This is a genomic window from Planctomycetaceae bacterium (assembly GCA_041398785.1).
Taxonomy (GTDB): Bacteria; Planctomycetota; Planctomycetia; order Planctomycetales; family Planctomycetaceae; genus JAWKUA01.
In genome coordinates, this window is record JAWKUA010000012.1 from 1 (window position 1) to 57671 (window position 57671).

Below are 57671 nucleotides of genomic sequence, written 5' to 3' on the forward strand. Positions count from 1 at the left end.
GAGCTGCCGGTCTCGCTCCGAAACGCTTCGCGTCGCATGAAAGATCCTCGAATTTCCCGGCTGGCGGAAACGCTGCTGGATCACAGTTGCCAGCTGTCCGCCGGTCAGGTCGTGTTGATTGAGGCGTTTGATCTGCCGGATCCTGCTCTGGTCTGCAGTCTGGTGGATGGCGCCTATCAGCGCGGCGCATTGCCGCTGGTGTCCTGGAAAAGCAATGCTGTCCTGCGCAGCCTGTACCTTGGCGCCACCGAGGAAGCCATGACGCTGGCCGGCGAACTGGAATCGGCGGCGATGGAGCGGGCTGACGCTTACATCGGAATTCGGGGCACCGCCAATTCCACCGAATTCGCGGACGTCCCCGCCGAAAGGATGGACCTGTTTTCAAAGCACTGGTGGCAGCCGGTGCATATTCATATTCGAGTCCCCGAAACTCGCTGGGTTGTACTGCGTTATCCGACGCCGTCGATGGCTCAGTCGGCGAATTCCAGCACGGAACAGTTCGAAGACTTCTTCTTCGACGTCTGCACCGCGGACTACGCAAAAATGGCGGAAGATCTGAAACCGCTGGTGGCCCGCATGGAAGCCGCTGACCAGGTGCGCATTACGTCGCCCGGTACGGATCTGACGTTTTCCATCCGCGACATTCCCGTCGTTCCGTGTTCCGGAGAATGCAACATTCCGGACGGCGAATGTTTCACAGCGCCCGTGAGAGACAGCGTCAACGGAACGATTCGATTCAACACCCGGTCGCGGTATCAGGGCGTCGTGTTTGACGGAATTGAATTCGAACTGAAGGACGGGAAGATCGTCAGGGCGACGTGCCAGAACGAACACGACCGGCTGAATCGAATTCTGGATTCGGACGAAGGTGCCCGCTACGTGGGTGAATGGTCATTCGGGACGAACAACCGAATTCTGCACCCGATGCTGGACACGCTGTTCGACGAAAAGATCGGCGGATCGTTCCACTTCACTCCCGGCAATGCGTACGACGAAGCCGACAATGGAAACCGCAGCATGGTTCATTGGGACCTGGTGCTGATTCAGCGGCCGGATTATGGCGGCGGCGAGATCCTGTTTGACGGCGAATTGCTGCGTAAGGATGGCCGCTTTGTTCCCGATGATCTTCAGCCGCTGAACGCGGGTCTGCCGGAATAGTCGCCTGTGGCCAAACCGACGCCGAATGCGTATTCTGTCCTGGAACAGCGGAACGCATTCCTGCAGCAGTCGGTGGTGTTTTGGCGAACTTCGACGACACACAAATTCAGGGTGACGATGAACGGGAAGGTTCGCGTCGCCTGAGCATGGAGGACAAGGCTCCGCCGGCTGAAATTGAGGGCTATTCCGTGATGCGCCGGCTGGGCACCGGAGCCTACGGAACGGTCTGGCTGGCTCGCGAGGATCACACCGGCCGGATGGTGGCGATCAAGTACTATCCGCATCGCCGGGGGCTGAACTGGTCGCTGCTGAATCGCGAAGTCGAAAAGCTGGCGACTCTGTACGCGTCGCGAAACATCGTGCGGCTGCTGGATGTCGGCTGGAATGCCGAGCCGCCGTACTACGTGATGGAGTTCGTCGAAAACGGTTCTCTGGGAGCCTACCTTGCCGGCGGGCCGGTCGGTGTCGACGAAGCGATTCGCATCTGTCGCCAGGTCTGCGACGCACTTGTGGAAGCTCACGGCGCCGGAGTGCTGCACTGCGATCTGAAGCCTGACAACGTGCTACTGGACGCACAGTTTCACGTTCGACTCTGCGACTTCGGCCAGTCGCGCATGTCGCACGAACAGAGTCCGGCTTTGGGAACGCTGTACTATATGGCTCCCGAACAGGCCGATCTGAACGCCGTCCCGGACGCCCGCTGGGACGTGTATGCCGTTGGGGCACTGCTGTATCACATGCTGACCGGACAGCCGCCGTATCGCGAACCGGAAATCCAGCGGCAACTGGAATCCACCGGTTCGCTGCTGGAACGGCTGGAGCTGTATCAGCAGATCATCCGGAATGCCCCTCCGCCATCGCTGCATCAAAAGGTGCGCGGTGTGGACAATCGCCTGGCCGGACTGGTCGACCGGTGCCTCGCCGTTGATCCGGCGATGCGGCTGCCGAACGCTCAGGCCATCATCGACGAACTCGATGCCCGCGAACGTCACCGGGCTCGCCGGCCCCTGCTGCTGCTGGGCGTCCTCGGTCCGATTCTGCTGATGGCGGCCATGGTCCCGATCTTCGTGAATGCGCTGCAGAACAACCTGGAGACCATGGCGCGCAAGCTGGTGGAACGGGCGCTGGAAAGCGACGCATTGTCTGCCGGAATTCAGGCGCGAGGGCTGCAGGATCAGCTTGAGCTGCGCCTGGATGAACTGGATGCGATCGCCAACGACGACGAGTTTGTGGGAACACTGGAATCGCTGATGCAGCGGCCGTCGGAGGAAATCGCCGCGGAGATGACAAGGCTGCATCTGGCCGCACCTGCCGATCTGCCGGACTGGCTGCGCGAACTCGATGAAGCGCACGACCGCGCGGATGCGGCCAATCGGCACCGCGACAGAAGTCTGGACACAAGCTGGTTTCTGACCGACGCTCGTGGCACACAGATCTGGCGGCGTCCCTACAGCCCGAAAACGATCGGCGGCAATTTTTCCTACCGCGACTATTTTCACGGACGAAATCTGGAATACGAAGAGGGAAACGTGCCGGATGATGTCCTGCCGATTCAGTCGCCTCATGTGTCGATCGCATTTCGCAGCGAAGCAACGAACCGCTACATGGTGGCGCTTAGTGTTCCCGTTCGGTCGTCGTCCGGAGAAGTCATCGGCATCTTCGCGCGGACGGCACATCTGGGAGACCTGCAGGATCACCTGGGAAAACAGATTCAGGGAACCAGGACCGAGGCCGATACCGTCAATCGAATCATCGCTCTGGCAGACGTTCGAACGGGAAGGCTGCTGGATCATCCGTGGCTGACACCGGAGGTTCTGAAACGCAGCGAAGAAGAAGCGAAGAAGCTGTTTTCCCGCCTGCAGATGCGTGATTCCGATATCGATGCGGCTCGGGCGGAGATCGCAAAGAGGGCTGGCTTCCCGCCGGAAACGGACGAAAGCGAAGATGGCAGCGTCGATGCTGCTGCCGGGAATCCGCGATCCACGCCGTATGTCACTCTGCCGGATTATCAGGATCCGGTTGGCGCCCTGGACGAACCTGCCGCCGGTGACTTTCGCGGCCCCTGGATGGCCGCGATGGCGGCCATGGAAATCGAAACGACGCCGTGGCTGGTGATCGTGCAGGAAAATCGCGATGCCGCGCTGTTGCCGGTTCGGGAAATGGCCGCGCGAGCCACGCGACAGGCGTGGCTGGCGGTCGCGGCCAGTTTCGCCATGATGGCTGCCGTCTGGGTGTTTGTGTGGCGCGCCCTGTCCCGCGAAAAGCCGGGTGTGCCTCTGAAGCGACCGCCGGAGATCGATTCCTGAACCCGCACGCCGGCGCGGTGGCAGACGCTCTCCGATGAATTCCGCTGTCGCCGCATCACCCCCATCGCATATTCTGACGACGCGACTGCGGTCTCGACAGAAACTCCCGCAGTCGCAGCGAATTCAGTGATCCGCGACGACGAAGGATTCGTACCGAGTGTCTCGCCAGCGCGGGTGCCTGACTGCGCGTGTCGCCTGACGCCGATCAGTTCAGAATTCCGTCCCCATGTTGCTACCGCTGACGACCGACGCGCCTATCTATCATCTGCCGATTGCGACGGTCGGACTGATCGTGGCCAATTTCGTCTGCTTCTTCGCCAATGGCAGCGGCATCGATGATGTCGATCATGCCTGGATCCTGCACTTCGGCACGATCAACCCGCTGGAATGGCTGACGAACATGTTCTCGCACGCCGATGCGGTCCACCTGGTGGGAAACATGTACTTCCTGTGGACGTTCGGGTTCGTTGTGGAGGGCAAGCTTGGCTGGTTTCGAATGCTGAAGCTGTACCTGCTGATCGGGATCACTCAGTCAGCGCTGGTGCAGTTCATCATGTACATCCCCGGCGGAACGGGAGCACTGGGCGCTTCGTCGGCGATCATGGGACTGATGGCCGTCTGCCTCGTCTGGGCGCCAAAGAACGAGTTCAGCGTGCTGATGTTTTTCCTGTACCGCGTGTTCTGGTTCGACGTCACCATCATGTGGCTTTCGGTCTGGTACCTGTTCTGGGACAGCCTGAGCTGGCTGTTTATGGGCTTTTCCATGAGCACGCCGGCGCTGCATCTGTCGGGAGCGCTGGTGGGATTCGCCCTGGGAGTCCTGTATGTGAAGAAGGACTGGGTCGACTGCGAGAACTGGGACTTGTTTGCCGTGCTGAAGGGAACGTATGGCCGGTTCGGCGATCCCTCAACGACCGTCGGCAGCCACGCGGATCCGGCGTTGCTGTTCGGAAAGGAAGTTGACGTATCGGATATTCGCGTCGCGGAATTCTCCGACGATTCCAGGCCGCGAATTCGTCATGACGATCGCCAAGAACTGCGCCGAATTGAACGGCTGATCGATGCCGGCCACGCTCTGGACGCTTCCGAATCGCTGATGTTGCTGCGGCTGACAGCGTCCGATGCGCTGCTGGACGAAATCCGTCTGAAACGCCTGGCGACGGGCCTGATCCGGGCGAATGCCATCGACGAATCCGAGATTGCTCTCGAAGAGTACGTGAGACGGTTTCCGGAATCCGCCGCCTGGGCTCGGCTGAAGATCGCTCAGATCCTGCTGGTCGAGCGACAACGTCCGGCGGCGGCGCTGCGGTCGCTGAAACAGATTCGACTTTCGCAGCTTTCCGAAGATCAGCAGATCCTGGCAAAGAAAGTTGCCGCGGAAGCCAAACGTCAGGTCAAAGCCGGAGTCGAAGATACCGAAGAAGAATGGTGAGGCGTCCAGGGTTCCTCGGCGTTGCCAGCCTTCGGCTTTATCGAGGTCAGCCGCGCTGGTTCCGCACGAGTGCTGAAAACGAACGCCGAATACTGAACCGTGGTCTGAGGCCGTCTACAATCCGCGTGACTTCAGACAAAGGCGGACGACATGGCGGCGACAGCAGAGCAATCAGCGCTGGACACGTTTCACGATTGCACGCGCGACTGGTTCATCGCTTCCTTCGGTCAACCGACCCGTGTTCAGGCCCAGGCCTGGCCGGCGATCGCCAACCGCGAAAACGCCCTGCTGTTGGCTCCCACGGGTTCCGGAAAAACGCTGGCCGCGTTTCTGGCGGCGATTGACCGGATGTTCTTCCGGAATCTTTCGGAAGAAGCCGAAGCTTCGCAAACCGGCGTTCGCGTGGTGTACGTGTCTCCTCTGAAGGCTCTGGGTGTTGACGTTGATCGCAACCTTCGAGCACCCATTGCCGGATTGCGGCACTTCGCAGAGCGTCATGACGTACCGCACCACGTCCCGTCGGTTGCTGTTCGTTCCGGCGATACGCCGCAGCGAGAACGAGCGCTGATCGTTCGGCAGCCTCCCGACATTCTGATCACGACGCCGGAGTCCCTGTATCTGATGCTGACATCCAGGGCGGCGGTGGTGCTGGCCAGCGTCGAAACGGTAATCGTCGACGAAATTCACGCGATGGCCGGCACAAAACGCGGCGCGCACCTGTTCGTCACGCTGGAACGACTGGAACGGTTGCGAGCGACATCATCCGCCCACGCCACGTCATTCCAACCTCCTCCGTCATTCCCGCATCCTCCGTCATTCCCGCGCAGGCGGGAACCCAGTGCTCCCGCGACACTGCAGCGCATCGGTCTGTCCGCCACTCAGCGACCGCTCGAAGAAATCGCCCGGCTGCTCGGTGGAGGAAGTGCGTGCGCCGATCCGGATGTTTCACCGACGCCGCGTCGCGTCACCATCATCGACGCGTCCGAACGTCGCCGGTTTGATCTCACGGTGGAAATGCCGGCGGAAGAACAGGAAACGGTCGACGAGAGAACGCGACCGGGTGCCCGCCTGCGCGGGACTGACGTAGCGAGTGCTTCCGCTGATTACACCGACGTCCCGAACGGCCCCGCCGGCTCGGCGTCGTCGATCCCGTCGGTCTGGCCGTCGATTCATCCGCGGCTTGTGGAACTCATCCGCGCCAACCGGTCGACGATGATCTTCGCCAACAGTCGTCGTCTGGCCGAACGGCTGGCCAGCGCGATCAACGAACTTGCCGGAGAAGAACTTGCTCTGGCCCATCACGGTTCCATTTCGAAGGACACACGGCTGGTCATCGAAGACCGCCTGAAGCGAGGCGATCTGCCGGCGATTGTGGCTACGTCGTCAATGGAACTGGGTATTGACATGGGTGCCGTCGACCTGGTCATTCAGATTGAAGCGCCGCCGACGATTGCGTCCGGCACGCAGCGAATCGGCCGCGCCGGGCATCAGGTCGGTGCGATTTCAACGGGAGTCATCTTTCCCAAGTATAAGGGCGACCTGCTGGCCTGCAGTGCCGCCACCGGCGCGATGATGGATGGGTGGGTCGAAGAAACTCATTACCCGCGAAACCCGATCGACATTCTTGCGCAGCAGATCGTTGCCGTTGTGGCGCGGGAGACGATCGCTGTCGATGACCTGTACTCGCTGATGCGCGGGGCGGCTCCGTTTTTCGACCTGCCGCGATCTTCGTTCGAAGGAGTGCTTGATCTGTTGTCGGGCCGATACCCCAGCGACGAGTTTTCCGAACTGCGTCCGCGCATCAACTGGGATCGCAACAACAACACGGTTTCCGGTCGGCGGGGTGCTCAGCGGCTGGCGATTCTGAACGGCGGCACGATACCCGATCGGGGCTTATACGGCGTCTTCCTGATCGGCGACGGCGGCGAAAGCGGCGGCCGGGTCGGTGAGCTGGACGAAGAAATGGTCTTTGAGTGCCGGCCGGGCGACGTGTTCCTGCTGGGAGCGTCGTCCTGGCGCGTCATGGACATTACTCGCGATCGCGTGCTTGTTGTGCCGGCGCCGGGTGAGCCCGGACGCATGCCGTTCTGGAAGGGCGATAGTCCCGGTCGGCCGCGGGAATTCGGCCAGGCCATCGGGCGACTCGCTCGCGAACTGACGACCGAGAGCCGTCAGACTGCCGTCGATCGGCTGACGATCGATCATGGTCTGCAGCCGTCCGCCGCGAACAGCCTGCTCGATTATCTGAATGACCAGATCGAAGCGACCGGTGAACTTCCGTCGGACGCGGCGATCGTCGTCGAAAGTTTTCCTGACGAAGTCGGCGACTGGCGGCTGGTGATCCTGTCTCCGTTCGGAGCCCGTGTGCATGCTCCGTGGGCGATGCTGGTGGCGGCCAGGCTGCGAGAAGCGACCGACACCGAAGTTGATGTCGTCTGGACCGACGACGGAATTCTGTTTCGTGTTCCCGAAGCCGGTGATCTTCCCGAGCCGGACTTTTTCTTTCCCGAACCGGATGAAGTCGAAGATGAGCTGATTCGGCATTTGGGCGACACGGCATTGTTCGCGGCGAAGTTTCGGGAAAACGCGGGACGATCGCTGTTGCTGCCTCGCCGCAGTCCGGGCCGTCGCACTCCCCTCTGGCTGCAGCGGCGCAAGTCCGGCGATCTGTTGAAAGTCGCTGCCAGGTATCGGGAATTTCCCATTCTGATGGAAACCTACCGCGAATGCCTGCGCGACGTGTTTGACGTCAGCGGTCTGGTTTCGCTGTTGCGGGATGTGAAGTCGGGCACGATCAGCGTGAAGTCGGTTCGCCGGCAGTCTCCGTCGCCGTTTGCCTCCGCGGCGCTGTTTTCGTTTGTCGGCAACTTTGTTTATGAGGGCGATGCGCCATTGGCCGCACGCCGCGCCGCGTCGCTGACTCTGGACCACACCAGACTGCGCGAACTGCTCGGGACCGTGAACTTCCGCGAGCTGTTCGATCCCGTCGTCGTGGCAGAGTTGCTGCGGGAACTGCAGCGGATCCCGTTTCGTTGCGATCAACAGGACTTCGATAACGGCGACGGGGCACCTGCGTCACCGAATTCGTTCGAGAACGAATCCGGCTCGACGCTGCGATTCCCGCTTCGCGACGCCGACGATGTGCATGGCCTGCTGCTGGATCTCGGGCCGTTGTCTGTTGATGAAATCCGTCTGCGCGCAGGTGGTGCGATCGAACCTGGCACCCGTCACCTGGATGACTGGCGGGACGAACTTGTCACCGCGCGGCGGATCTTTCCGGCACAGATCGCCGGTGAAGAACGATTTGCGGCTGCCGAAGATGCCTCGCGGCTGCGTGACGCGCTGAACGTGCAGATCCCGCACGTCCTCGCGGATGCATTCCGGCAGCCGGTGGCTGAGCCACTGATCGACCTGGTGTCGCGATATGCAAGAAGTCACACACCGTTCACCGCGATCGACGTTGCTGCGCGCTTCGGGCTGGACGTCGGACGAGTGCTTGATGCGCTGGCAGAACTGTCTTCGCGCGACCGCGTCGTGGAAGGCGAGTTTCTTCAGGGTGGCGACGGTCGCGAATGGTGCGACCGGAACGTACTGCGAACACTCAAGCGCAGAAGTCTCGCCGCAATTCGCCGCCAGGTCGAAGCCGTTGATACCACGGCACTGGCACGCTTCCTTCCGGTCTGGCACGGCATCACGCGACCTCGCCGCGGACTGGATGGTCTGCTGGATGCGATCGAACAGCTTCAGGGAATTCCGCTGCCGGCGTCGTCGCTCGAAAACGAAATTCTGCCCGCGCGAGTCACGGGCTTCCGGACGGCCGACCTGGACGAATTGTGCGTCGCCGGAGAAGTGATCTGGCAGGGATTCGATTCCACCGGAAACCACGACGGACGCGTTGCGCTGTATCTCACGGACAGTTTTCCGCTGCTTTCTCCGGCGATCGAACCACTGGTCGATGACTCCGCCGACCGGCTGAGAACGCTGCTGGCGGATCGCGGAGCACTCTTCTTCGAACAGATCTGCGGTGAACTTCGCGGCTTCCCGAATGACGTGCTGGACGTGTTGTGGCGACTGGTCTGGAACGGGGAAATCACAAACGACACGCTTACGCCACTGCGATCACTGCGCGCCGGACGTGCTTCCGGTCGGCGGTCGGAACGCGGCAGCCGGCGGATGTTCCGGTCTCGCAGGCAGAATCATCTGGCCGGTTCCGAAGGACGCTGGACGCTGCCGGAAGCCGCTCGCGCGGTGCATTCACAGGCTGCGGTCACTGCGCCTTCAGTCACCGAACGTCAGGCCGCCATCGCAGCGCAGTTGATTCAGCGTCACGGGATCGTCACGAAGAATATGCTGTCGCGCGAACACATCGCCGGTGGATTCGCCGGCTTGTATCCCGTGCTGAAGGCGATGGAAGAAGCCGGCCGGGTTCGTCGCGGCTACTTTGTGGCCGGACTGGGCGCCGCTCAGTTTGCCGCTGTCGGAGCGGATGACCGGCTTCGTTCTCAGCGAGAACCCGACGTGTCGCCAGAACCATCCGAACCCTTGGTTCTGGCGGCGACTGATCCGGCAAATCCGTGGGCAGCGTTCTGTCGTGGCCCGAAACGAAAGAAGCGGCCCGTCCGCAGCGAGTCGCCGGAGCGAAGGTGATTATTCGCGACGGAGACCTGCTGGGATATCTCGGCAGGACTCGCCAAACCGTGACGACATTCGCCGCAGAGTCCGTCAATCACGACACGCGAATGCGACCACTGGCCAAAGCACTGCGGACGATGGCTGTTCCCGGTCGATCGATGCTGATCGCGAAAGTCGATGGCATCGCAACTGCGGATTCTCCCTTGGCAACGGTACTGATCGAAGAGGGCTTCATGCGAACGACGAAAGGCTTCCTGCACAAGGGAAACCGGATTGAATGAAGCCTGATGCGTGGACTGCGATTCTGTTGGTATGATGGTGCTGGTCATCCTGATTCAGACCGCGCTGGAGTCCGTCCGATGAATGACAACCCATATGCCATGCCCGATGCGGCCACTGATCCGCGACCCGCAAGAACTCTGGGTGGTTTGCTGCTGAAATTCTTTGCCGTCGCCGGAATCCTGGTGGTGCTGGCAGCATTCCTGCTGCCCAGTGTTCGCAGAAACCGGGAGCTTACGCGGCGCGTGCAGTGCAAGCACAACCTAAAACAGATCGGGCTGGCGATGCACAACTACGCCGACGTCTATGGCACGTTGCCGCCTGCGTATACGGTCGACGAAAATGGCAGGCCGCTGCACAGTTGGCGAACTCTGCTGCTGCCGTACATGGAACAACAAGAGCTATACCGTTCCATCGATCTGTCGAAACCGTGGGATGATCCGTTGAACGAAAAGGCGCGGCAGACCCCCGTGCCGGTGTATGTCTGCCCGTCAGCGGAAATGCCGCCGAATTCGGCGATTTATCTGGTCGTCGTGGGGCAGGAAACGTGCTTTCCGGCACCCGATTGCCGGGCGTTCTCCGAAATCACCGACGGCACGTCCAATTCGCTGATGGTGACGGAAGTCTCACCGGACGACGCCGTTCCATGGATGGCACCCCGCGATATCGACTCCGACTATTTCATGAACATCGGCCCAAATACGCAACACTCGCATGTTGGCGGATTCCAAATCGTATTGGCTGACGGAAGCGTACGATTTCTGAGTGACACGACGGCACCAGAAACCCTGCGCGCCCTTTTGACAGTGGCGGGTGGTGAGACAATCGGCGAGTATTAGTCTCGTTCCGGGGCAGGAGCCCTGGAACGATTTATGGGTCACCTGATCCAAGACCGCAGCGGCCGTCGCGGGGACTTTTGAATCAGTTCGTTGATCAGTAGCGGCACCAGCCAGCTTGTCCATGCCGCAAACGGGTACAGCCAGTCAGCGTCGAACTCCGTCACGGTCGCCAGTCCAGCCTGCAATCGAAGCACGACGGCTGCACACAGCAGCATAAAACATCGCGTCATCCACCGCCGGTGTTCGGCAAACCGCCTGCTGACAGCCGATTTCCAGCCGACAACCGCGCAGGTTCCTGTCAGCAGTGCCAGGACTCCAAAGCCAGTACCGGCCACCGCACCGGTTTCTGCATAGCGAGCCATCCAGAGTCCGCTGGGAGTCAGCAGAAGAGCGACGTTCGCGACCTGAATTCGTCCCAGCCGCCGATGCCATGCCGGAGCCCGCAGGCGAAGCGACTTGCTGAGCAGCAGCAATCCCAGCAACAGCGAACATGGTCCGGAAACGATGTGGGTGTAGAACGCCCATGAATAGGCGCCCCAAAAATACGACCTTCGACCCTGCAGAAATCCGGTGTCGAAATCGGCGGGCAAGTAGTCGCCATAGTTCATTACGATGCTGACGGTGACTTTGGCAATCAGCAGCGCGGTGACCGCCGTCAGAATCTGCCATGCGGATGGAAGGCGGGGACTCGGCATAACGGGCGAGATTCTGAAGGTGCGTATTCATTGAAGTGACGTTCCGGAATCGCTCCGCGGCCGGTGGATGTCACGCTTACCGCTACGCCGGTCTGCACACCTATTTCATCAGGCGCCGGAAGGTTCCTTCCAGTTCATCGATGGCAGCTCGAGCGGCTTCGAACCCGCCCATGCTTTCGACGAACGCCAGCACTTTTCCGGAATCTACACCACCGCCTGCTCCGCCTTCGCTTTTGCCAGATGCCGCAGCGGGCCGTTTCTTTGCAAGCGTTCCTGTCAGCGAAGTCTGTGCCGACTTGAGTTCCGCCGACCGCGGCGCGGCCGCTTCCTTCTTCATCGCAAGGGCGACTTCTTCGACCCTGCCGGAACCGACAGTGATTCCGAAGTTCTTTTTGACAGCGACTGCCACGTCGGCGTAGTCGCCGTGCCCGCCCTGCAGGATGACCTGTCGAATGGCTTCTGTGTCGGAGATTTTCTTTTTTGCCACGAGTCGTCTCCTGTTGGATGATGCTGTCGTCCGGCCAGTGCCCGTCGATTCTGCCAAACATCGACGAACATGGCGACAACCAGTATCAACGGCACTGATCGCAGATTCCACTCACGCGCAAATCCTGTTCCTCGGGCGCGGATCGTTTGACTTCGCGGCGCGCCGTTGACATCGTGTGACAGTTGTTTCCGGCGACTCCGGAGCAATGAATTCAGAGCGGTTTCGAAAATCCACACTCGCTCCGGTTAGACTACCGCCGTCCCTTCGTCTGAATCGGTGGAGATTCGTCATTTTTTGCGGAAAGGACGTATCTCCCGGTTGCACAAGGGTTTGTGTTGCCGGAGATTCGGAAGTTTCTGTCATGGCAGAGGGCTCGTCTGATCAGGCGGAATCGATCGAGTCGCTGTACCGGCAGCTTTCACGCGAATTGTGGGCGTTGTTTTATTCTCAGTGCAGTGACCCGGAACGGTCCTACGACGCCGTGCAGGAAGCGTTTCTGCGGTATCAGCGGCATAACGGAGAACCCATCCGGGATGCTCGCGCGTGGTTGCTGCGAGTCGGACAGAACTGGCTTCGGGATGTGGCCCGGCGGAAGAGCAGCGGATGTCGACTGTCGTCTTCGCTGGACGAAATGCCAAACACGCCGTTTAGTCCTGCGGAGCTGATGGCATCGGAGGAAAACCGATTGGCCGTGCGAGCGGCTTTGGAACAAATGCTGGAAGACGATCGAAAAGTGCTGGTGATGAAGTACGCCTTGAACTGGTCGTCGGCACAGATGGCAGTGGCAATGGATGCCAGTCCGGCGGCAATCGACATGCGTCTGTCGAGGGCTCGCCGGCGACTGTCGGAACTTCTCCTGGAACAGGGTTTTGGCGATGAGTGAGAAACACACAACTTCCGGAAACAGCAGGACGCTGTCGGATCGCCGACTGGACGAACTAATGGCGGCATTCTTCGACCACGAAATGCCGGTCGAGTTGCGCGAGCCGGTGATGCCGGTGCGGGCGTTGCGTGCGAAGCCGTCTCTGCCGACGGTCGCCGCCGCACACGGCGCGACTTCTGCGCCGTCGTCACTTCGCGGCTTCACGGCCATTGCCGCCATGCTGGCTGCCTGTGCGATTCTTGTGATGGCGAGCTGGAACTTTCCCACGGCGCCCGGGCGAGGAACTGCCGTCGTTTCCGGCGACGCGGAGAGCAACGGTGACCTGATGGATGTGTCGTCGAATCCGTCAGCGGATATTCCCGTCGACGACAACCAGACGTCGCTGCAGGAAATCGAGCAGATCGACCTTTCTCCCGGCGAAGATTCCGCACCGCAAACACCGTCGCGTGCCTCGCAGGACGGTCGTCGTCAGGCGCCCGCCGGTCAGCAGCGCGGGGTCGAATGAATTTCGACGGGTCGCGATCGCTACGCGGGTTTACCGGTCGTGCCACACCGAACGCAGCGGCCAGGCTTTCATGTCGCTGAACGTCGCACTGCCGTCGCGTGCAAACAGCTCAATTCCGGTTGAAGTCTGCGACGGGAAGATCCGGTCGCTGATCGCGGCCCGGCCATCGTCGATGAACACCTCGACGGACGATCGGTCGACCAGAATCCGCAGCGCCACTTTTTCATCGGACAGCGGTACTGGAGCTTCGTGGCGGCCAGAAAACCGGGCGTCGAAGTCCGTGTTTCCCGACAATGTGCGGTCCACGTAGACCGCCGAACGCGCACGGTCGTAGCCGATTTCGGTGAATTCTCCGTCGCCGACGCAGACTCGAACCCCGCTGGCTGCCGCGGTCGGAGTCAGTTCAAGCTGCAGTTCGTACGAGTTGCCGGCGAGGGTTGCGAAGACCGGCTTCTGCGAGTCCGTCAGGCTCATCGGCGCGATCTGCAGCCGCGAACCGCGCAGCGACTTCAGTTCGTCAACGGGCCGCTGCACCATGATGTACTCATCCGCATCGCCGATTCGTCGCAACGTCAATGCGCGCGGAATCGACATCTCACTGCGCCACGGCGACGTTGGCAGCAGGCAGGTTTCCCAGTTGTTGAACCAGCCGATCCAGAGATGTCGACCGTCGCTTTCAGGGATGTTCTTCCAACTGACGGGTGCATAAAAGTCGCGGCCGAAGTCGACCCACCTGGAGTCCTGAATGGCTTCAAATCTGGTGCCGTCGAAGTGACCCACGAAGTATTCGCCGCCGGAGCCTCCCGCGATCGCGCCGTTGCCCATGTCGACTTCCAGTACCCACAGCCGACGACTGTTTTCATTCTCAACGGGTAACTCAAACAGGTCCGGGCATTCCCAGTTCGGTTTGTCTTTGACGCCCGCCGGACCGAAACGGCTGAGTTCCGTCCATTGCTTCAGATCGTTTGAACCGTAGAGGATCAGGATCTTCTCGTTTGCGAGCGATACAACCATCACCCACCGCTGCGTCGGTTCGTGCCAGAAGACGTTTGGATCGCGAAAGTCCCTTTCGTTCAGATCCAGCACCGGGTTGTCGGCATACTTCGTCCACGTGCGTCCGTTGTCGGTGCTGTAGGCAAGATTCTGTACCTGCTTGTCGTGCCCGTGCCCGGTGTAGACGGCAACCATCGGCGGATTTTCCGTCGTTCCGAACCCCGAGGAATTGTGGTGGTCGACAACGCAGCATCCGCTGAAGGCCATAATTCCATCCTCTTCCGGAATCGCCAGCGGCAGATGTTCCCAGTGCAGAAGATCGCGGCTGACCGCGTGGCCCCAGCTCATGTGCCCCCAGATGATGCCGGCGGGATTGAACTGGTAGAACAGGTGATACTCACCGTTGTGATACACCAGGCCGTTTGGATCGTTCATCCAGTTCACTTCGGGTGAAAAGTGATACTGCAGCCGATGGGGCTCGTTCAGATAGTCGGGGGACTTGCGGTATTCGGCCAGCCTGTGTTCCAGGTCGAAGCGTTTCGGGGCGACATCGGACTGAACGATGTGGTCGACGTTGATATGTCCCCATCCGCCGGTCGCGCTGTCGAAGATCCGCAGTGTTGCCGTCTGCCCTTTGAATTCGGTGACGTCCCACGATGACCATTCCAGTTCTTCCGAATCGTGTCCTGTTGCGGTGCGAACAGCTTTGCCGCCGATGCGCAGTTCGATTCCCGTCTGACCTTCGTGCCGGCCGCCGCCGATCAGGAATGCGATGAACGGACGCCGGACTTCGAACTCCGGAGACGTCAGCGACCCCGTTGTGACGTCGCCGCTTCGATACGAATTCACCAGCCGGCGGCCTCGATATCCGGACACGTCCTGCTGATTCGGCAATGTGCCGGCTGCGGGTCCGTCGCCGAATGCGTCGCCCTCGACGATCCAGTTGCTGTAGGAGTCCACTTCGAAGTCGTCGATCAGCAGTTCGCGAGCCCGTTCGAATTTGCCAACCAGAACTTCATCGGCGGGCGCGGCACCTGCGGCGATCCCGCATGCCAGCAACAGCAGAGTGCGTTTCACGGAGTTCGACCTTTGGGAAATCGGCAAGTCATTCGGCGGCAAACTGCAGAACCCGCTGCCCGCGTTCGGTTTCACGAACGACCTGCCGCAGCCGTTCGACACAGACTTTGCGAGACGCCGGAATGCCGAGCTGCCGGCAGGCTTCGCAGAACGCTTCGCAGCGGTCTTCGTCGGCGATGATGTGTTCGACGGAAAGCCCGTCGCAAGTCATCCGGAAGGCGGCTCGGATGCCTTCATCGATCGCGTCTGCGATGCGTTCGGACAGTGTCGCTGTGTCGGTGATTTCGGCGGTGCGGCGGTTCTTCTTGCCCTGCCAGGTAGCTGGAGCCGACATATTGGGTTCAGCAGCGCCGACAAGCGGATCGCCGGATTCGGTTTCAAGCAGTCGCTGTGATCCGGCGCTGGCGTATTCTTCGGACAGTTCAAAGCCCAGGAACCGGCGATTCAGCTTCTTTGCGACAACCAGAGTCGACGCGCTGCCGGTGAACGGGTCCAGCACGATGTCGTCTTCATGCGAACACGATCGAATGATGCGCCCCAGCAGTTGTTCGGGCATTTGACAGCCGTGAAAGCCCGCGCGTTCCCGGAACGTGCCGGCCACGCGCGGGAAATACCAACTGTCTTCGTCAGGCTGAAAACACTCCTCCAGATCCTGCGGACGCAGCGTGAAGGTCTGATCGATGTTCGGAGGGATAATCCACGTGTCGTCAGGCAGCCGGCCGTCGGGATTTCCTCGCTTGTCGTTATAGACAAGCATTCGCGCCGACGGGATGCGGTTTTGCAGATCCTTTTCGCGGAACGTGAACTTCTTCACGTCTTTGACGAAGTAGAACAGATGCGTGTGAGACCGCGTGAACTTGAACTTGCAGTTCACGCCGAAGGTGTAATACCAAACGACCCAGCTGCGTGTGTGAAACCCGACGTCCTGCGCTTTCAGCTTGAGTTCCGCGGCGAAGTCATCACCGATCGCCAGCCAGAATGTTCCGTCGGGTTTCAGGACTCGATGCACCGCCTGCATCCATTCGGCCGACCAGTTCAGGTAGTCGTCGGCCGCCATGCGGTCGTCGTACACGTCGTACTTGTAGCCGATGTTGAACGGAGGATCGGCGAACGCAAGATCGACGCAGGCTTCCGGCAGCGAATTGAGGCCTTCGATGCAATCACCGCGATGAATTCGTCCCAGCTTTGACTGAATATCCGTTGACATGTTCGGGGCGTCCTCCCGTGACAAGTGCGTGAAGTGAATTCGCCGGATTGTATCGGACCGCAGCTACCGCGCAAGTCATGAGCCTGGCGGATTGGAAAAACCCCGCCGGTGCGAATGCGGTCTCTGACGTCGCTGATTCGCCCGCGTCGCCGCAGAAATCAGCCGTCTGCGGTGGACATCGTTTCGGTGACTGCCGCCAGCCGTTACTTGATCGTGATTTCGTCGACGGGCGAACTTGTCAGCACCGTCAGTTCCTTCGACGCCGGATCCAGCTCAAAGATCGTGCGGATGTGGGGATCGGCAATCAGCAGCTTGTCGCCTGAACGGCACAGGCCAACCGGACGATCCATCGGTTCTCCCGCGACCCACTTTTCCACTTCTCCGGCGGCTGTCACCTTCCAGACACAGTGATCGTAGTTGTCGGTGACGAAGAAGCTTCCGTCGTCCGTGCGGACGATGTTGTGCGGCAGATTGAATGGGTGGCCCTTCACGAACGGTTCGATTTTGCCATCCGGCGTCACCTTCTGGATCTGACCATCCTTGCTGGACGTGGACAGCACCCAGAGATTTCCGTCGGGGTCAAGAGTCAGGCCACGAGGAGAATTGATGACGGCAAACTCTTCCGGTTCCTTAGCTCCCTGAGCCGGCATTTTCCAGATGCGATGCAGTTCCAGATCAGCCGTGTAGATCGTGCCGTCCCCAGCCACGGCGATGGCCATCGGTATGCCGATCCAGCCATCGGTGAGAGGCTGAGGCTGACCGTCGTCGTCAAATCGATAGACGTCGCGTGTCGAGGAATCGCCGGCCAACAGCTTTCCTTCGTGGTCGATCGCCAGGCACCGGACGGCGTTGAGGGGAGTTCGGAATTTCTTCGAGCCCTGAAAGTAGACGCTCTTCTGTCCGGCTTCGACCTTCCAGATTCCCGGCAGATTGCGATCGGCAACGTAAACGACGCCGTCCGGCGCGGCGGTCACCGCCAGCGGGTAGTGGAATTCCGCCGCGGCATCCTGAGCGGCGGCACACGGTCCGGCGACGGTAACCAGCAGGGCAATCAGGGAAAGGCAGCGTTGCATGGCGGCACGGCAGTCGTCTGGGGAATTGTGGTTTGAGACGGGCAGGGTAGCAGCCGCCGCGACTCTCGTCATGTCACGGTCGATCGAGGTGACCAGGATGTGACGACGACCAATGATAGCAGCGACAATGGCCTGACCGCACTTTGATTCGACACCGTCGCGCACGTTTCCCCGGCGCGTGAATCTGTCCCGTGCTTTCACTGTCCTGGTCGGCCGGACGCGGCATGTACAGGTTTCCAGACTGCGGCTATTCGGGCCGGCGCAGACTTAGCGATTGCCGAACCTGACGCTTGCTCTTCCCATAATGCTCGAAATAATGCGGCCACCAATCGCCGGGCTGAAACACTGACGGGAGAAAAGAATCATGCGATGGAAGGGGCGTCAACAGAGCGAAAACGTCGAGGACCGGCGCGGAATGTCGCCTCAAATGGCGATGGGCGGAGGCGGCGGAATCGTCGTGGTGCTGATCGTTCTCGCGCTCAAGTTCTTCAATGCTCCGCCGGCCGTGCAGCAAATTGCCGGACAGCTCGCTCAGCAGGCTCAGCAGCAGCAGCGAGCAGCTCCCGCCGAAGTTGGTGACGGAATTGATGACGAAGCCCGGGAATTTATCGCCGTCGTCCTGAACGACACCGAAGAAGTCTGGACGAAGCTGTTTCAGGAACAAGTTCGCGGCGGCAGCTATCGAAAGCCGAAACTGGTGATCTATGAAGGCCGGACCACAACCGGCTGCGGCACCGGTGATGCTCGCATGGGACCGTTTTATTGTCCGGCGGATCAGGTGATCTATATCGACCCCGGCTTCTTTGACGAACTGGCGCGACGACACAAAGCTCCCGGCGATTTCGCTCAGGCGTACGTGATCGCCCACGAAGTTGCTCATCACGTCCAGCGGCTGCTGGGCTTCAGCGACCCCGTGGACGCGGCACGTCAGCGCGGTGATGAAGTCGAATCCAATCGGATGTCAGTGCGGCTGGAACTTCAGGCCGACTTTCTGGCCGGAGTCTGGGCGAATCATGCCCACGAGCGGTACAACATTCTGGAAGAAGGCGACGTCGAGGAAGCGATCCGGGCGGCCAACCAGATCGGTGACGACACTCTGCAGAAGATGGCAACGGGAGTCGTCGTGCCGGAACGATTTACTCACGGCACGTCCGCTCAGCGCGTGCGCTGGTTTCGTCGCGGAGTGCAGTCGGGAGACCTGAAGGCTTCACAGCAGCTGTTCACGCTGTCGTATGACCAGTTGTAACTGAGCCAGCGGATTCAAACCGCGCTGCCTGTTGCGGGTCTGGTCAGTTGGCTCGCCGTGTGTGATTCGTCTCCCCCGGATGCGGGATCCACATAGGGCAGCAGTTCGCCTCGCCGCCTGGCTTCCTGTTCGGCAATCAGGTCCCGGATCATGCGGACCGCCACAATGCAGACTCCGATTCCACACAGAATCAGCAACGGAGCTTCGTAGCGCAACTGCTGGTTTACGTCGTGCGAGAAGAACACGCCATCCACCGGGAACGCTGCTCCGCTGCGCGTGTAGAACGTCGCGATCGCGTTATTCGTGAAGTGGAAGGCGATCGCGGGAAACAGGCTGCGGCTGTGAACAGCCAGCAGTCCCAGCAGCAGTCCCAGCAGCGCCGTGTTGAAGATCTGCTGAGGAATCAGGTGCACCATTCCGAACATGACCGCCGACATCACGATGGCAATCGCCAGACGACCGCCACGGGCAAGTCCGCTAAGAATGAATCCCCGAAACGCGATTTCCTCGCAGATCGCAGGTGTCACGGCCAGCACCAGAATCAGCAGCCACGAAGGATGCTGATTCGACGTCATCAGTTGATTCACGCGGGCGACGGCTTCCGGCAGTTCCGGAAACACACCCCGGTGCATCAGAAAGCTGTTCAGTTCCACACTGATCGGGTGAGCCATCGCGGCCAGCGCGATTCCCGTCAGCAGTGATGTGGCCTTCGGCATTCTGAGGCGAAACGTCGCCCGCAGGCTGGTGGTCAGCAGCATTCCCATGAAAATCGCCGGGCAGGCAATCATTGTCAGTTGCTGTATGACAATCAGTCGCATCATGGTGCGGCCGGGATCTCCCGAACTCAGGTCCGGCTGCAGCTGGCTCATCGCGACGAACTGCAGAATCAGAATCAGGATAAAGCAGAAGATAGCTTCCGGGAACGCGGGCACGGCGTCTTTCGTCCGCATCAATTGACCAACCCAGTTCCGCACATCGAATTTTTCGGCTTCACGAAACAGCACATCTTCGCTGTTGTACAGATCGATGGCCCACCAGATGGCCAGCATGCTGTAACCGCAACTGCTGACCAGCACCGGCACGGCATAGGCCAGCAGATCTCCTGACTGAGAGGTCGTCAGCAGAAGACCCTTCAGCAGCAGCGCGACGTTGATGACGGGCAGCACGCTGTACAGCGGAGTCATCTCGACGGACGGCGACAGACAAAACATCGTCAGGCCCATAACCACCATCAACAGCGGCGTCAGGTAGTACTGACCTTCCTTGGACGACTTGGCAAAGGTCGCCAGAGCCAGGCACAACGCGCTGAACAGCGACGACAGCGGGATCAGCAGCACCAGCAGCCACACCAGTGAACTCAGCGGCGGAAAGTCCAGATTGATGGCCGCGCCAACTCCGCTGCCAAGGGCGGAGGCCATGTTGCGTCCCGTCAGTCCCATGCTCAGCAGGTTCATCAGTGCCGAGGTGATGCTGAACAACAGGATCGTGGCGAATTTGCCAAGCACCAGTTCCACTCGCCGAGCCGGACTGATCAGCAGCGTTTCCATCGTGCCGCGTTCCTTTTCGCCGGCTCCCAGGTCGATTGCCGGATAGAACGCACCCGTCAGCGCCATAATGACCAGCATCGCGGGAAACATCTTGCTCCAGACGTTGGCCGCGACCTGTTCGCCGCGGGCCACTTCCACGAAGTCGATGCGAGCCGGCTTCTGCAGCAGTTCGGGCAGCGAAGCCTGAGCAAACACATCCCGCCGCAGTGCGTCTTCCCATCGCTGCAGGGCATTGTGGACGCGGTTAAACGCAACAACCGACTTGTCGTCCGCACTGTTGCGGACGATCAGCAGCGGGGGCGGGTTCGTCACTGCCGGCTCGTCACGACTGTCGCGAGTTCGCAGGCTGCGCTGCATGTTGCGCACGGATTCGGCGTAACCTTTCGGAATCAGCACCAGCGTCTGAATGCCGCTGCGGTTGAAGACCTCGCTGAGATTCGGGTCACTGTTCCCGCTGTCCTGCGACTGCCGAATCCGCTCGGCCAGTTGCCGAGAGTTCTTCAGAAGTTCATCACGGCTGAGTGACCCGCGTCGCGTGACGGGAAGCTCTTCATCGGACAGCGGCGTTTCCAGATCGGTGATGACCCGAAACGGTGAAGGCTCCTGGTCGTCAATGCCCAGCCACTCGTGACGGATGCCGACGTCATCCAGAAACGCGGGATCATCGGGCAGATCGGCGGCATTCAGAATGGCGACTGTCCGGCGCTGTTCGCTGAACGTCAGCATCATTTCCACCATGCCGAGCCCCAGCATCGGGTACAGCAGCACGGGCAGAATTGTGATCATGAACAGCGTTCGCCGGTCGCGAAGCTGGTCACGCACTTCCCGCAGGAAAATCAGTTTGATGTTCTTCCAACTCATCATTGTCCCGAATGTTTAACCGCGCCCCCTGGGGAGCGCTGCGGTCTGACGGTTGATATGACTCCGGCGACGCTCAAACTCCACAGCCAGACTAATCCGACTGATCCGTCCGATCCAACCGATTGATCGTGGCAGCGAGCCGCCACGGCGAAACGCTCGCCAGGGCTCGCGGTTAAACATGAGCGGCGGCCTGCATTTCTTTGTCTTTGCGGTGAATCAAATCGAAGAACAGCTCCTCGACGTCCGGCTGTTCGAACCGGTCGGCCAGTTCCGGCAGTGTTCCCTGAGCGAGAATGGCTCCGCGATGAATCACGCCGATGCGGTCGCACAGTTTCTCCACTTCCCGCATGATGTGTGTCGAGAAAATGATGCACTTCCCCTGATCCTTCAGTGACTTCACCGCTTGCAGCACATTGCGGGCGACCAGGACGTCAAGCCCTGAGGTGGGTTCGTCGAAGATGATCACCGGCGGGTCGTGGACGATGGTTCTGGCGATCGAGACCTTTTGCTTCATGCCGGTCGACATCTTGCCGCCGAGCCGGTCGCGGATCTCGTTCATCTGCAGCACGTCGAAGATTTCGTCGATGCGCTTCTGGAGTTTTTCCTCGGGTATTCCGTACAGCCGACCGAAGTATTCCACCATCTCGCGCGCGGTCATGCGGTCGTAGATGCCGGTGTTGCAGGACATGAAGCCGATCTTCCGCCGCACACCTTCGGGATCGCGCATGACGTTCAGACCGGCGACTTCGGCGACTCCGCGAGTTGGCTTCAGCACCGTACTGAGAATCCGCAGGCAGGTTGTTTTGCCGGCGCCGTTGGGACCGAGCAGCCCGTAGATCTCTCCGGCGCGGACCTCAAACGAGACGTCGTCCAGGGCGGTAAAGCCTCCGGTACGGGAATCGTCGAAGATCTTGGTGAGGTGGTGGACTCGGATCATGGGGTGCGTCGCGCGTTGCTGTCCGATTGCACGACGGGACTCCGATCCCGTCGAAATTCGGCGCGACGGGATCGGAGTCCCGTCGTACGGTTGCGCAAGGCTACCACACTCGTCCGCGCGGGACGGAGCATTCCGATCGACGCTTGCCGCTTTATGACGGCAGAATTGGCAGGACCGGAGCGATCGGTGCTGACGTCACCTCGTCCGTCTGATCGATGTAATCGTAAAACACGTTGCGTTGCCGCGGGACATAGCCGGCATTCGTGATACAGCGGCGAATGCTCTCCACCGTCAGGTGATACACCGTGCCGGCCTGAGACACCACGTTCTCTTCGATCATCAGACTGCCCATGTCGTTGGCTCCGAACAACAGGGCCAACTGACCGACTTTTTCTCCCTGAGTGACCCAGGACGACTGGACGTTCGGCACGTTGTCCAGGTACAGCCGGCTGACCGCCTGAGTCTTCAGGTACTCGAACGCGCCGGCGGGAGGGATATCGGCCATATCCGTGTTGTCCGGCTGAAACGTCCAGCAGATGAACGCTGTGAAGCCGCCGGTTTCGTCCTGAAGCTGGCGGACACGGTCCAGGTGCTCGATCCGTTCGGCCAGCGTTTCGACGTGACCGAACATCATCGTGGCCGTCGATTTCCCGCCGAGTTCATGCCAGACTCGCATGACGTTCAGCCAGTCGTCGGTCAGCACTTTGCCGCGGGTGATTTCTTTGCGGACTCGATCGACGAGAATTTCGCCGCCGCCACCGGGGATGCTTCCCAGTCCGGCGGCTTTCAGTCGTTCCAGCACCGTTCGCAACGGCAACTTTGCGATCTTCGTGAAGTGATGGATTTCCGGCGGGCTGAAGCCGTGAATGTTGACCTGCGGGAAGTGCTGCTTCATCTGCCGCAGCATGTCTTCATACCATTCCAGCGGCAGCTTGGGATGAAGGCCTCCCTGCAGCAGAATCTGGTCACCGCCGAGAGCCACGGTTTCCTCAATCTTCTTCAGCAGCGTTTCGATTGGCAGCACGTAGACATCCGGATGATCGGGCGGCCGATAGAACGCACAGAAGTCGCAGACCGCGGTACACGCGTTGGTGTAGTTGATGTTGCGATCGATGTTGTAGGTGCGGAACGGTTCCGGATGCAGCCGCTGAGTTACAGCGTTGGCGGCGGCTCCGATCGCCGGCAGGTCGTGAGATTCCAGCAGCCTCAGACCTTCTTCAAAGGTCAGGCGTTCTCCGGCGACGGCCTTGTCAAGGATTGACGAGATCGGCGAAGACACTTGTGGCGAAGTCAGGGATGGCTGATTCGGTGCGGCAGTGGCGGGCATGAAGGTTGACCAGATTGTTCTGAGTTGCCAGTTGGTGAAAAAGTTCCAGACCACTGCGTTCAGCGGATGTCATCCTGTAGTACAGGTTTTTCGTCAGATAGTCGAACGCCAGTTTCTCGCTGATCTGCAGCTTGGGCGATTCGTCCCCTGCGATTTTTTGAATGGCCCTGACGCCGCGATCGCGGGCTTCGTTCAGCGCGTCGGCAATTCCGGAAACGTCCGCGTCGTGTCGAGCGACCCACATGGCGAACACAAACGGCAGCCCCGTCCACTGGTACCAGACGTCACCCAGATCCATGACCTGGTAGAAGTGTTCGTCGGGAGTATGCATCGCCCGATCGCCGATCAGCAGGACGGCATCGGCACTGGTATCGGTGGTGACAGATTCCATCGACAGCGGTTCGATCTCGGGAAATGCTCCGAAACGCTCGGCCAGAATGATGCGAGCCAGCGTGGCGCTTGTCCGCGACCCTTCATCGAGAGCGATCCGCTGGACGTCGCCGGGATGGACGCGGCAGTAGAGTTTGACGCTCAGCACTTCGCCGCGAGCGGCCACGCAGGCGTCGGAAATGATGTCGTGGCCGGGGTTTCGGAAGAATTCGATCGACGGAATCAGGGCCACGTCGAGATCGCCGTCTGCCAGCGAATCCGCCAGTCGGCTGGGATATTCCAGCGTGATTTCTGAACCCGGCAGCAATTCGGCCAGATCCTGAATCAGCGGTTTGGAGTTGAGATAGCTGACCGCTCCAAGTCGAACGGCCGCCGGTTTGGTGTCGGACACGGTTGGTGAAAACTCCGCAAATCATCCGTGGGCGGTCAAGGTACGACGGGACTCCGGTCCCGTCGCTAAAGATCTGTACGATGGTCTTCCAGGGCCGTCGGTTCGTTTTCAGCGGCTTCACGACTGCGCTGGAAGGTCATCGTTCTGGTTTCGACGGGATCGGAGTCCCGTCTTACACTTGTCAGTATAGGGGCCGTCGAAAGCGACTCAACCGGCGACCAGCCGATTCGACGCAGCGGGCCGCCCTGCTATTATCCGCCGCTTTTCCAGACAATTAACTGCGATTCGTTCTCATCCCCCGGCTCCGATTGGGAACGCGCTGTCGGCAATGGTCCGCTTTCGGATTCGACGGAATCCCGGTAAGTGGTTAGTAACGCTGTTGCCAGCCACGGACTCGACGGGAGCCTGGCGAACGAGGTACCGGAGGCAGAGCCTCCTGGCAATGCGTACCAGGGCAGAGCCCCGGTACGAGGAATATCGCATGACAGAACGCTCAGATCTTAACATCGGCCTTGTCGGCTTCGGCACGGTCGGTTCCGGCGTGGCGAAAATTCTTGCATCGCAGGCGGAATTGATCGCCGTGCGAGCCGGGCGGCGCATCAACATTCGCCATGTCGTCGTCCGCGACACCGGAAAGCCGCGCGAATTTCTGCCCGGCGAAATTGTCGTGACGGACACAATCGACGCACTGGCTGATGACCCGCAAATTGACCTGGTCGTGCAGCTCATGGGAGGCACCAACCCGGCTTTGAAATACATGCAGCGGTTCCTGAATGCGGGAAAGGACATCGTCACCGCCAACAAAGCTCTGCTGTACGAACACGGTGAATCGCTGTTTGAGCTGGCCGGCAGGCTGGGCAAAACCATTGGCTTCGAAGCGGCCGTCGCCGGAGGCATTCCGATCATCAGCGCTGTGACTCAGGCACTGACGGCCAACCGCATTCTGTCGATCGAAGCCATCCTGAACGGAACCAGTAATTTCATTCTGACCCACATGCTCAACGATCACCGGTCGTATGAAAATGTGCTGACGCAGGCTCAGGCGCTGGGCTATGCCGAAGCTGATCCGACAATGGACGTGGACGGTACCGACGCGGCTCAGAAACTGTCCATTCTGACGATGCTGGCGTTTTCGACGCGGGTTCCGCTGGACGGGATCCTGCGAGGCGGCATCGATACGCTGGAACTGCTTGATCTGCAGGTCGCCGCGGAGCTGGGCTACAAGATCAAGTTGCTGGCGAACGCTCGTTTGACGAACGGTCACATCGAAATGTCTGTTCTCCCGACTCTGATTCGGGCGACTCGCACGATCGCGAAGATCGACGGAGCGGACAATATCGTGGCGATTGAAGGTGATGCCGTCGGTCGGGTGATATTTTCCGGGGCCGGAGCCGGACAGCTTCCCACGGCGTCCGCTGTTGTCGCCGACATCATCGACTACGCGACCGGGCGGGCGGCCATTACCTTCCGGTCGTTGCTGCGGTCGGAAGCGCGGCAGCCGATGCCGATTCAGCCTCCGGAAGACCTCAGCCGGCGATTCTACCTGCGTTTCACCGTCGACGATCGCCCGCACGTCCTGGCGGATATCGCTGATATTCTGGGCCGAAACGGCATCAGCATTTCATCGGTCAGGCAGGACGAAACGCCGGAAACGGACGAAGACGCCGAGTCTGGAGTCGCTCGCCTGGTCATCATGACTCACCGGACGACCGAAGGCAGCCTGCGCGCGGCCGATCGGGAACTCAGCCAGTTGTCCAGCATTCGCGGAACGAGTATTCGCCTGCCGATTGCGGACTGACGTCGCGCAGCGCGCCGAGCTCGTTGGGCATTTCGTCGCGATACCTGCCGATGATGTGATGGCACGGGCTTGAGAATGTTACCTCGCGACCGCTAAACTCGTTACAGACAATGCGTCTGAAGATTTCGGAGTGCCGCGATGAAACCTGTTACATTTGTGCTGTTGCTTCTGGCCGCGTCGCAGTGTCCGGCCGATGAGCCCCCGTCACCGACTCCGTCGGAGATCCGCCTGGATTTCATGAAGTCGTCGATCAAAGACTACGACTTTCGCCTGAGTCCTGACTTCGACGCGAAGCTCACCCCCGGGCCCGACCCGCTGCTGCGGTTCACCAATCCCGTCAGCGGTTTGCAGGACGGAGGCTTCTTTGTCTGGACATCTGATGAAGGCCGGCCGATGGCGGGGGCTCAGGTCTTTCTGACCAGTGACGACCTGTGGATTCATGAGTTTCAGTCGCTGTCTCCGTTGCCGTTTCGCGTGACTCGCGACGGCCAAACCGTTTGGGAGCCGCATCGCGCGGGCGTCGATGTGAAGCCGGTGCCGGATGCTCCCGAACCTGCCGAGAATCCCGTCAGGCGGCTGGTTCAGATGCGGCAGATCGCCGCCCGATTTTCCGTGTCGGACAACTTTGAGGGCCGGGAAAACTCCGATGAACTGCGTCTGATGGCAAAACCGCTGCTTAGGTTCGGACAGGACAAATCAAACACGCTCGACGGGGCACTCTTCGTGCATGCTCACGGCACGGACCCGGAACTGATGATCGTCATTGAAGCACTGACATCGGCCGAAGGTTACCGCTGGCACTACTCGCTGGCTCCAATGACCGGCTACGCTCTCAAGGCATCACTGGATGACAAGCCGGTCTGGGAAGTTGCCTGGCGGCAGCCTCCGTTTGATCCGCAGGAACCGTTCTTCATACTTGTCCACAGCCAGGCGTTTTCGCTGAAACGACTGTTGGACTTCGGCCGGTAGCAGCGCGTTCAGAGTGCCAGCAACAATGCTGTCAATTCTTTGACGTCGCGCGGCTCGCCAATGCGTTCAGGGCATTATTGCTATCGAAACAGCTTGCCGCCCAGCTTCGGGACGGCCTGTCGCAGGGCTTCGTTCGGGTCTTTCAAACCGCCCAGAACCTTGTTCCCTTCACCCAGCGTCTTTTCGAGCTTCTGCTGGTCCTTTTCCTTCAGCAGACCGGATTCTGAGACCTGGCGGATGACCTGATTCGGGTCGACTCGTCCGGAACGCAGTGTCGCGACAAGTTGCTGAGCCTGCTGGATCTTGGTTACGACGTCCGCGTTGTCAGCCAGCAGTTCGTCGTATCGCTTGCCGAACCCGGCTGTGAGTTTTTCCCGCTGTTCGGCAACCGTCCGGTCGACTTCCGCCACCAGCCGCGTCTTCAGGTGCGCGACCTGAGCGTCAAGTGCTGTCTGCAGTCCGGCCGAGAATTGTTCTCCCACGTCGGAGGCGATGGAAACGTGCGGTTTCTTCAGAGTTCCCGTTAACTGAACCGTCGCGTTGACGTGATGGATCGAGGAGGAAACGTCCGCCAGCATCTGACTCAGAATGCCGGACCTGTCGGCCGGGGCCGCGCACGCCGTCTCGCCCAGTTCCGAATTCAGTTCAATTCGGCCGGCAATCTCTCCGTTCTCGACGACCAGTTCCGCATTCCAGTGCTGCTGTTTCAGGCTTGTCAGCATCTGAACTTTGTCCGGCTTGCCGATGGAAAGACGCTTGTCCGGGTCACCGATGTAGTCTGCCAGAATCTCCGTGCGGGCGTTTTCGGTTGTGGCGTCATATCGCACCAGCAACTGCAGCGGCCGTTCGCCCGACGTCTTCACTTTCAGCACCGCGGGAACGCCATGCATGTGAGCGTCGCTGGTAACATCGGTCAGGACTCCCTGAAACGGCGCTGGCTGGCCGTTCAGTCGAAATTCCCCGTCCAGCAGAACCTTCCTGCACAGCAGACGAGGGGTCGGGTTGAACAGTTCGAATTCGAAATCGGTGCCGCGAATCCGTTCGGGCTTTACCTGATGCTGCAGGTCATGCTGATATTCCTGAGCCGTCTCCAGCCAGCTCAGTACCTGCTGCAGTTGCAGATACATTTCTTCGCCGATCAGCGATTCTGAGATCCGCCGAGCGTCCGGTTTCAGCAGTTTGACCTTTCGGACGACCATTTCCTGATCGTTCAGACGAGCCTGATTCAGTCGTGCGAAGTCCTGCTGCACTTCCGGAACAATGCCGGTGATTCCGGACTTCATCTGCTGAGCCTCGCGGAGCAGCAGGTCGGCTCGCTGGGCAATCTGCAGGTACATTTCGATCTGCTGCAGCGGCTCCGTTTTTTTTGCCGCATCCATCTGTTGCCTCAGGGCGTCGACCTGCTGTTTCAGACTGCCGACCTCACCCGACATCACGTCAAAGCGAGCGTCCCATTTTTCATGCAACTCGCGACCGGTGCGGTAGGTCTCCAGAGTATTCGGATCAACCTGGGCCTTTGCCTGGGCCGTCAGATCCTCCAGCCATTCATCGCCGATGCTGCGAAGCTTCTCCGCCAGCCACGACGGTTCGGTGTCTTCCGGTTCCGGGGCGACTTCCAACTTGCCGTTGTCGCTGCGGGCGGTGCCGAAGCGAATTCCGGTCATGGTGGCTTCTTCGACGACGAACGACTTCCGCAGCAGCGAATCGCCGTTCATCGTCATCGTCAGCGCCCGGAATTCCATCAGATTTGTTCCGGGGCGACCGGCACTGGCCAGAGCAACGCCGTCGATGGTAAGCCGAGGCGGAAAGAATCCCGTGCTTAAGGACTCAATGTCCGCCTTTGCACCGGTTATGGACTGCAGTCCGGTGATGGCCGAGTACCTCAGCAGAGGATCAAAGCCGAAGGCCATTGCCGCCCAAAGGATCGCCACCAGGATGAGCCTCGGGATCAGATAGCTCCAGCGCATTCGAGCTTCCTTGCTCTGAATTCCATAACAACCGTTTCCGTCATGCTGCCCGGGTATCCGGACATCACTATGGCGCGGAATGAAGTGCGATTTCGAATGATTCGGAAGCCGGCGACAACTGCCGTGTCGTGAACGGCCTGCCGTCGCCCGGCACCGGCTTGTCCTTCAGGGCAACCCGCTGGCGGGTGTCCGGGCCGCGACTCAGCCCGCCGTTCCCAGCCGGTCAGCCCATTCGGCCCCGAGCAGGACTCGCGTGAGCCAGAACCTCCTGGCCCACGGGCCGACAACCTTCGAGTACTTTTCAAAGACAGGTCGAGAGCAGCGATGAACCGGATAGACAGCCAGGAGCCCGATCACAAAGCTGCCGAGCACCACGGAATTGTTGAATGCGGTCCACGGCATCACCGGCGCGTTGTACAGCTGAGTCCACACGTTCTGGAGGGCCGGCATGGTCAGCAGCCAGGATCCCAGCCGATCGGACAGTGGATCAAGCAGCGTCGACGCAAACGTGACGGCGACGATTGCTGCGGCGGCGATCCCCAGATTCACGCGAGTGGCCGCAAGGAAAACGCCAAGGAAGACTGCCAGCAAGTTTCCCTTTGGTACCAGTCCGACCAGTACTCCCAGTGCCAGCCCGAGCGACATCTGCCGTGGCGAAGACTGGGCCAACAGCGCCTTCAATGCCAGCCGCAGAGGTTTCAAGACGATGAACATTGCAGCAAATCCTTTACGCGGTCACCGCCCATGGCGGCGTTTGGACGACCCCGAAAACCTTCGGAGAGCGACATTCGGATATTCGCTTCGCCCACGACAGCCGGTCAATATCATGGCGTCCGGATCGCATATCGGCGGCATTCCGGTGACCGGCATTCCGGCTCCTTTTCGGCAGATGATTCCGGAACCGGTGGACACCCGCAGGAATTGCCACAAGTCTCTGCCGGGTCCAATCCGGACACGTGGCCGTCCGGGCGGTTTTGGCCAGGCGTCACATTACGGGCACCGCAGGATCTGACTCGCGGCGCAATCGGGTTTGGTTGTCGTGAGCCGGCGTGAGCGCTCCGGCAAATTCGGCCGAATCTCATTGAATGGCAGCATTTCTCCCGATTTGGAATCAATCGGAAAGCTCCCGTCGCACTTGACAATTTGAGCTCGCCCTCATGTAATTTGGTTCAGGTGCTGTGGAGGCTGCTGCGCGTGTGAAATCTCACGGGTGGCTGGTTCACAGTCGATAAAAGAGTGTTTCGGGCCGGGAAATAACGCTGGGGAGCGTATTTCCGGTTGATGTTTGGCGTCTTCAAACGAGGGCGCGTCTGGCTTCGGTTGGCGTCTCGCATGGGGTGCGGTGCCAGCCGACCGCTGAAAGGGACTTTCGGCAACATTCTCAAGATGGGTCAGGTTGAGTCGCTGTATGAGTCGGCGGTCTCGGCCTTGTGAGGCGTAACCATGGCTGGGTGCGATGGGGTTCGCGTAGTCGTCACCGGTGTTGGAGTTGTCTCTCCAATTGGTATCGGCAACGACAATTTCTGGAACAGCCTTTCCAGCAATCGCTCCGGAATCGATTTTCTGCATTCCATTCCCGGTGACGGGCTGCCGTCAGCCTTTGGCGCTGAGGTTCGTGACTTCGAACCCGCCAAACATTTGCGTGAGCGCAAGTTCCTGAAAGTGATGTCCCGCGACATCCAGCTCGGTGTGGCATCTGCGAATCTGGCCGTCCGTGACGCGGGAATTCAGCCGGGCGACATCGACCCATACCGATTTGGCGTCGAATTTGGTGCGGGACGCATGACCTCGCACCCGTCCGAACTGGCCGCCGCCGCCAATTTGTGCCGCAGCGAAGCAGGCGATTTCGAACTGACCCGCTGGGGTGAAGGCGCCGTGGGAAGTATCGCGCCGCTGTGGCTTTTGCGCCAGCTTCCCAATATGCCGGCGTGCCATATTTCTATCGACCACAACGCCTGTGGTCCGAACAACACGATCACCTGTCGTGACACGTCAGCCCTGCTGGCTCTGGCCGAGGCCGTCCGAATCATCGAAGCGGATCGTGCGGATGTCATGATTGTCGGCGCTGCAAGTTCCAACATTCATCCCGTTGACATTGCTAAGTTTCATCGCTTTGAGGGCCTTTCCCGACGATCAGATGATCCTTCGCGGGCCTGCCGGCCGTTTGACTTCGAACGCGATGGTGCTGTCGTGGGCGAAGGCGGTGCGACATTTATCGTCGAAAGCTACGAACATGCCGTCCGGCGGGGAGCCAACATCTACGCCGAGATCCTTGGCATTGGTGCCGGCTGCGACGGGCGGGGTTCCGCAAACGAAGCCGGTGGTCTGGGCCTTGTGCGAGCGATGGAAACGTCGATCCGCAAGTCGAAGATCCGCCCCGAGGAACTTGGCCATGTAAACGCGCAGGGAAAGAGTACTCAGCCGGACGACATCGTCGAATCACGGGCCTACAACCGCGTCTTTGGGGATTGCCTGCTGAAGGTGCCGGTCACCGCGATGAAAAGCTTCGTGGGACACTTTGATTCCGGAGCGGGTGCCGTCGAAATGGCCGGTACGCTGCTCGCCCTGAAATACGGCGAAGTTCCGGCAACGCTGAACTACGAGATTCCCGATCCTCGCTGCCGTCTGAATGTGGTGCGGGGAGGTCCGCAGCGACTGCGGACCCGTACTGCGATCACGGTCAATCGCACCGCGATGGGACAAAGCGCCGCGGCTGTGTTGCGAGCGATCTGATTCGATGCCCGGTTCCGATGCTCACATTCGGAGACCAGTTACGCGCTGTCAGAGACTCCGTACGTTTCCGCCTGCGCGGAGATCTTAGCCACGCGGCAGCCGTCCGCTTTGTTTGGCCCGGACTCTTCACGGGTTGTACGACGGGACTCCGATCCCGTCGAATTGCAGCGACGGGATCGGAGTCCCGTCGTAAAGTGTGCATTTCGCCAATTCGAGCCAACGTGCTTGTCCAGGACGCTCTACGTCAGGAATTGCGGATCGCGTGAATAATCCGGGTTAGTCGTCATTCAGGAACGACATAATGTAGATCAGGTGGCGGAAGAGTTCGGCCATCGAGCCAAAGATCATCAGTGCTCCCGCGACATGGGCGGTCGTCGGCAGATGGTTCATGATCAGCGATGTTTCATACAGGATGTATCCGCACATCAGCACGACGACCAGCGCGGAGAAAAGAATTCCCAGGCTGAAGCCGCCGAAGAAGAACGATGCGATGCCGATCGCGAACAGCGCGATACCTCCCAGATAGAGTGCATTTCGAAGGAACGAAAAGTCCTTTCTGCTGACGATCACCACCAGCGTCAGTCCTCCGGTGATCGCAAACGTCAGAAAAGCGGCTTTTCCCAGAATGTTCGGATCCCGAAACAGCGCGAATCCGATGGCTGGGACAAGGAAGATCGATTCCGCAAAGACGTACAGGCCAAGACCGCCATATTGAGCTGCTGCGGACGCTCCGCTGCAGGCCAGCTTCTGAGCGAACCAACACGCGGCGATGACTCCGATCAGCGCGATGAACCACATCCGGCCGAATGTCTGCAGGATCGTCGTCGCGATCGGTGTCTGGAAATAGAGGAACTCCAGGCCAATCAGAAGCAGGATGGCTCCGAACACGTGCGTGTACACACGACGCAGAAACGCCAGTCGTTCCTGCAACTGGGCATCGACTACGAACATGTCCATTGGAGCGGAGTAGGGATCGTATTGATGTCCAGCGGGTGAACTCATGGCGGCGGCCTTTCAATGTTTTCAGAAGTTCAGCTTTCTGGCGCCCGAACGCAGGGGTCGCTGCGAATGCAACCACAGGATACTCGACGCCTGTGAATCCGCCAACGGAATCTGATGACACCCGCGTCTTAGGCGTGCGGTTTGCGGGCAGGTAACAGCTCATCTGCCGCTCGCCTTAGCATCGTCGACGACCACGGCGCGTTAACTCAACGCCGCCAGCGGCTGCGTCAGATCGCGGCGGTCATACAGGTCGATTGATTTGCCCTCCGCTTCCGAATTACCCGGCTCAAACCGCCGATCATCCCGATTCGACGCTGCACAAAAGGGTTGAAGCAGGTGCTGCTCCCTCTTTCCCGGGAACAATGGATTCGAAAGTCGGCCCCGCTTTCATGCCAGGCCATCCGGCAGGCGCAGGAACGGCTTTCGACGCTGCCTTCCGGCATCATCTGATGCCTCCCCGTGGTGCGCCCGACATTCCTTGATTTTGACTGCCTTTCTGTTGCGGAAGATCAGCCGGTGCGACGAATCGCGTTGCCGAAACTCAACACGGGCGATGTTGAGATTGTAAAGCCTCGCTGCCGCAACGGGTCATTGTCGGAAGCCTGTAAGTTCTGTTAGTGGAAAGGTTTGCGATGCATTCGGGTCGTTGCTGTGTCAAGAAATCTGAACACGATTAACGTTTTGGCACCGACCGTGCTTTACAGATTGTTCAACAACGCAGGCGACATGAAACACCGCCTGGGAAAAAGACCGAAACACGTTCCACTTCGAAACAGGAAAGCACAGGAGAACACGACCATGATGAACATTCTGCACGCACTCAAGAACGACGAAAACGGTTTCATTGTCTCAGCCGAACTGGTACTGGTCGGCACGATCCTTGTGGTCGGCATGATCACAGGTCTGAGCGAACTGAGCTTCAATGTGAATCAGGAACTGGAAGACGTCGGCTCAGCGGTTGGCGGCATCAACCAGACCTATTACTACACTCTTGCGAGTGGTCAGAAAGGCGAAGCTGTCGGCAGCACGTTCCTGGACTTTGCCGATGAATGCGACAACGCCTGCAACATCAGCTGCAACAGCCCGGGCCGTCCGGAACAGGGTGCTTACTAATCAGTGCGGTTCGACATAGATCGCATGACAATCAGGACGCCCGGCATCTCTTGATGCCGGGCTTTTCTAATGCCTGTGCAGCGCTGTGGTTCGCCGGCAGCATCCACGTTGTTGATACGCCGTATCATCGCCGATGCGCCCTATTGCATTGTCAGGCGTGGATCGGTGGGTCGTGTACCACTGGCTGTGCCAGTGTTTTCCGGACCACAGGGCACTGGCACAGCCAGTGGCACACATCAATTTACGATGGACTGGCCACTATGGTCACGCGACGTGCTTCGCCGACGGACGGGCATCCGGCTTTCGAATCGCTGTTGAAGCCGCCAGAACAAAATTGGCGTACATAATAAACATCAGCAATCCGATCGGAATCGTCAGGAAGCGTGCGTATTGCAACAGCGAGTCACCATCGACCTGTGAAGCGGAAGGCGACACGAACGTAAACAGCGCCAATGCTCCCGCCACGACAAGTACGGGGACTCCGCGCCGGGTGACATCCGGTCGGTCCAGGAAACGTCCCAGGCGCATCAGGAACAGCACGAACAGGATGGGGGAGAGAACCAGCAGCAAGCTGCCGGTCGCATGCGTCCACGCTTCGTTTGTGAAGACTCCCCCATTCCTTCGCTGGAGATGCTGCGCGCAGATCAGTAACAGCCAGAGAACGTCGGCCGCGATACTGCCGGTCAGCAGTTGTTTCCGGGTTCCGCGGGACGGCACTGACAGGCAGAGCAGCTTTCCTGCAAACATGATCAGCAGGCCGAGTGTGATCCCGATTCCGGCGCTTCCGAATGCCGTGATCGCCGTCACAACTGCCTGGCCCGTGCTTCCGGAACCCGCTGCGCTGCCGAAGAGCGCGATCAGGGCTGCGACGACAGCCCCCAGTGCAATGATCAGCATCCCTGTGTAAACCAACAGAGTGCCGATTCCGGTCAACTGTAGTTTCTGAAGCCGTTCACCGGGGACTGTCGTCTCCGCAGCGTCGTGCCGGGGCTGCGGAGGTGCATAGGGATTGTCTTCGTTGGGTGCAGTCATGATTCGCGGGCCTGATAGTGGTGCCTGGTTCGGATTCCCGGGTGTCTGGATTTGCCGAATTTCGACGGCGGAACGACGGACATCAAGTCGCCGTTCTCGTGGTCGCGAACAGTATCACCTGCGATCCGGCAGTTCGATTCTCCCCGCAGGGACGATGACGGACGCTGACGGACGGTGGGACTGCTCTGAAGTCGGCCGAATTCGTGGATGGGGCAACGACTCTAAGAACCCTTAAAAAACTCCCAGGCTCTCGCAGGTTTTGTTAGCGGTTCCAATTCTGTTTCCGTTCTGCGCGACACTTGAACGCGACCTGCTCGCGATGAGCAAGGGTCGCCGCGGCTGAATGAACTTCAAGCGGCGGGCGACAGGCTGCTCATTTGGAAACGTCGCTGCGGCAGTGTATACCGCCGTTGCGACCGTGCGGGTGAATTCCGCGGATCGATGGCGCGGGCGGGCCAGCATCGATCCCGTGGCCGGGAAGTGAATCGTCAGCCGATTATTGAGCCGTCAGTCCGCGGAAGTTACACCGCTGCGCTTCGTTTCGTCGTATCGAGGGGTTGTGTTATTCGCCACTCGATCGTGGCGGCGGCTCATGTTCGCCCAGACTACTTTTGAAGGCCGTACCGTGAAATACATTCTTGCTCTGGACCAGGGAACCACCAGTTCGCGCGCACTGCTGTTCGACCAGCGTGGTTCGATCGTCGCTGTGGCGCAGCGGGAGTTTCCTCAGCTCTTTCCGAAACCGGGCTGGGTCGAGCATGATCCGGAGGACATCTGGTCGTCGCAACTTGCTGTCGGAAAGGCTGTGCTGAGAAAGGCGTCGGCGACAGCGAAGGATATCGCCGCGATCGGCATCACGAATCAGCGGGAAACGACAGTCGTCTGGGATCGTGCGACCGGCGAGGCAGTCAGCAACGCGATCGTCTGGCAGGACCGCCGGACGGCTGGCATCTGTGAAAAGCTGGCCGCCGACGGAGCCGGGCCGGTCATTCAGCAGAAGACGGGACTTGTGCTCGACGCGTACTTTTCCGGCACCAAAGTCCGCTGGATACTGGACAACATCAGAAAACTGAGGGCAAGAGCCGCGAAGGGTGATCTGGCGTTCGGTACCGTCGATTCGTGGCTGATGTGGAAGCTGACGGGCGGGGCACTGCACGTGACGGACGCAACCAACGCGGGCCGTACGATGCTGTTCAATATCAATACTCAGCAGTGGGACGACGAACTGTTGACACTGTTCAACGTGCCTCGGGCTGTATTGCCGGACGTGCGTTCGTCCAGCGAAGTCTACGCCAGTACGAAAGCGTTCGGCGGATCGATCCCCGTTGCCGGGATCGCCGGGGACCAGCACGCGGCGCTGTTTGGACAGGCCTGCATGGAACCCGGGATGGTGAAGAACACGTACGGGACAGGTTGCTTCATGCTGATGAACACCGGCACAAAGCCCGTGCCTTCGACTCACAAGCTGCTGACAACCATTGCGTGGAAAATCGGCGACCGAACCGAATACGCGCTGGAAGGAAGCATCTTTATCGCCGGTGCCGTTGTGCAGTGGCTGCGCGACGGTTTGGGTCTGATCCGAAAATCGAGCGACGTGGAAACTCTGGCGGCTCAGGTGCCGGATACCGGAGGCGTCTATCTTGTGCCGGCGTTCGCGGGCCTGGGAGCCCCTCACTGGGATCCGCACGCTCGCGGCACGCTGGTCGGACTGACTCGCGGCACGACGGCTTCGCACATCGCCCGGGCAGCTCTGGAAGGGATTGCCTATCAAACGGCCGAGGTGCTGCAGGCGATGGAAGCGGACTCCGGCATCAGACTCAAGCAGCTTCGCGTCGATGGTGGTGCTTCCGTAAATAATCTGCTGATGCAGTTCCAGGCCGACATTCTGGGCGTTCCGGTGGTGCGTCCGCGGATTTCCGAAACGACGGCTCTGGGAGCGGCGTACCTTGCGGGCCTGGCGGTTGGGTTCTGGAAAGATCAGCGGGAAATCGCCGGACAGTGGCAGGAGGATTCGCGATTTCGTCCCGGGATGAAGCGGGGTGATCGCAGAAAGCTGCGCGATCACTGGGCTCGCGCGGTTGACCGAGCCAGAGGCTGGGACGCGGGATAGCAGCGACACCCGCACTCGACGCCGGATTTCCACCGTATGCTCCGGCAGAATTTGCCGGAACTTGCCACTCAGGACGCCGTGGGACGCATGTGCGAATAGGCCATCAGGACTTCGTACAGATCTGACGACACCTTGACTCGCTCGTCCGCCAGGTCGCTCAGCCAGGATCGGTCCCAGATAATTGCGTCGGCCAGAATTCGAGTCAGCTCTTCCAGCTCGATCGAAACCTCTGCGTCTGCTACGTCTGTTCCAGCCAGTCCGTCATCGCCGACGAACAGTCTCAAACGCGGTCGCATCAGCAATCCCTTCCCAATGCTGTCATTTTGCCAATCGGAACAACAGTCTGCGATCAGGCCGCCCCTTGAAGTTGTCCCGCCCCTGACTTACGCCCTTAACAAACTTATCGGGCTTGCGTGTTGAGGGGCTTCATCCAAAATTCCAATTGCAACCGTCGCGACGATTGGCTGAGGTGACGCAGCGCCGAACGGTCGCACCGAGACGATGCAATGTTCTCCGCAATCCGTATTTGCTGCCGCGGACGTGTGTGATTTCCCTCCCTTCGGAACAGACCGTTCCAGCGGGACAGCGGCGAATGCCGAACGGCGCGCTGTTTGTCGTCAGATCCGGCAGCGTAGACTGCTGTTCCCGAGTAGACGCAGTTTCTGGTTGTGCGGCATTTGCCGTCCCTGAAAGTTTTGATTGCCGTGGCAGGGTTTCTTCGCATTTTTGCCGGCTGCCGAATTGCTGCTGACGAGCGTCTTGACGCCGTGCTGGACGACTTTGAATCGCGTCACCCGGGCTTTCGCTGCGTGAGGCCGGGCAACCTGCACGTGACGATTTGCTTTCTTGGTGAGATCCCCGATGAGGTTGCCGGCGACTTCGCCGATTGCCTGACCGAACAATTCGTCGATGTTCCGGAATTTGACGCGGCGATTGGTGGGCCCGGCGGTTTTCCGGCGTCAGGTCGAGCTTCGATCGTGTGGCTGAGCGTCACGCCGACCGAGACGTTCACCAGATTGAATGCACGGTGCGTCGAGGCGGCCGAAGTACTGGGTCTCAACACAGAAGAACGGCCGTTTCATCCTCACCTGACCATCGCCAGAATGCCCGCGAGGCGCCGACGATGGCGACGTCCTGCAAAGCCGCCTGCTTGTGCCGACATTCGTGAATTCGCGGAGGATTGGAGCAATGAGCCGGTCTCGATCCAGCGTATCAGTTCAGTGACCGTCTTCTCATCGCAACTGGCGCCCGGTGGTTCGATTTACCGTCCGCTGCGTGAAATCCCGCTGGCCTCAGCCGATCCAAAATCGCACTGATGAATAACCCCCCGGGTCTCGCAGAATTGACGGTAACGCCACTGCGGTTTCATCACGCGTCGGGAATCAGCGCCGTGCTGACGCAGCCATGATGTGCCTGAGAAACAGTGGCGCAGAAGTCGGCCAGATAGCCGCGGCGAGGTTCGCGGGGCTTCCAATCACGCAGGTTGGCCTTCCGCCGCTGCAGTTCGGCATTGCTCACGCGAACCTCAACCGTTCCCTTCAGCAAGTCAAAAGCAATCACGTCTCCGTCAGCCACGCAGGCGATCGGTCCGCCGACGGCTGCTTCCGGCGAGCAATGAACTCCGATTGCTCCGTGGGAAACTCCGGAAACGCGCGTGTCGGAGATGAAGGCCACTTTGCCATCGAGTTCCGGGACTGCCAGAGCGGCGCTGGCAACCAGGACTTCCGGCATTCCGGATGCGACCGGTCCCCAGTACCTGAGCACGATCACAGATCCCGGTCGGATGCGACGCTGTTCCACCGCCTTGACGATGTCGCGAGGATCGTCAAAGCAGACAGCCGTGCCTTCGAAGTGCGGTTCCTTCATGCTGGACACTTTGAAGACGATGCCGTCGGGAGCAAGATTTCCGAAGCAGACCTGCATGTCCGCGAACGGCTTGTACGCGTTTGGGACATCGACGATCAGATCCTGACCGTCCGGCGGCGGCCCGACGTCGGCCAGGTTTTCGGCGAGCGACCCTCCGGTGACCGTCAGACAGCTTCCGTCCAGCAACCCGCAGTCCAGCAGGTGCTTCAACAGGACCGGAGTACCGCCGATCCGGTGCAGATCCACCATCGTTCGAGGCCCGCGCGGAGCAAAGCTGCACAGCACGGGAGTTTCCCGGAAGATCGGCTGCAGATCCCTGAGCGTGAAGTCCACACCGGCTTCGCGAGCCAGCGCCAGCAGGTGAAGCACCCCGTTGGTTGAACCTCCGGCTGCGGCGATTGTGACGGCGGCATTACGGAACGCAGCTTTGGTCAGAACATCGCGAGGACGAATGCCGCGTTCCAGCAGGCGTTTCACAGCGACTCCGGTGGCACGGCATTCTTCGCGCTTGGCCGGATCCACGGCAGGAATGGAACTGCTGGCCGGCAGCATCAGCCCGATGGCTTCCATCGCCAGGCCCCAGGTGTTGAACGAAGCGGCGATTCCACACCCGCCGGGTCCGGGGCAGGCCCTGCGAATGATCTCATCCCCTTCTTCAGCCGTCATTGAGCCGGTTGCGACAGCGGCCTGCGAGTCATACACGTCCAGGATCGTGATGTCTTTTCCGTCGTGGCAGCCCGGCAGGATGCTTCCGCCGCTGACGATCAGCCCCGGGTAATTCGTGCGAGCCAGAGCCATCGCGAAGCCGGGGCCGTTCTTATCACAGTTGTGCAGCCCGATCATGGCATCATAGCAATGAGCCGTGATGACGCATTCGGCACTGTTTGCGATCAGATTGCGGGACGGCAGGCTGGCATTGCCGCCTTCATTTCCCTGAGTAATGTTATCGCTGACGCCCGGAGTTCCGAACGGAAATGCCAGCAGTCCCGCGTCCTGGCAACCGGCCTGAAGTTCCTTCGCCAGCTCATAGGCGTGGACGTTGCAGGTATTGCCTTCCAGCAGCGGTACTCCGATTCCGACCTGCGGCTTGTCGAAGTCCTGGTCGGTCATTCCGATGGCGTAGTAGAAGGCGGTCAGTCCGCGCTGCCAGCCGTGCGTCAGTTGCTGGCTGTTCCAGTTGGTGGTGCCTGGCATGTTGGTTCCTGAGGTGTTCCGGGGCCTACTCAATTTCACGAATTCGCAGGTTGCGGTAGTGTGCTTCACCCGGCGGGCCGCCGTGAATCTGCACGGCGATGCGCCCTGTAAGCGGAATATCGGAATCCTGTTCGGTGTAGTCGACGGTCTGCAGGTCGTTGATCCAAAGCTGAATTCGCGGCCCCTGGCACAGGATGCGATAGTCGTTCCAGTCGTCTTGTCGCAGGACAGCTTTGATCTTTTCCGGATCAGGTCCGGCCAGCACTTTCCGCCGGCGCGATTCGTCGTACAGCGCACCCCAGTAGTTCTGGCCCAGGTCCGCCTGGTAGCCGATCATTTCGTGGTGATCCGGAATTCGTTGGCTGCGAATCTGTATCCCCGCGTTGGTGTCGTCGCCGATCAGCCGGAACTGCAGCCGAAGCTCAAAGTCACGGAATTCGCGTTCGTGCTGCAGAAAGAAATTCATCGGCACGCGTTCCTTCAGCGATCCGCCCATGATGCTGTGGTCTTCGATGCGAAACCACTTCCGGTCACCGTCCCAGTGGTCGAAGGAATCGCCATCGAACAGCGGCTTGAAATCGGATTCCTCCGCTTCGCTTTGTGCTGTCGCAGTCGCGGGCGCGACGCAGCACAGTGTCAGTGCCGTCAGGAAGACTCCTGCCAACAGGTTTTGATCGTGTCTGCTCATAAAATCTGATCCCCATGGCGGGAACGAAAAACCCTGCGGCACGGTACGGGCAGGGTGGTGCCAGCCGTATTCTGGCGTTTGTGCCGGACATCGAAAAGCGATCGCTGCGTGCGTGCCTCTGGCCAATGCGCAGATACGGCATGCCTGAGATTTGGCTCCCGGCGAAGCTCAGCAGACGGTGTCGGCACGACCGCCGACGATCACGGCACCTGGACTTCAGCCGGAGCAATCACCGCCGCCCCTTTCCTGCTGCCGGACCATTTGGGGACATCGCATTTCGTCGTCTGCCAGCCGTGATGAACGAGTTGTCCGGCCACACTGCCTGACGCCGTCTGGGCGACGTTGCCCGTCAACCGATACCGCTCCGATTTTGCGTCCGGAACTTCGACCGTGCTTCCTTCCCTGCTTTCGACAACCGGAGTCGGGGCGAACATGCGGTCCAGCACCGTCCGGCAGCCGCGGTGAATTTCACGAACCGCGGCGCCGACCTGAGCATCGTTGTAGCCGTCGATCGATTCCTGAATGAAATCCACAAACCGAGCTTCTCGCTGAAGCGCGGCCAGCAGAGTAACAGCGTCGCTGCGATCGGGTTTTGGCGGGGCCGCCGGTGCGGGCTTTTCCACGGTAGTCGCGGACGTGTCTGGCAGAGCCGCCGGCCTGCCGGACAACGCGTCCAGGGCCTGCTGAGCGACCTGGCTGTTGAACAAAATCTTTAGCGCGAGACCAAGTCGTCCCATGGTGATGTGTTATTTCCCTGTTGAGTTCGTTCGTGGTGTCGAGTCTGCTCGTCAGACATGCACCGGGCGGTGGCACACGCGCCGACCGGTGTCGCCGACTTAAGACTCGCCGCAGCGGATGCTGTGCAGCGCCTTCCGCCGGGAATCGGTCTTATGCGTCCACCGCGTGCCCGGCATCCGTCCAGCCTCGAAAACCGCCATCCATGGAGATTACGTTGACGTATCCCATCTGCTGCAGATTAAAGGCCGCCAGCGCCGATCGATAGCCGCCGCCGCAGTAAAGAATGATGGTCGCGGATTGATCGGGAATTCGTTCTTCAATGTCCCGTTCGATGATTCCCTTGCCGATATGCAGAGCGCCGGGAATTCGGCCGGCGGCGAATTCGCTTTCTTCCCTGACGTCGACCAAATGGAAATGCGAACCATCCAGCAGCCGCACTGCCACATCATGGACCGTGCATTCCCGGATTTGGCTGCGGACCGAATTGACAATGCTCAGGAACTGCGGCGAATGATTCGCTGCCATCGTTAGGCCTGTGGAAAGGTGATGCTGTTGAATGGGACAAGCCGTATTCTAGCTTCCTGGTCGATCGTCCTCCATGATGTCAGCACTTCTCACGCCGATGCACCTGCGATCGCTTGCAGTTTCTGCAGGATCGCCGACCGTAGAACTCCGCTGGAGCCCAGCCCAATGCCCGATACACACCGCCTGCTTCCAGGACAGCAAATCGAACTGTCCGAAGTTCCCACGCGAGCCGATGACTTTCACGATGATCGCCGTGCCGCCGAAAGGGAGTTTCGGGATCTGCGGGATAAGCTCATCAAGATGCAGGAGATGCTGTACGCGGAATCGAAGCAGAAGCTACTGGTTGTGCTCCAGGCGATGGATGCCGGCGGCAAGGACAGCACGATTCGCAGGGTGTTCAAGGGAGTGAATCCTCAGGGCGTGGTTGTGACGCCGTTCAAGGCTCCGACTTCAGAAGAACTGGCGCACGATTTCCTGTGGCGGATCCACAACGCGGTTCCCGCCACCGGCATGATCGGCGTCTTTAATCGTTCACACTATGAAGATGTGCTGGTGGTGCGGGTTCACAATCTTGTTCCCGAAAATGTCTGGCGACCCCGCTACGAGATTATCAATCAGTTTGAAAAGCACCTGACCGAATCCGGGACGACGATCCTGAAGTTCTTTCTGCACATTTCGAAGGAGGAGCAGAAGAAGCGGTTCCAGGACCGGCTCGACGATCCGGAAAAACACTGGAAATTCGACCGTGCTGACCTTTCCAAACGCCTGGAATGGGATGACTACCAGCTCGCGTTCCAGGACATGCTCAGATTCTGTACGACAGAACATGCTCCGTGGTACGCCATTCCGTCTGATCAGAAGTGGTACCGGAACGTCGCGATCGCCCGAGTGATGATCGATACACTGAAGCGGATGAATCCAAAATATCCGCAGTCGGAAGATCTCAGCGACGTGAAGTTTGAATAGCCGCCGGCACCGAGTTCGACATTCGCTGCCCGGCACTGGTGGAGCCGTCTGCGCCGACGACCTTCGAGTTACGTCAGCGGCCATACATCGCCGAAAGCGTCTTTCTGCAATTGCGTCAACTGACGGATTCCGTCGCGTGCCAGGCTCAGTTGCCGGTGCAGCAGATCTTCGTCAAAGGGTTCGCCTTCGGCAGTGCCCTGAATTTCGATGAAACGGCCGCTTCCCGTCATGATGACGTTCATATCAACTTCGGCGCGGCTGTCTTCTGCATAGTCCAGATCCAGCACGGGTCGCTCGTCGAGAACGCCGACGCTGACGGCGGCGACGCTGTCCTTCAGGATCGGCCGCGGCGACTCGATGCCCAGGACGGCGTCGCACAAAGCGATGAATCCGCCCGTCGTGCTCAGGGTTCGAGTTCCTCCGTCTGCCTGCAGGACGTCGCAGTCGATCGTGATCGTTCGCTCGCCAAGCGCCTGGAAATCGACGGCGGCCCGCAGGCTGCGGCCGATCAACCGCTGGATTTCCGTCGTCCGGCCGTCCACTTTCAGCCGATCCCGCTGTTTCCGCGGCGCCGTGCTGCCGGGAAGCATGCTATATTCCGCCGTCACCCAGCCAGCTGCGGTGACACCTTCTGCGCGGGGCTTTCGCCATGCGGGCACGCTGTTTTCCAGGCTGGCTGTGCACAGGACGATCGTGTTGCCCGCCTGAATCAGGACGCTGGCGGCCGCATTCTTCGTAAAGTTCCGCTGGATCCTGATGGGGCGAAGTTCATTGGCAGCACGGCCGTCCTGACGCGACATGGCGGAATTCCCGGTGGCGAAGTTTCTGGATATGTCTCACTGCGAGCTTTGCCGAACGCTGCGCTCCGACGCGGACTCCCGGCAACGGAAATAGCGGGGTGTTTCGCCGCAGCGCTGAACCTGCCCGACGAAACCTCCCCACACGGCCAGCCGTCAGAGACGCGAAGCGACGTTGCGGCGTCGTTGCGCATCATGTCAGCAGCCAGGCGAACAGGCCTCGTGCCAAATGCATGCGGTTTTCCGCCTGCTGAAACACGATGCTGCGCGGTCCGTCCATGACGTCATCAGTGATTTCCAGCCCTCGCTTGGCGGGCAGGTCGTGCATCACCTTCACCTGTTTCGGCGCCGCGCTGATGAGTTCCGCGTTGACCTGAAATCCGGAAAACGCCTGCTTCCGACGTTCGGCTTCCGCTTCCTGACCCATGCTGGCCCAGACATCGGTGTAAATGACGTCCGCGGAACGTACCGCGTCTTTGGGGTCGTGCGATTGAGTGAACTGAGCCCTCGGAAACTGCTTCGTGAGCTCGGCAGTAAAGCTACTGCACAGCTCGTAGCCTTCCGGAACCGCCAGCGTCATTTTCATGCCCGTCATGGCCGCCGCGATCGCCAGCGACCGGGATACATTGTTTCCGTCGCCGACGAATACCAGGTGCCGGCCCTGAAGATCACCGAACGCCTCGCGCAATGTCAGCAGGTCCGTCAGAGCCTGGCAGGGATGGCGGTCGTCGGAGAGTGCATTGATAACCGGACACGAAGAATACCTGGCAAAGTCTTCGATCAACTGGTGTGAAAAAGTGCGCATCGTGATGACATCGCTGTACGAACTCAGCACGGTGGCGACGTCGTAGAGCGATTCACGTCCATTCAGACCGACTTCGGCCGTTGTCAGAAAGATCCCGGATCCTCCCAGATTCACCATCGCGGCTTCGAAGCTGTTGCGCGTTCTCAGGGAGGGCTTTTCAAACATCTGAACCAGAACGCGTCCCGGTAGAAGCTGCGGGCGGTCGTTCTGCTTGTACTTCTGCTTCAGGTCGATGGCCGTGTCGAGAATCTCTGTCACGTCACCGGGGCTCAGGTCATACAATGAAATCAGATGTCGGGGCATGGCAAATCTTCGTTAGAATTCTGGCTCCGCGATCAATTCCGGTGGACCGGGAAACAGAAAACGACTGAGGCATCTCCGGAGGAGACAGCTCAGCCGAGGAAAATTCGAATCCGGAATTGTGGCAGTTTCCCTTCCGCAGGGTAAGGCGTCCCACGGAAAAACACAGCTTTTTTAAGATCCGAAAGAAGCCATGACGCGTGAAACGCTGCCCGGTTCGCGCTCGGACCAGGAAAACTTGGCGCGGTCCCGCAGGCGGCTCACGAATCCGGTTCGCAATTCCCTGCGCCGCCTGAACGCCATTGCGTCGCGGCCATCATTTCATGCCCGATCAGGAGCCGCGCTTCTGGTGCCGTCGATTCTGCTGACAATCGTCGTCGAATCTGTGACGTGTTTCCTGAGGTTTGGATGCCGGCTCCAGTCGACCATGCACACGGCATCCACGATTGGCAGTCTGACCTGTGGCATTCGGATTCACCACGGCTACATCGGCGGAGTGATGATGCTGGCTGCGTGTCTGCTGTGGGACAGGTTTCCGTTGGCGACGAAATGGCTGCTGATAGCCGCGCTGGCGCTGCTTCTCAGCGACGCGATCCACCATTTTCTGGTGCTCTGGCCGGTCACCGGCAGCCCGCAGTTTGATCTTGTCTATCCCTGAGCCGCGAACGTCCGTGCGGAGGAACGATCAGCGAAAGTCTTCGTCGTCCTCGAAGTCGTCCAGCTCCTCTTCGTCGAAGCCGTCGTCGAACATCTGGACCTCTTCGCTCTCGTCGTCGTCGGCGTCGAAGGTCTCGCCATCCAGCGTGTCGTCGGCGTCTTCATCAGCGAATTCTTCGCGACCGCCCTCGGCATGGTCTTCGTCGTCAACCGGAGGCGCGTCGCCAGCGGGAGCCGCCACTGCCGCAGCCATGCCGTCGGCAGGGTACCACAGAAAGAACAGAATTGGCGCGACGGCGGTTACCGCTGCCGCTATGAAGGCCAGAGCCCAGATGATTGCCGGCATCGGGCTGGTAAAGATGTTTCCGCCGGAGCCGCCGAACAGGATGCCCCATAACAGGGTAACGATCAGCAACACGCCAAAAACGCCTGTAAAGATCGTCAGGGCCACGACCTGTTTCTTGTTCATCGCGATCTTGCCTTGTGCCAGTGCTGACCTGTCCGCCGGTGTGTCTGTTGCGTCTTATCGGCATCCTACGGCGTGACGATCAGCCCTCGCAAGAAGTACCCTCCGACTTTAAGAAATCCCTCCGCGAGGGTGAAAAATCCGGCAATACCGGTTCACGGCAGCCCCGATACGGCAAAGGCCCGGCACGCCAATGAAGGCATGCCGGGCCGGGCAGTGCGATCTGTCCGTCTGCGGATTCCCTGTCGCAGCCAGCAGATCCTTTGGTTGTGTGAGGTTTACCCGCCGAAATTACAGGAAACCTCGGGGACACCAGTGCTGTCGTGAACGGTATACGTATCACCCGAACCGCCGTACTGCGACCGGGAATCGTACGCGTTAGCCGCGTCGTTGAGTTCGTGAGTCACGGCGTACTGCAAGCTGGTTAGCCCCGCGATGGCACCCAGAACCAGAATGGTTCCCACGAGTACGACTTCGGACGAAAGAATCATTCCTTGTTGATCCTTCACCAGCCGTCTAAACAGTTGAAACATTTCAGGAACTCCGCAGCAAGAATTCAGCCAGGGGTGCGACGTCAAGCCGAACCGGCAACGGGCCGGATGGGAGACGATGTTGCGTTTTGGCAACTCTAACCCATAAAACCGATCTCTGTGAAAATCGCACGATCGACGGCCAACAATCCGGGCGACGCGAGCAGACTTTGGCGAATCTGTCGACTGCAGCAATCATGCGGAGATCGCCGGCGAAGAAGCGTCGTCCGGCGGTGCCGCAGTCAGCGTCAGATCAAAATGCGGGACCACGCGTCCGGTGAATGACGGTGACATGGTCCCGGCGGAATTCCCTTTGCATCCAGAACACTATGCAACACTTCGACTACCGTTTCACTGTCGACGCGCCTGTGGACGCTGTGGCATCATTTCACTTCCAGCCGGACGCGTTCCGAAAGCTGACACCACCGCTGACGATCGTGAAGATGCACCGCGCGGAACCGCCGTCAGATGGATCCGTCACTGAGTTCACGATGTGGATCGGACCGTTTCCGATCTACTGGAAGGCGGTCCATTCGAGCGTCAGTCCATCCGGATTCACGGATACCCAGGACGCTGGCCCGATGAAATTCTGGCGGCATACGCACCGATTTGCCGCAATCACGCCAGCAACGACGGAAGTCCACGAACACATCGAATACCAGCACCATGACGGCTGGATGGGGCTGCGATCGCGGCTGCTGTTCTCTCGTCCGGCGCTGCGAGCACTCTTCGCGATTCGGAAGTTCAGGACGCGACGGGCGCTGAGGAAGTAGCAATTTCCCTCGCTGCTACTCAAACATGCCCGGCGATTGACGGTCCGGAGGAAGGTCCGTCGGTTCGGTGCCGGCGGTGCCAGCGGTGCCAGCGTCAACCCGGAACGTTATCAGATCCAGTTCTGAGTCCTGCAGCAGCATCTGAGCGGTCGCGGAGTGCAGGCCGGGCTCGATCGCCCGCAGCTTGAGGACGATCCTCCGTGAGTCGCCGGCAGCCAGGCGAGCGATTCCGTTTTCAATGCGCCGCACCGGGTCGGAATCGTCCAGAGTGTGGTGTCCCAGGCCGCGGTCCAGAGTCACTCGCAAATCGACGCCCTCCGCAGCAATGTCGCCGACGTTGGTCAGGTTAAACAGCACTTCGAAGACTTTTCCTACCTGCACCACGCCAATCGGTTTTTCCAGAGTGAGACGGACGTCCGGGCGAAGAGCGGGCGGCAGAGGTTGCCGGTTCAGCGTCTGTCCGGCCTGCACTCTCGTCGGACTTGCGACAGCGGCAATGGCGGAGATTTCCGTGCGCGACTCGTACCGGCCGGGGCGATCCGAAGTCACGTCCAGTCGAAAAACCCGCTCCGCCAGCGGATCCAGTTCGTCGATCAGCCAAGTTACAGTGTCTGCCCGGTAAACACCGACGGGCTGCATGTCCGTCGGTTGCCAGTCAAACGGCAACAACTCACGCAGCAGCAATCCGCCGATGCGTTCCTGTCCGGTATTCTGGACGCGGATTTCCACGCTGAATCCGCCGTCGCCCGGCGTCGCGGGAACGTTCTTTTCGACTCGCAGGTCATTTGCGGACACCATTCTGCCCGGAATGACGTCCACGCGAGTCAGCATGTCGCGCACGGCGAAATCAGAATCCTCGCGCAGGGGTGCCGCCAGACTTCCTCGCGACGTCGGGTCCGGCGTCCGAAATGCCGCCGACAGCCAGTCATCCCTGTTCCACCGCAGTGAGGCGATGGCGCGGTCCACCACACCCGTCAGCGCTGGCGCGGAAATCTCACGGCCACGTACCGCAAGGACGCGACCTGTGGAATCGAGGCTGAGTCGCAGATCCGGACCGGACAACCAGCGACGGTCCGTCTCGCGGCTCAGCAGCGGCTCGTGAAAGTCTACCGGCTCGCTTCTGACCGGAGCGCTGCCAAAGTCGAATAGCGGCGGAAAGTCGTCGTCGCCAGGCGTCGGCTGTTCAGGACGCGGGTATTCGCGCGCCGGAAACTCCGGGTACTCCGGATACACGGCGATGTGCTCAACCTGCGGCAGCCGGAACCTGATTGACGACGGAACCTGATAGACCACGTTCGAAACGCCGCTTTCCGTCAACGGTGCCTCCTGCGTTGTCGAAATTGCCGCCGCGTCGGACTCGCTCGTCGCGTTGATCTCAGGGGTGAAGTCCAGCACGCTGCCAGCGTTGATCAGTGCATTTTCATCCCGTTTGACGGCCAGCGCCTGCTGAGAAAGGCCGCTGAACATCATCAGTGCAATCAGCACGACTCCCGTCGTCCCGGATGTTGCCGCTGTCACCCACCAAAAATGCTCGCTGATAAACGACCGGACGTCATCCAGGCCTTCACAGAGCCGAAACCAGCTTTCTTCCAGCATTTCGCTGGTGGCTGTCAGCCAGCGCCCGTCGAAGAATTCAACGACGCTCAGTTTCTCGCCATAAACCATCGCGAGAAAAATCAGGCTTAGTAAGAAGACGGCAGCCAGCGTGAATGTCAGACTCATCGCAGAACTTCCCTGCAGGACACAACCAGTGCCGGCGGTTTACCAAATACCGGCAAGAGCGGGAAGTCGAAGGCAGAATCTGCCGGTATTCAGCGGGCAGCGCGCAAAAAAACGCGGCGACTGCGACAGCGCCCGGAACGATGTGATGCACTCAAGCGGTGTTGAACCCGTGTTCCGATGCTCTGCCTGCTCGTCGCCGCGATAGCCGGTTTCTGGTGTTTTGAATTCGGCACTGGATGTACTAAGCAAGACCGACCCACTGGGAATCGCAACAGAGGGGGGCATTCGGACATGGTTTTCTGAGAATCTCTTAAGATTCTTTGAAATCAGCCGGATTCCTCGTCGAAATTGCGCTGTAAATCTTTTTGCATAAAAGCTTTATGGTGTTTTCTGGATTCGTGGCGAATCCGTGGTTCCTCGGCGATTTCGATCACGGCAGCAACAAATTGAGCGTTTCATTGAACTGATCGTTCGTTCAGTTTTCTGGGAACTCGCCGTATCGGTTGTTTGCCTGCGCGTTCCCGAACCAGACCATGGGAAGGTTCCCAGGCAGCGTGACCGTGATACTTCCGGTCACGGTTTGCGTGGGCAACGGCTCGGTCGGTTCCCCGTCAAAGCTGCCTAGCTTCGCCAAAGTAAGCGATGCGTGTTGGAAAGAATTGGTCTCGGCGTCTCCCCTTGCGTTTGCATATCCTACTGCGGCAACCTCAGGGGAATTGCTAAACCGCAAAGCTGTCACAGACCGAATCTTTGATATGGATGGAAACGTCCCGGAAACTGCGCGCCTGCTGCGCACCCGTCCAGGCCGATGATTCGTGACTGACGTTTCGGGATTCGTGAAACTTGAGCCGAATTGGATATTGCCTCTTATCAACCGCCGGTTGTCCCCGACTTCTCTTTGGGGCGGCACTGTTTCGCTTGCCTGTAACGCTCAGACTTCGCATCTTTCTTGAGACCGTCTAAGACATTCTGTCAAGCACTTGTTTCGCTGCAGCAACTCGCGTGTCAGAAGCTGCGGCCCGCTGTATAAATCCCGCTGAATTTACTTTGTCTTTACAGAACTCTTCGTTGGGTTAACTGCCATGCTGTTGAATACCTGGCTTTCCGCTGCCAAGCGACAACTGTTTTCTGTACCGGGAAGCCACGCATCGATGGGGCGCCGGTCGGTCGGTTTCCGGCGACAGACAGCAGCGACTGAGCTGCTGGAAAGCCGGGCGTTGCTGACGGCCCTGGTAATTAACAATTCCAACGTTGACGACTTCACGAACGCCGCCGGTACGGTTGCACTCACCAATGCGACGCTGGGCGCGAACGATTCGATCGTGATCGAAGATGCCATTCTGACGTCTACTGGCAAGGCACTGACGATCAATCTGTCCAACATCAATCTGGACAGCATTGCCATTGAATCAACGGACGTAACCGCGTTCACGGGTACCGCAATCGACATCAACCTGACAAACGTCACCGGCTTGCACACGATCGCCATCGAAGATGTGCTGGTGAACGGGCAGGTCAACGGCGGCAATGGTCTGGGGATCTCCATCAACCTGAGCGGGACCGACGTCGATGCCATCACAGTCGACGACTCTGAGTTCCCCGGTGTGCGAATCACGGCGACCAACAACAGCGATATTCTGAATGGTTTGATTACTCAGAACACGATCGTCGCGCCGGCGGGATTTGAAGGCGTTCTGGTCTCCGCCACCACCGGAGCTACGGCAAACGGTTTCCGAGTTCTGGAAAACCAGCAGATCGACGCGCTGGATCGTGACGCTGTCAAGATTAAGGTAAACGACTCGCCCCTGGACGGTCTGGTAATTGCCGACAATGTCGTTGGTACAGACCGCGGCGCTGACGTGCTGTTCCGCGCGGAGGGTGATACGTTCCAGCAGCCATTCAGGCTTCAGAACAATGCGACCGATGGCGAACGGATTACCAGTTTTGTCTTTGACCTGACGCCGCTGGGGCTGATCTTCGATACCAACGCCGTCACCGGCAAGGCATTTACTGTCACCAATGACCCTGGTAACACAAATCCCACGGGCGTCGTGTCGTCGACACTGGACGCCACAAAACAGATCCTGACCGTGACGTTTGATCCCACGGCCTTCGCGCCGGGTGAAGCTCTGGAATTTGTGATCGACGTCGACCTGGCTCCCACAAACCCAGCCGATCCACCGATCCCGACATCGGTGTTTGGCAACGATCTGGTCGGAGCGGCCATTGAGGTCAACTTTACCGCCGGCCAGACCGCCGGAAGTGTGCCCAAGCGTGTTTCCGGCGTCATGGTCGCGGATCCGGACAGTTTCACGGCATCACAGTTCGCTGTGGGGGCCGGAGTCGCTGGAAATACTCAGGGAATCAATCTGGATCTGACAAATGCTCCGGTGACGAACGCTTCGATCCTGCGAAACACCGTGACCGGAAGCGCCGGACATGGCCTGCTGATCAATGCAAGAGCTCACAGCGATGTGACCGGCGTCATTGAAGGCAACACATTTGTTGCCAGCGGCCAGGACGGAATTCATATGGCTCTCGTGGACAGCGACTTCACGGGTGCCGTCATTGGAAACGTCATCGCCAACAACAGCGGATTCGGAGTCAACATTCAGCCGGAAGTTTCTCGCAAGGGGCTGGTGGAAGATGCCTTTGACAACAATCCGGTCGTGATCACGTCGACGAATCACGGTCTGCAGACCGGTGACGAGATCATTATTCAGGGAATGACCAACGACGTTCCCGGCGTTCCCCACCCCGGCAACGGGCGTCACGTGGTGACGCGCATCGACAACAACCGGTTCAGCCTGCAGGGCGTCAACGGCCTGTCTCCCAACGTCGTCTATGCCGGCGGCGGAGCGTGGTATCTGCCCGACTTCCAGGGCGGCGTTGCTCGCAACCTGATTACGATCGATATGCAGGCCAGCGTTTCCCGGGGGACGATTTCGGCGATCAGTACAGCGGGAGGTGTCACGATCACGTCTGCCGACCATGGTCTGACAACCGGAGATCAGGTTCGCGTCAGCAATGCGGCCGGCGTTCTTGGTGTGAATGGCGTGTTCACGGTCACCGTCACGGGACCAGATACGTTCACGCTCGACGGTGCCGCGGGAAGCGGAACCTACGATACGTCCGAGGGACTTGCCACCTGGGAAGCGGACGTTGTAACGGCCGCCTCCAATACGGATGGCATCGTGATTACGTCGCTGAACCACGGCCTGGAATCGGGTGAGCAGGTCAGAGTCATGGGTGTCGAAGGAAATACGGCGGCCAATGGCACGTTCACCATCGTCCGCATCGATGCCGACCACTTCCGGCTGAATGGCGCTGTTGGGAACGGTGCCTACACCGGCCAGGGCACTTGGGTACGGCTCGCCGATCTGACGCCGACCGGAGACCGCCTGCCGCAGGAAGTGTCGGGTAACAGCATCACGGGTAACGGCAAGGCAGGGTTCTATGTCGACCTTACAGCCGGCACCATCTTCAACGGTGACATCGTCGGAAATGACATTTCCACCAATCGCGACAAGGGAATTCACATCGAATCCCACAGCTTTGGTCTGGGGACAGATCTGCCGCTGAACCCCGCTGATCCGCTGGCACTGCCGTCGCTGCAGGATATCAGCTTCGACGTCAATATCGGGACCGCGGCAACCGGTGACGGCAACACAATGGACAGAAATGTCGGAGCGTCGATTCTGATTGATGCCCTCGACTTTGCGACCGGATCCTTCGAAATCCGGAAGAACCGAATCACCAGCACACAGAATGACAACAACCCCGGCAGCGGCCTGGAAGGCGACGGTATTGTTGTCCGGCTGCAGGGAGACCTCTTGTCGTCCGAATCCGTTGCGATCCTGGCCGAGTCCGTCATCGACGACAACATCATCGGTGTGGACAACCAGGGCAATGAAGGTAACGGTCTGAGTTTCATCCTTCGGGAAAGCTCCAAGATTCAGGACCTGCGGGTCACCGACAACAACTTCCTCAACAATGCCCTCGACGGATTCCACTTTGTCCGATCCGAAGACGGTGACCTGAACTCGGTCGTCTTTGAACGCAACAACGCCACAAACAATGGCGGCGATGGTTTCGAACTGTTTGCCATCAACACCGTCAAGGACCGTCTCGACTTCCAGATCAATGAAAACAACATTGATGACAACGGTGAGTACGGCCTCAGAATCGATGTTCAGGCCGACGCCCGTATCGGTGTCGACTTTAACAATAACTCGGTACGCAGAAACGGTGCGGCAGCCAACGGCAATGGTCACCACCCGAATGACGGCGTGGCCGGTTCTGCCGGGTCAGCAGGGGGCGTGGGAATTCTCGCGTTCCAGCAGGTGGAAGTCGTCTTCAACGCAACCCAGTCACACTTCGACGAAAACTTCGGTGATGGCTTCAGTGTTGACGCCTTTAACTTCTTTGACACACTGATTTTCCAGAGTTCGTTCACGGACAGCACGTTCAACAGCAACATGCTGACGGGCTTCCGCAATCACGGGGCTTCCTTCGGCACGATTGACTGGCTCCGCAGCGAATTCAGTCTCAATGGCGAAGACGGCGCGCGTTCTGTTTCCATTGAAGATAAGACAGACTTTTTTGAACGTCGCGTCGGCGGAAATGACATCGACATTCACAGCCTGTCGAGTCAGTTCGTCCAAAACGGGCAAAGCGGCCTGCAGGTCGGACAGGGCGTGTCCGCGGTACTTGGTGACGGAACGATTCCGGGTGCGAATCTGTTTGACAACAACGGTGAAGACGGGCTGAAAATCACCCAGGATATTGGGGCGTATCTTGCAGAACTGGGTCGGATTCGAGTGATCCAGGCGGACCTGAACTTCTACCGAAACAACCAGGGCGACGGGATTGACATCGGCCATTTCGCCCAAACGGAAGGCGGCAACGTCGAACACGGTGACGAGGTCGCCAGTGATGTCAACGTGATGATCAATAATTCCACGATTACCGGAAACCACGGTGACGGCGTCGAATACCTCGGAGACAGTTGGCAGCGGCTGCCGCCAATTTTCGGTGGCGGCCAGGATATCGACACAATTGACGTCTCCTCGCTGACGATTTCCGATTCCCGGATCAACAACAACGTGCTCCGCGGAGTCGACATTCTGAACCGCGTGGGTGAAGACTCCCGAATCTCGCTGATCAACAACGAAATCCTGTCGAACGGTCTGGAGGGCATCTACGTACTCAACACAGCGTCGCACTTCCAGCTTCAGAACGGGCCTGAAGATCCGCTGGATGTGAAATTTGAGCAGTACGCGATCCGCGGAAATGACAGTACGCGTGTATTCCAGGTCGACCCGGCCCCCACGCGGGAGATCGAATTCGCGATCAGTCCCAACATCGAACTTCGCGTGCAGGACAACCGGATCGAATCCAACGGCACCAGGTCCAGGAACTCCGTCGTGCCGGTAAATAATTCGGCGATCGGGCAGGATGCAAGCGGAAATCAATCACTTGACTGGACACACAACTACGCAAGTGTCACGGGGACGCTCGGCGGTCTGGTCGTTCGTGTTGGAGCCGTCGATACAATCGGCCGGACGAGGGTTGCCTCGCCGGAAGCGGAGCTTGGGCTCTCAGGGATTGACGCGGAGGTCGTCAATAACTCCTTTGACGGAAACATCGGGGCGGACTTCTATGTCGACAGCTTTGTCAGCCAGATTCCACGCCAGTCCCGGGGTTCTTTAATTCCGGACACGATCCGGTCTTCATCTGGAATGATGGCTATCGTGATCCTCTGGCACGACTCGACCTGGTCTTCCGCGGCAATGTCGGCAACTCACTTGATGTGACCAACGGGTTTGCGTTTCTGGACAATGTCGAGGACTATTTCAAATCGCGAAATGTCATCGCCTCGACGTCACCGCCAAGTGACCATGCCCACACAGACCTTAACCCCGATGGTGACTTCATCGGGTCAGGTCGAAACGAAATTTGACCCGGACGATGGGTTATTTCGACAATGTCGGAGATGTGCCCAGTTTCCGTCCCATGATCGACGACGGTGGGATGCTGATTACCAACTGGTCGTATGACGGCCACGGCACGCCCACGATGCGAATTGAATCGGACTTCGTCAATCAGAACGACTTCCCGCAGGCCAATGCTGCCCTTGGTTCCAGCGACTTCTTCGACACAATTCAGATGGACCTGTCGGGGTATGACTATCAGTGGGACACGGGAGTCAATATTCCGGGATTCATCGGAAATACGCCTTACTCACTGGACCGCGGTGATATCTTCAACGTCCTGCCCGGTGAAGAACCGATTCAGGCCGACTCTCTGGAACAGAACGACAGCTTTGCGGGTGCCTACGACCTGGGCACAGTCGCGGGCGCCGGCTTTTCCGTCAACGATCTTGCGATGAACGGCAATCTGACCATCGAAACGAAGGGTGACCGCGACTACTACAAGTTTGTCGCCGGTGACACCGGATCGCTGGACGTCGTCGTCAGTGCGACGGACGCTCTGGGCGATTCGCTTCAGTACCTGATCTACGAAATCGACTCGCTGCTGCCGACGGAAGAAGTACCGATGGTGCGTGCGGCAGACGGTTCGCCGGTTCGTACCGTCGTGCCTGCCACGGGAACGCGAACACTGACGGTGGACGTTGTTGCCGGCCGTACCTACATCATCGAAGTCCTGAGCAACGAACAATCCAACCTGGGAATCGCGGTCGAAGGCAAGCCGTTCAACTACGGCACCGTTCGAAGCTATGATCTGACGATCAACGCTCCCGGTACCCCGCTTCCTCCTGTGAACGGTGCTCCGGCAAACGATGGCGGTGAAGGTGCCGGTCAGACCGACGGAGGTAACGGAGGCACGGCTCAGGTCAATATCCCGGACCAGGATCCGTTCGTGCTGGATGTGGTCGACGTGAGTCCCGATCCCCGAAATGCCGCTGTGGATACGATCACAGTGATGTTCAGTGAAGATGTTACCGGCGTGGACATCAGCGACTTCACGCTGACACGCGATGGCGTCGCACTGAATCTCTCCGGAGCCTCGGTTGTGGAAGTCACTCCGGACGTCTACCAGGTGACAGGACTGGGAAGTCTGACCGGACTTGGCAAGGCCGACGGCAGTGCGACAGTGTACGAACTCACGCTGACGGCGGCCGGTTCTGGAATCATGGATGTCGACAGCGCGTTGCTGGTTGGTGACGCGACGGAGTCCTGGACGCTGACAAATCAAATCACGTTCACCGGCGATTCGGTGGATGCCGATCCGGGCAACGGCTTGTTTGCTGACCGAAATGGCAACGCGTCGCTGCGTGCCGCCATCATGGAAGCCAACGCATCGCCGGGACTGGATGTCCTGCAACTGGCAGCCGGCACGTACACATTGTCACTTGCGGGAGCCTTTGAGGATGCCGCCGCGACGGGAGACCTGGACATCACGGAAAGCATCCGCATCGTGGGTGCCGGTGCCGGCAGCACAATCATCGATGCCGCTGCCCTGGATCGCATCTTCCACGTCCATCCGGGAGCGACGCTGAGTCTTGAAAACCTGACCATTCGCGGCGGCCGGGCAGCGGACGGCGGTGGTGTCTTTGTTGAAGGTCGTATTCTCGATTCCGCTGGTGCTGTTCTGACGGATGCCGGAATCCTGAACCTGCTGGACGTCAATATCGTCAATAGCGAAGCCTTCAATCAGGGCGGCGGCATCTATAACCTTGGTACGGTGAATTCCGAGCGTTCTTCCATTTCATTTAACGTCGCGGGATCGCGCGGCGGCGGATTGTATAACCTTGGCATTGCCAACCTTCGCAACACGACCGTGTCGACAAACTCAGCCGTGTCTCGCGGCGGTGGTATCTACACGGAAGGTACCGAAGACGAAGTCAATACGCTGCTGACTCCGGTAATCGCTCCGGCCCGGCTGAATTCCATCAACTCCACGATTGCCGCCAACACGGCGGGGGCTCTCGGCGGCGGACTGTACGTCGAAGAAGGCGGGATGGCGACGCTCGGGAACACAATCATCGATATCAACCACGCCGGGTTCGGCCGACCGGATCTTTCCGGCCGACTGACGTCGTCAGGCAACAACCTGATTGGCAATCTAAACGGCACTCGGGCAGATTCCGCGCTGGTTGCATCCGACATCGCGGGTGGCGTTACGGGTGGCGCTCCCGTTCTGACTGCCGGACTGATTCCGGTAACCAGCGCCGGCGGAAACGGAACCTGGCATCACCCGTTTGCCTACGGTCGTATCGACCTGACTGGAACAGTCTCGATCACAAACGCAACGCGAATCGTCACTGGATCGGGAACGCAGTTTACGACGGAAGTGCTGATTGGCTCCGTACTGACAATCGGCGACACGAACTTCGTTGTCGAGAGCATTCAGTCCAACGTCCAGTTGACGGTCACACAGGCGGCGACGGAAACGATCTCCAATTCGGCGGCTTCGGCTCGCGCTCGCGGCGTTGATGCCGGAAATCGCAATCTGTTCATTCCGGCAGCGGGTAATTCGCTGTTTGATGAGGTGGATCAGATTGGAAATCCGCGACTCATTGAAGGCGACGCGGATGCCGTTTTTGCCATCGACATCGGTGCCGTTGAGTTTCTCGTCAGCGATCCGGTGGCATCATTCACAGCGACACCCAATCCCGTTGGCCAGGGCGAA

At 59.5% G+C, this 57671-nt stretch carries 43 protein-coding genes (1 of these 43 running past the window's edge); 20 read left to right on the plus strand and 23 right to left on the minus strand.

Annotated features, from left to right (window positions below; translation table 11 throughout):
• The 6 genes from R3C19_14875 to R3C19_14900 form a co-directional block, all read left to right on the plus strand.
• Window positions 1-1158: aminopeptidase (locus R3C19_14875; GenBank protein MEZ6061628.1), on the plus strand; the 1158-nt coding region annotated here is incomplete at its 5' end.
• Window positions 1159-1238: 80 nt separating this feature from the next.
• Window positions 1239-3464: a serine/threonine protein kinase gene (locus R3C19_14880; protein MEZ6061629.1), complete on the plus strand. Its 2226-nt coding sequence runs from the start codon at window positions 1239-1241 to the stop codon at window positions 3462-3464.
• A 226-nt stretch (window positions 3465-3690) separates the two neighbouring features.
• Complete coding sequence (locus R3C19_14885; GenBank protein ID MEZ6061630.1) at window positions 3691-4896, plus strand: rhomboid family intramembrane serine protease; 1206 nt, start codon at window positions 3691-3693, stop codon at window positions 4894-4896.
• 150 nt (window positions 4897-5046) lie between these two features.
• A complete protein-coding gene (locus R3C19_14890) occupies window positions 5047-9543 on the plus strand; it encodes a crosslink repair DNA glycosylase YcaQ family protein (GenBank protein ID MEZ6061631.1) in 4497 nt (1498 codons plus the stop codon).
• The gene (locus R3C19_14895) at window positions 9540-9809 is read left to right on the plus strand and encodes a hypothetical protein (protein MEZ6061632.1); all 270 of its coding nucleotides are present in this window, start codon (window positions 9540-9542) and stop codon (window positions 9807-9809) included. The genes R3C19_14890 and R3C19_14895 overlap by 4 nt, the downstream gene beginning before the upstream one ends.
• 78 nt (window positions 9810-9887) lie before the next feature.
• Window positions 9888-10646 (plus strand): DUF1559 domain-containing protein, encoded by a 759-nt coding sequence (locus R3C19_14900; protein MEZ6061633.1) that lies wholly within the window; start codon window positions 9888-9890, stop codon window positions 10644-10646.
• A 38-nt stretch (window positions 10647-10684) separates the two neighbouring features.
• Here the strand turns inward: R3C19_14900 and R3C19_14905 are convergent, their stop codons facing one another.
• Together R3C19_14905 and R3C19_14910 are read right to left on the minus strand one after the other, a co-directional pair.
• Window positions 10685-11341 (minus strand): DUF2306 domain-containing protein, encoded by a 657-nt coding sequence (locus R3C19_14905; protein MEZ6061634.1) that lies wholly within the window; start codon window positions 11339-11341, stop codon window positions 10685-10687.
• 100 nt (window positions 11342-11441) lie between these two features.
• On the minus strand, window positions 11442-11828 hold the full coding sequence (locus tag R3C19_14910; protein MEZ6061635.1) for a hypothetical protein: 387 nt from the start codon (window positions 11826-11828) through the stop codon (window positions 11442-11444).
• Between the two features lie 361 nt (window positions 11829-12189).
• Between R3C19_14910 and R3C19_14915 the strand changes: the two genes are divergently transcribed.
• Window positions 12190-12711, plus strand: a complete 522-nt coding sequence (locus tag R3C19_14915; GenBank protein MEZ6061636.1) for an RNA polymerase sigma factor — start codon at window positions 12190-12192, stop codon at window positions 12709-12711.
• A complete protein-coding gene (locus R3C19_14920) occupies window positions 12704-13216 on the plus strand; it encodes a hypothetical protein (protein ID MEZ6061637.1) in 513 nt (170 codons plus the stop codon). The genes R3C19_14915 and R3C19_14920 overlap by 8 nt, the downstream gene beginning before the upstream one ends.
• A 30-nt stretch (window positions 13217-13246) precedes the next feature.
• Here the strand turns inward: R3C19_14920 and R3C19_14925 are convergent, their stop codons facing one another.
• The 3 genes from R3C19_14925 to R3C19_14935 all read right to left on the minus strand — a co-directional run bounded on the left by R3C19_14925 (window position 13247) and on the right by R3C19_14935 (window position 17566).
• Window positions 13247-15286 carry a glycoside hydrolase family 32 protein gene (locus R3C19_14925; protein ID MEZ6061638.1) on the minus strand — a complete coding sequence of 680 codons (2040 nt, stop codon included), beginning with the start codon at window positions 15284-15286 and terminating at the stop codon, window positions 13247-13249.
• A gap of 28 nt (window positions 15287-15314) precedes the next feature.
• On the minus strand, window positions 15315-16493 hold the full coding sequence (locus R3C19_14930; protein MEZ6061639.1) for a site-specific DNA-methyltransferase: 1179 nt from the start codon (window positions 16491-16493) through the stop codon (window positions 15315-15317).
• A gap of 203 nt (window positions 16494-16696) precedes the next feature.
• Complete coding sequence (locus tag R3C19_14935; protein MEZ6061640.1) at window positions 16697-17566, minus strand: NHL repeat-containing protein; 870 nt, start codon at window positions 17564-17566, stop codon at window positions 16697-16699.
• A 364-nt stretch (window positions 17567-17930) separates the two neighbouring features.
• On the opposite strand from R3C19_14935, the gene R3C19_14940 reads away from it, so the two are divergent.
• On the plus strand, window positions 17931-18812 hold the full coding sequence (locus R3C19_14940) for a neutral zinc metallopeptidase (protein MEZ6061641.1): 882 nt from the start codon (window positions 17931-17933) through the stop codon (window positions 18810-18812).
• Between the two features lie 14 nt (window positions 18813-18826).
• Here the strand turns inward: R3C19_14940 and R3C19_14945 are convergent, their stop codons facing one another.
• From R3C19_14945 to R3C19_14960, 4 genes are all read right to left on the minus strand, one after another.
• Window positions 18827-21220 (minus strand): ABC transporter permease subunit/CPBP intramembrane protease, encoded by a 2394-nt coding sequence (locus R3C19_14945; GenBank protein MEZ6061642.1) that lies wholly within the window; start codon window positions 21218-21220, stop codon window positions 18827-18829.
• Window positions 21221-21392: 172 nt separating this feature from the next.
• On the minus strand, window positions 21393-22157 hold the full coding sequence (locus R3C19_14950; protein ID MEZ6061643.1) for an ATP-binding cassette domain-containing protein: 765 nt from the start codon (window positions 22155-22157) through the stop codon (window positions 21393-21395).
• A 151-nt stretch (window positions 22158-22308) separates the two neighbouring features.
• Window positions 22309-23436, minus strand: a complete 1128-nt coding sequence (gene mqnC / locus R3C19_14955) for a cyclic dehypoxanthinyl futalosine synthase (protein MEZ6061644.1) — start codon at window positions 23434-23436, stop codon at window positions 22309-22311.
• Window positions 23408-24265, minus strand: a complete 858-nt coding sequence (locus R3C19_14960) for a menaquinone biosynthesis protein (protein MEZ6061645.1) — start codon at window positions 24263-24265, stop codon at window positions 23408-23410. Before R3C19_14960 ends, mqnC begins: the two co-directional genes overlap by 29 nt.
• A 481-nt stretch (window positions 24266-24746) precedes the next feature.
• On the opposite strand from R3C19_14960, the gene R3C19_14965 reads away from it, so the two are divergent.
• The gene (locus R3C19_14965; protein MEZ6061646.1) at window positions 24747-26063 is read left to right on the plus strand and encodes a homoserine dehydrogenase; all 1317 of its coding nucleotides are present in this window, start codon (window positions 24747-24749) and stop codon (window positions 26061-26063) included.
• A gap of 138 nt (window positions 26064-26201) precedes the next feature.
• Entirely contained in the window at window positions 26202-27032 is an 831-nt protein-coding gene (locus tag R3C19_14970; protein ID MEZ6061647.1) for a hypothetical protein, read from the plus strand.
• An 80-nt stretch (window positions 27033-27112) separates the two neighbouring features.
• On the opposite strand, the gene R3C19_14975 is transcribed toward R3C19_14970, so the two are convergent.
• On the minus strand, window positions 27113-28999 hold the full coding sequence (locus R3C19_14975; protein MEZ6061648.1) for a TIGR03545 family protein: 1887 nt from the start codon (window positions 28997-28999) through the stop codon (window positions 27113-27115).
• Window positions 29000-29200: 201 nt separating this feature from the next.
• Window positions 29201-29713 carry a TIGR03546 family protein gene (locus R3C19_14980; protein ID MEZ6061649.1) on the minus strand — a complete coding sequence of 171 codons (513 nt, stop codon included), beginning with the start codon at window positions 29711-29713 and terminating at the stop codon, window positions 29201-29203.
• 729 nt (window positions 29714-30442) lie between these two features.
• Here R3C19_14980 and R3C19_14985 point away from each other — a divergent pair.
• Entirely contained in the window at window positions 30443-31732 is a 1290-nt protein-coding gene (locus R3C19_14985) for a beta-ketoacyl-[acyl-carrier-protein] synthase family protein (GenBank protein ID MEZ6061650.1), read from the plus strand.
• Window positions 31733-32008: 276 nt separating this feature from the next.
• Here R3C19_14985 and R3C19_14990 read toward each other — a convergent pair whose 3' ends face one another.
• A complete protein-coding gene (locus tag R3C19_14990) occupies window positions 32009-32734 on the minus strand; it encodes a Bax inhibitor-1 family protein (protein ID MEZ6061651.1) in 726 nt (241 codons plus the stop codon).
• Between the two features lie 798 nt (window positions 32735-33532).
• Between R3C19_14990 and R3C19_14995 the strand changes: the two genes are divergently transcribed.
• On the plus strand, window positions 33533-33847 hold the full coding sequence (locus R3C19_14995) for a branched-chain amino acid aminotransferase (GenBank protein ID MEZ6061652.1): 315 nt from the start codon (window positions 33533-33535) through the stop codon (window positions 33845-33847).
• Window positions 33848-34111: 264 nt separating this feature from the next.
• Here R3C19_14995 and R3C19_15000 read toward each other — a convergent pair whose 3' ends face one another.
• On the minus strand, window positions 34112-34879 hold the full coding sequence (locus R3C19_15000; protein ID MEZ6061653.1) for a hypothetical protein: 768 nt from the start codon (window positions 34877-34879) through the stop codon (window positions 34112-34114).
• Between the two features lie 625 nt (window positions 34880-35504).
• Between R3C19_15000 and glpK the strand changes: the two genes are divergently transcribed.
• On the plus strand, window positions 35505-36989 hold the full coding sequence (gene glpK / locus R3C19_15005) for a glycerol kinase GlpK (protein ID MEZ6061654.1): 1485 nt from the start codon (window positions 35505-35507) through the stop codon (window positions 36987-36989).
• Between the two features lie 68 nt (window positions 36990-37057).
• Here the strand turns inward: glpK and R3C19_15010 are convergent, their stop codons facing one another.
• Window positions 37058-37285 (minus strand): hypothetical protein, encoded by a 228-nt coding sequence (locus R3C19_15010; GenBank protein MEZ6061655.1) that lies wholly within the window; start codon window positions 37283-37285, stop codon window positions 37058-37060.
• A gap of 408 nt (window positions 37286-37693) precedes the next feature.
• Here R3C19_15010 and thpR point away from each other — a divergent pair, with 408 nt between their 5' ends.
• The gene (gene thpR / locus R3C19_15015; protein MEZ6061656.1) at window positions 37694-38305 is read left to right on the plus strand and encodes an RNA 2',3'-cyclic phosphodiesterase; all 612 of its coding nucleotides are present in this window, start codon (window positions 37694-37696) and stop codon (window positions 38303-38305) included.
• A gap of 52 nt (window positions 38306-38357) precedes the next feature.
• On the opposite strand, the gene R3C19_15020 is transcribed toward thpR, so the two are convergent.
• From R3C19_15020 to R3C19_15035, 4 genes are all read right to left on the minus strand, one after another.
• Entirely contained in the window at window positions 38358-40049 is a 1692-nt protein-coding gene (locus R3C19_15020; protein MEZ6061657.1) for a dihydroxy-acid dehydratase, read from the minus strand.
• Window positions 40050-40074: 25 nt separating this feature from the next.
• A complete protein-coding gene (locus R3C19_15025; GenBank protein MEZ6061658.1) occupies window positions 40075-40737 on the minus strand; it encodes a DUF1080 domain-containing protein in 663 nt (220 codons plus the stop codon).
• 200 nt (window positions 40738-40937) lie between these two features.
• Window positions 40938-41474, minus strand: coding sequence for a DUF2760 domain-containing protein (locus tag R3C19_15030; GenBank protein MEZ6061659.1), 537 nt, complete (start codon window positions 41472-41474; stop codon window positions 40938-40940).
• 151 nt (window positions 41475-41625) lie between these two features.
• Complete coding sequence (locus R3C19_15035) at window positions 41626-42000, minus strand: rhodanese-like domain-containing protein (GenBank protein MEZ6061660.1); 375 nt, start codon at window positions 41998-42000, stop codon at window positions 41626-41628.
• Window positions 42001-42165: 165 nt separating this feature from the next.
• Here R3C19_15035 and R3C19_15040 point away from each other — a divergent pair, with 165 nt between their 5' ends.
• Window positions 42166-42966 (plus strand): polyphosphate kinase 2 family protein, encoded by an 801-nt coding sequence (locus R3C19_15040; protein ID MEZ6061661.1) that lies wholly within the window; start codon window positions 42166-42168, stop codon window positions 42964-42966.
• Between the two features lie 68 nt (window positions 42967-43034).
• Here the strand turns inward: R3C19_15040 and rph are convergent, their stop codons facing one another.
• Both rph and argF read right to left on the minus strand, forming a co-directional pair.
• The gene (rph, locus tag R3C19_15045; protein ID MEZ6061662.1) at window positions 43035-43766 is read right to left on the minus strand and encodes a ribonuclease PH; all 732 of its coding nucleotides are present in this window, start codon (window positions 43764-43766) and stop codon (window positions 43035-43037) included.
• Between the two features lie 190 nt (window positions 43767-43956).
• Window positions 43957-44871 (minus strand): ornithine carbamoyltransferase, encoded by a 915-nt coding sequence (gene argF / locus R3C19_15050; GenBank protein MEZ6061663.1) that lies wholly within the window; start codon window positions 44869-44871, stop codon window positions 43957-43959.
• A gap of 190 nt (window positions 44872-45061) precedes the next feature.
• On the opposite strand from argF, the gene R3C19_15055 reads away from it, so the two are divergent.
• Window positions 45062-45526 carry a hypothetical protein gene (locus tag R3C19_15055; GenBank protein ID MEZ6061664.1) on the plus strand — a complete coding sequence of 155 codons (465 nt, stop codon included), beginning with the start codon at window positions 45062-45064 and terminating at the stop codon, window positions 45524-45526.
• 27 nt (window positions 45527-45553) lie between these two features.
• Here R3C19_15055 and R3C19_15060 read toward each other — a convergent pair whose 3' ends face one another.
• Both R3C19_15060 and R3C19_15065 read right to left on the minus strand, forming a co-directional pair.
• The gene (locus tag R3C19_15060; GenBank protein MEZ6061665.1) at window positions 45554-45994 is read right to left on the minus strand and encodes a hypothetical protein; all 441 of its coding nucleotides are present in this window, start codon (window positions 45992-45994) and stop codon (window positions 45554-45556) included.
• A gap of 275 nt (window positions 45995-46269) precedes the next feature.
• Complete coding sequence (locus R3C19_15065; protein ID MEZ6061666.1) at window positions 46270-46524, minus strand: hypothetical protein; 255 nt, start codon at window positions 46522-46524, stop codon at window positions 46270-46272.
• Between the two features lie 326 nt (window positions 46525-46850).
• Between R3C19_15065 and R3C19_15070 the strand changes: the two genes are divergently transcribed.
• On the plus strand, window positions 46851-47294 hold the full coding sequence (locus R3C19_15070; GenBank protein ID MEZ6061667.1) for a hypothetical protein: 444 nt from the start codon (window positions 46851-46853) through the stop codon (window positions 47292-47294).
• Window positions 47295-47309: 15 nt separating this feature from the next.
• On the opposite strand, the gene R3C19_15075 is transcribed toward R3C19_15070, so the two are convergent.
• The gene (locus R3C19_15075) at window positions 47310-49016 is read right to left on the minus strand and encodes a hypothetical protein (GenBank protein ID MEZ6061668.1); all 1707 of its coding nucleotides are present in this window, start codon (window positions 49014-49016) and stop codon (window positions 47310-47312) included.
• Window positions 49017-50098: 1082 nt separating this feature from the next.
• Between R3C19_15075 and R3C19_15080 the strand changes: the two genes are divergently transcribed.
• Both R3C19_15080 and R3C19_15085 read left to right on the plus strand, forming a co-directional pair.
• On the plus strand, window positions 50099-54832 hold the full coding sequence (locus tag R3C19_15080) for a hypothetical protein (protein MEZ6061669.1): 4734 nt from the start codon (window positions 50099-50101) through the stop codon (window positions 54830-54832).
• A gap of 199 nt (window positions 54833-55031) precedes the next feature.
• On the plus strand, window positions 55032-57671 hold the 5' portion of the coding sequence (locus R3C19_15085) for a hypothetical protein (GenBank protein MEZ6061670.1). Its footprint extends 2466 nt past the window's final position; only the first 2640 of its 5106 coding nucleotides appear in the window; it begins with the start codon at window positions 55032-55034; its stop codon lies beyond the right edge, outside the window.

Coding starts and splice junctions, on each gene's coding strand:
- R3C19_14885 (MEZ6061630.1), top strand. CDS start 3,691: ATGTTGCTACCGCTGACGACCGACGCGCCTATCTATCATCTGCCGATT.
- R3C19_14890 (MEZ6061631.1), top strand. CDS start 5,047: ATGGCGGCGACAGCAGAGCAATCAGCGCTGGACACGTTTCACGATTGC.
- R3C19_14900 (MEZ6061633.1), top strand. CDS start 9,888: ATGAATGACAACCCATATGCCATGCCCGATGCGGCCACTGATCCGCGA.
- R3C19_14905 (MEZ6061634.1), bottom strand. CDS start 11,341: ATGCCGAGTCCCCGCCTTCCATCCGCATGGCAGATTCTGACGGCGGTC.
- R3C19_14915 (MEZ6061636.1), top strand. CDS start 12,190: ATGGCAGAGGGCTCGTCTGATCAGGCGGAATCGATCGAGTCGCTGTAC.
- R3C19_14920 (MEZ6061637.1), top strand. CDS start 12,704: ATGAGTGAGAAACACACAACTTCCGGAAACAGCAGGACGCTGTCGGAT.
- R3C19_14930 (MEZ6061639.1), bottom strand. CDS start 16,493: ATGTCAACGGATATTCAGTCAAAGCTGGGACGAATTCATCGCGGTGAT.
- R3C19_14935 (MEZ6061640.1), bottom strand. CDS start 17,566: ATGCAACGCTGCCTTTCCCTGATTGCCCTGCTGGTTACCGTCGCCGGA.
- R3C19_14940 (MEZ6061641.1), top strand. CDS start 17,931: ATGCGATGGAAGGGGCGTCAACAGAGCGAAAACGTCGAGGACCGGCGC.
- R3C19_14945 (MEZ6061642.1), bottom strand. CDS start 21,220: ATGAGTTGGAAGAACATCAAACTGATTTTCCTGCGGGAAGTGCGTGAC.
- R3C19_14950 (MEZ6061643.1), bottom strand. CDS start 22,157: ATGATCCGAGTCCACCACCTCACCAAGATCTTCGACGATTCCCGTACC.
- R3C19_14965 (MEZ6061646.1), top strand. CDS start 24,747: ATGACAGAACGCTCAGATCTTAACATCGGCCTTGTCGGCTTCGGCACG.
- R3C19_14970 (MEZ6061647.1), top strand. CDS start 26,202: ATGAAACCTGTTACATTTGTGCTGTTGCTTCTGGCCGCGTCGCAGTGT.
- R3C19_14975 (MEZ6061648.1), bottom strand. CDS start 28,999: ATGCGCTGGAGCTATCTGATCCCGAGGCTCATCCTGGTGGCGATCCTT.
- R3C19_14980 (MEZ6061649.1), bottom strand. CDS start 29,713: ATGTTCATCGTCTTGAAACCTCTGCGGCTGGCATTGAAGGCGCTGTTG.
- R3C19_14985 (MEZ6061650.1), top strand. CDS start 30,443: ATGGCTGGGTGCGATGGGGTTCGCGTAGTCGTCACCGGTGTTGGAGTT.
- R3C19_14990 (MEZ6061651.1), bottom strand. CDS start 32,734: ATGAGTTCACCCGCTGGACATCAATACGATCCCTACTCCGCTCCAATG.
- R3C19_14995 (MEZ6061652.1), top strand. CDS start 33,533: ATGATGAACATTCTGCACGCACTCAAGAACGACGAAAACGGTTTCATT.
- R3C19_15000 (MEZ6061653.1), bottom strand. CDS start 34,879: ATGACTGCACCCAACGAAGACAATCCCTATGCACCTCCGCAGCCCCGG.
- R3C19_15010 (MEZ6061655.1), bottom strand. CDS start 37,285: ATGCGACCGCGTTTGAGACTGTTCGTCGGCGATGACGGACTGGCTGGA.
- R3C19_15020 (MEZ6061657.1), bottom strand. CDS start 40,049: ATGCCAGGCACCACCAACTGGAACAGCCAGCAACTGACGCACGGCTGG.
- R3C19_15025 (MEZ6061658.1), bottom strand. CDS start 40,737: ATGAGCAGACACGATCAAAACCTGTTGGCAGGAGTCTTCCTGACGGCA.
- R3C19_15030 (MEZ6061659.1), bottom strand. CDS start 41,474: ATGGGACGACTTGGTCTCGCGCTAAAGATTTTGTTCAACAGCCAGGTC.
- R3C19_15035 (MEZ6061660.1), bottom strand. CDS start 42,000: ATGGCAGCGAATCATTCGCCGCAGTTCCTGAGCATTGTCAATTCGGTC.
- R3C19_15040 (MEZ6061661.1), top strand. CDS start 42,166: ATGCCCGATACACACCGCCTGCTTCCAGGACAGCAAATCGAACTGTCC.
- rph (MEZ6061662.1), bottom strand. CDS start 43,766: ATGTCGCGTCAGGACGGCCGTGCTGCCAATGAACTTCGCCCCATCAGG.
- argF (MEZ6061663.1), bottom strand. CDS start 44,871: ATGCCCCGACATCTGATTTCATTGTATGACCTGAGCCCCGGTGACGTG.
- R3C19_15055 (MEZ6061664.1), top strand. CDS start 45,062: ATGACGCGTGAAACGCTGCCCGGTTCGCGCTCGGACCAGGAAAACTTG.
- R3C19_15060 (MEZ6061665.1), bottom strand. CDS start 45,994: ATGAACAAGAAACAGGTCGTGGCCCTGACGATCTTTACAGGCGTTTTT.
- R3C19_15065 (MEZ6061666.1), bottom strand. CDS start 46,524: ATGTTTCAACTGTTTAGACGGCTGGTGAAGGATCAACAAGGAATGATT.
- R3C19_15070 (MEZ6061667.1), top strand. CDS start 46,851: ATGCAACACTTCGACTACCGTTTCACTGTCGACGCGCCTGTGGACGCT.
- R3C19_15075 (MEZ6061668.1), bottom strand. CDS start 49,016: ATGAGTCTGACATTCACGCTGGCTGCCGTCTTCTTACTAAGCCTGATT.
- R3C19_15080 (MEZ6061669.1), top strand. CDS start 50,099: ATGCTGTTGAATACCTGGCTTTCCGCTGCCAAGCGACAACTGTTTTCT.